The organism is Bacillus sp. FSL K6-1338, assembly GCF_038006965.1.
GTDB lineage: Bacteria > Bacillota > Bacilli > Bacillales > Bacillaceae_G > Bacillus_A > Bacillus_A thuringiensis_S.
Genome location: NZ_JBBOWI010000001.1, coordinates 819,433 through 877,103, shown reverse-complemented (window position 1 = coordinate 877,103; position 57,671 = coordinate 819,433). Strand labels below are relative to the sequence as shown.

Genomic DNA, 57,671 nt, shown 5'->3' with positions numbered 1-57,671 from the left:
CGCATCTTTTTTCGTTTCTAAGTAGTTTAGTACTGATAACTTATCATTGATTGTGAAGTCAACGCGTCCTGAAGCTAATAATTCTGCTGCTTGGCTAAATCCTTCTACACCAATAATTTCCGCACCATTTTTCTTAGCGATATCTGCATAGTTACTCGTTAAAGATTGTGCTCCTTTTAGTCCTTTTACATCAGCAAATGTAGCAGGCTTATCTTTATCTTTTGCAATAACTAATGCCGCTGAAGATGAAACGTATGGCTTAGAGAAATCGTATTTCTTTTGACGATCTTCACGAATACCAACTTCGTTTGCAACCATATCGAAACGTTTTGCATCTAGGCCAGCCAGTAAGCTATCCCATTGTGTTTCTTTAAATACAGGTTTTACACCTAACCGTTTTGCAACTTCTTCTGCTAATTCAACATCAAATCCAGTTAATTTATTGCTTGAATCGTGGAACGTAAATGGTGGGTATGTACCTTCTGTACCAATTACAAGTTCACCGCTTTGTTTAATCTTTTGTAACGCGTCTTGACTAGCTGTATCTTTTTTCTCTTCTTTACCGCAGCCGGCTACAATCCCGATCGCTAATGTAGTTACTGCAAGCACTGAAAATAATTTCTTCATGATTGTAATCCTCCAAGTATTCTGATAGGAATTTAAAAACTATATTGATTGTATGCAATCTTGAACAATTTTTCAATGAAAATGTTCTTATTTAGTTTATCCTTTTTCTTCATAATCAAACAAAAGGGAAAAATAACGCCACATACAAAAAATAAGTAACATTTTTTAATATAGCATTTATAAAGAAAAAGGTAAAACAATACTTCTTATTTAACTGTCGTAATTCGCTAAAGAGTCGACATGTTCATCAATAAAAAAGAACTTGTGAAAATCACAAGTTCTCCTCCATACCTATTAAGCACTCTGATTGCCTTCCATTTGCGTTTTATACATATCATAATAACGCCCACGCTTTTTCATGAGTTCATCATGAGACCCTTTTTCCAAAATTGTTCCTCTATCGAGTACAATAATTTGATCCGCACTTTTAATCGTTGAAAGACGGTGAGCAATAATAAACGTCGTTCTTCCTTTTTTCACAACTTCCAGCGCTTGTTGAATCATCGCCTCTGTTTCTGTATCAATACTAGATGTTGCTTCATCTAAAATTAAGATAGCTGGATCAAAAGCGAGTGCTCTAGCAAACGAAATAAGCTGACGTTCTCCAGTGGAAAGCGTACTTCCCTTTTCTGTAATTTCTTCATTTATATTGTTTGCAAATCTTTCAGCACCAACATCACGTAGCGCCTTTACAATGCGCTCTTTTGAAATTTTTTCGTTTTCTAAGCTTACGTTGGAAGCGACCGTCCCGCTAAAAAGAAACGGGTCTTGCAGTACGATTCCCATATGCTCACGAGTTGCTTGTTTCGGCATTTCTCTTACATCATGACCATCAATCGTAAGCTTTCCTTTTTCAAACTCATAAAATTGAAAGAGTACATTCATGATAGAACTTTTTCCTGATCCAGTATGACCGACAAGTGCCACTGTCTCGCCTTGTTTCGCTTCAAAAGAAATATTTTTTAACACTTCATCTTTTCCATTATAAGAAAATGATACATTATCAAATTTTACATTTCCTTTTAAACGAGGCATACGTTCTTCTTCTACCGCTTCTCCTTTTTCCTCTAACAATTCAAAGACACGTTCTGATGCAACGCGCGCTTGCTCTAAGTTTGCAAGCTGGTTCACCATATTCGTAATTGGCGAGAATAATCGTGTTAAATAATCGACGAACGCATACAGTACCCCAAGTGAAATAATACCTGTAGCACTTAATGACGCACCGCCGAAATACCAAATCACTCCTGTGAAAGCGATATTTCTTAATACAGCTACTAAGTTATGCGAAGTTGCTGCATTTAAATTTAAAATTTTATTTTGATACTTAAAATAATCGCCGTTTAATTCTTCAAATTCTTTTTTCGTTTCACGCTCTTGACGGAACGCTTGAATAATTGGCATCCCTTGAATGGATTCATTCACTGTTCCGTTAATATCGGATAAACGTGAACGCATTTTATGATTATATACAGACGCATATTTTCTATAAAGAATCGCCCAAACAATTAAAATTGGGATAATTAATAAACATAATGAAGCGAGCTTCACATCTAATAAAAATAGCGCAGCGAATATCCCAATAATATAAATGATACTAGAAACGAATGTTGCAAGTACAGTTACATATAAATCACGAATGGCCTCTGTATCATTCGTCACACGCGAAACAATTTTCCCCGCCGGTAAATGATCGAAATAACGAATCGGCAACGTTTGAATATGAGAAAACACATCTTCCCTCATAATTTGAATAATTTTGTTCGCTGCCTTCTGCAAGAAGAACTGCTTTCCGTATGCAAATAATGATACGACTACTAATAAAGCGAAATAGCCACCACCAAGTAATAATAGACGGTTTATTTCTGGTTTATAAAATGCAAACACTTCTTCTTTCGTTAATGCCTTCGCTTTATACACTTGCACCGCCTTACCATTTTGAACGGTAATCATATCACCTTTTACAGTACGTGACCCTTCAATATTCACTTTATTCGGTACAAAATAATATTGAAAACCGACTTGCATCACACGTACTTCTTTACCTTTTGTCTCGCCTTGTTCAAAGCGATCACTTCGCTTATAAAAAGCGCCATTATATGAAACAGCTTCTTCACTCTTTTCTGTTTCATACCAAGGTTTCTCTATCCCGACGATATGATCATCAATCATCGTTTTAGCGACGAAAGGACCAGCAAGCTCTGCAATGACGAAAATAAATAACATTAGCATCGCTGCAAAAATCGTCCCCTTCACTTTCATCGCATATTGAAACAATCGTTTTGAAACGCTCATATTTTCACCCCACTATCCGCACTTTCACTTTCACCTTGTTGTCTTTCAAACTGCTCAGCATACCAGCCTCCGCTCTGGATAAGCTGAGCATGTGTACCTTCTTCCATTACTTGCCCCTCATCCATAACGAGAATCCAATCCGCATGTTGCACTGCAGATAAACGGTGCGTCGTAATAATCGTCGTCTTTCCGCTTCTTTCTGTTCTTATATTTTCAATGATCGCTGCTTCCGTACGAGCATCTACAGCTGATAAAGAATCGTCCAAAATTAAAATTTCTGGATTTTGAATAACAGCTCGCGCAATCGAGATCCTTTGTTTTTGCCCTCCTGATAAAGAAACACCTTTCTCTCCAACGAGCGTTTCTAATCCTTCTGGTAAAAACTCTAAGTCTTTTTTAAACGCAGCAATTTCAATTGCTTTCTCAAGTTCTTCTTCCGTCGCTTCCCTATTTCCGAATAAAATATTTTCTCTCGCTGTTTTTGAGAACAAAATATGTTCCTGAGGTACATACCCAATCCATCCGAGTACATTTTCATTTGTTATTTTATCTAATGTCACATCAGAGACCGCAATATCTCCATCTCCAAGCGGATATTGACGAAGAAGCTGACGTACAAGCGTCGTTTTCCCGCTTCCTGTTTTTCCGACAACCCCTAGCGTTTCTCCTTGCTTTAATGTGAAAGAAACCTTCTTTAAATTTTCTTCAGTTGATGAAGGGTATGAGAAAGACACATCATCAAACTGAATATAATCCGGATCTTGCACAAGCTTTGGATGTTTTGGATTCTTTACATCTGGCTCATACGCTAACGTTTCATTCACACGGTCAAGCGAAGCATTTCCTCTTTGCATAACATTGATTAATTCACCAATTGCAAACATCGGCCAAATCATCATCCCTAAATACACGTTAAAAGAAACGAGTTCACCAAGCGTCACCTTTGACTGGAACACAAGGTATGCACCGTACACTAAGCCGATTAAATAACTAAGACCGACAAGCATTTTCACAGTTGGTTGGAATAATGCATCAATTCTTGCTACCTTCATATTTTTTTCGTAGACGTCATCTCCTAAATGATGAAATCTTTCCTCGTCTGCATTCTCTTGTACGTATGCACGAATAACACGCACACCAGCAATCGATTCAAGTACTTTATCATTCATATCTCCGAACGCATCTTGCGCGACTGTAAATCTCTCATGCAATTTCTTTCCATATATGTTCATCGCATACGCCATAATCGGAAGCGGTATAAGCGCCGCAAATGTAAGCTCCCAACTAATTGTAAATCCCATCATAAAGACAATCGTAAGCATATATAAACTCGAATCCACGAGCGTTAATATACCGAAACCAGCTGTCATAGCAATTGCTTTTAGATCATTTGTCGCTCTCGCCATTAAATCACCCGTACGATTTTTATGATAAAACGTCGGTGTCATTTTAAGTAAGTGCCCCATAAATTTAGAGCGCATCGTTTTCTCCAGTACGAATGCTCCCCCAAACAGCTGGTGTTGCCAAACGAAAGTAAGACCATATCCAATTACCGTAACCCCTATTAAAATGAGAATAAATTGCATAATCTCCGCATTCGTTAACGTTCCTGTTTTTATATTATCTATCGTAACCCCTAACACTTTCGGGGGAATGACTTCAACTATATTTACAATTAAAAGAGCTCCAATAGCGATACTATATCTCTTCCAATGCTCTTTAAAAAACCATTTTAGCTTTAGTAATACTGATAACAATGTAACCTCTCCCTTCTCGTTCTCGTTTAACTCTCACTTCTTTATCCACTATCCAGACCCATCACATTTACATTTCGTAACCCATACAATCTCATCACATTTTTCCACCTTCCAAAATTTTCATCGTAACCATACAAGGAAAAATAAACAAAAAAAAGCATACCGCCGCTTGACGATATGCACAAAAATGCATAAAAAGCGTACGTTACGATATACGCAACGTACGCTTCTTATAAGACAGAGAATGCCTTATATATCCGCACGGGTTGCGTAATGATATGAATGTTTTCTGCCATTTAACAGAGCTAAGCCCATTACATTTACGATTACAATCATTACGCACACCCCTTTCATTTATTTTCCATTTATAATCTTACAACTTTATTGAGTATTCTGTCAATTATTTTTTACAAACTGAATAAAAATATACGCTACATCATTTTGAAATAAGAGAATATTCCGTAAGAAAGGGCATACAAAATAAAAAAAGAATAAGAAATCGTTTTCACAAACATTTCATTTGAAAAATGTTATCAAACCCCCTACAATCACCTTATACTCACTCTTACAAGTTGCTATTTTAGGAGGACTAATCATGACAACTAGCAATACGTACAAATTTTATTTAAACGGAGAATGGAGAGAAAGCTCTTCAGGAGAAACAATCGAAATTCCATCTCCATATTTACACGAAGTAATTGGACAAGTACAAGCAATTACTCGCGGAGAAGTAGATGAAGCAATTGCATCTGCAAAAGAAGCTCAAAAATCATGGGCTGAAGCTTCCCTACAAGATCGCGCAAAATACTTATATAAATGGGCTGATGAGCTCGTAAATATGCAGGATGAAATTGCCGATATCATTATGAAAGAAGTCGGTAAAGGCTATAAAGATGCGAAGAAAGAAGTTGTTCGTACAGCTGACTTCATTCGTTACACGATCGAAGAAGCTTTACATATGCACGGAGAAAGCATGATTGGCGATAGCTTCCCGGGCGGAACGAAATCGAAACTTGCGATTATCCAACGTGCACCACTTGGTGTTGTATTAGCAATCGCACCATTTAACTACCCAGTAAACTTATCTGCTGCAAAACTTGCACCAGCATTAATTATGGGTAACGCTGTTATTTTCAAACCAGCAACTCAAGGTGCAATTAGTGGTATTAAAATGGTGGAAGCACTTCACAAAGCTGGCCTTCCAAAAGGTCTTGTAAACGTAGCTACAGGACGCGGTTCTGTAATTGGTGACTACTTAGTAGAACACGAAGGTATCAATATGGTATCGTTCACAGGTGGTACAAACACAGGTAAACATTTAGCGAAAAAAGCTTCAATGATTCCACTTGTATTAGAACTTGGTGGTAAAGATCCTGGTATCGTTCGTGAAGATGCTGACTTACAAGATGCTGCAAACCATATCGTAAGCGGTGCATTCTCTTACTCTGGTCAACGTTGTACAGCTATTAAACGTGTACTTGTACACGAAAACGTAGCGGACGAGCTTGTTAGCTTATTAAAAGCGCAAGTAGCTGAACTATCAGTTGGATCTCCAGAACAAGACAGCACAATCGTTCCATTAATTGACGACAAGTCTGCTGACTTCGTTCAAGGTTTAGTTGACGACGCTGTAGAAAAAGGTGCTACAATCGTTATCGGTAACAAACGTGAGCGTAACTTAATTTACCCAACATTAATCGATCACGTAACAGAAGAGATGAAAGTTGCTTGGGAAGAGCCATTCGGCCCAATCCTTCCAATCATCCGTGTTTCTTCAGATGAACAAGCAATTGAAATTGCTAACAAATCAGAGTTCGGTCTGCAAGCAAGTGTCTTCACTAAAGACATTAACAAAGCATTTGCAATTGCTAACAAAATCGAAACTGGTTCTGTACAAATTAACGGACGCACAGAGCGCGGCCCTGACCACTTCCCATTCATTGGTGTAAAAGGTTCAGGTATGGGCGCACAAGGTATTCGTAAGAGCCTTGAGTCTATGACACGTGAAAAAGTAACAGTATTAAACTTAGTTTAATTTTATATGTAGAAGCTGATCTAGTTTAGATCGGCTTCTTTTTATATCAAATAATTATTCATTCCTAATCACAAACTCTTCTCTATAATCTGATTATTACTATATCCATTGACGTATAAAAATTCATTTGTTACTCTTAAAGACGTTAATTTAATATTTAAATCCTCATTCGTATCTCGGTGAGGTAGAGGTTGCAATCATTAAGAGTATCATTTCAGGAGATGTAGTGGCATTGATGAAGGAATGAGAAAGGAATGGTTGCCGAAGTAAGTCGTGTCCACCATGCACGCTTGCTGGGTCTGCATTTAATAAGTGCAGAACTGTCACAAACGTTTCGTTTGTGGAGAGCTATCGAGAGATATGTCGTGGGTTTCTTATAAGATAGAAAGCATGTAGCGGCAGATTACGTGCTTTTTTTGTTTTGTTTGGGACTTCTCTTCTCTACTAAGAAGACATACATATCTCCTCGCTTGACTTGGTTATACTAACTTTGGAGGTATTTTCTATGCAACAAAAAAAATGGGGCTTTTGGGTACTAACAGCTTTCGTTGTCGGTAACATGGTTGGCGCTGGTATTTTCATGGTGCCAAGTACGTTGGCACAAACAGCAAGCCCACTCGGTGTCACTTTAGCTTGGTTAACTACAGGATTTGGTGTTTTAATGCTAGCTCTTGTTTTCGGTAATTTAGCAATTCGTCGTCCTGATTTAACGACAGGGCCACAAAGTCATGCATATGCTTTATTCTCAACACCAAAAAAGAAAAAAATGGCTGGCTTCAGTATGGTATGGGGATATTGGGTTGCAAACTGGGCAAGTAACGTTGCCATCATTACATCATTTGCGGGATATTTATCGCTCTTCTTCCCAATTATGAAAGATACGCGACTACTATTTTCAATCGGTTCTTTTAACGTAGAAGTCGGAAAACTAATTACATTTACGATTTGTTCCATCTTACTTTGGGGAACTCATATTATATTAACAAATGGTGTAAGCGGAGCTGGAAAGCTAAACTTCTTAGCAACAACAACGAAAGTAACTGGATTCCTTTTATTCATCGTCGTTACGTTATTTGCATTCGAAGCTTCTAATTTTGGACAATGGTACACGCCGATGATTGATAAATCAGGTGTATCACACGGTCTTCTTTCACAAGTAAATTTAGCTGCTCTTACAACGCTTTGGGCGTTTATCGGAATTGAATCAGCCGTTCTTTTATCAAACCGTGCTGTTTCTCCAAAAACGGTAAAACGTGCAACAGTTGCGGGATTACTTATTACAGTTGCGATTTACTTAGGAATTACAATTTTAACAATGGGTGTACTTCATGTTGATAAATTACAAGCTTCGGAACGTCCATTAGCAGATGCACTAAACGCTGCAATGGGTCATGGCGGCGGGAAACTTATGGCATTACTTGCTCTTACTTCCCTGTTCGGTTCTATCTTAGGCTGGATTTTATTAAGCTCAGAAGTACCTTATCAAGCAGCAAAAGAAGGTTTCTTCCCTTCCTTCTTCACGAAAACAAATAAAAAAGGAAGTCCAATTTACTCATTACGATTAACAAACATTATGTCGCAAGTATTCCTATTCTCAACATTATCAGGAACTATTGCGGAAGCTTATACATTCGTTATTACCGTATCAACACTGGCCTACCTCATTCCATATCTCGTTTCACCAATCTTCCAGTTAAAACTAGTCGCAACTGGTGAAACATATAAAAATGAAATGCGGGCAAGAATTACAGATGGTATAGTCGCAGTGATCGCACTTTGCTACGCACTATGGGTTATTAAAACCGGCGCATCCGATATAAAAACGTTCCTTCTCGGAATTGGTTTATTCGTAATTGGATTTGCTTTCTATCCATTAATGAATCGTGATCAGAAAAAAAATAACGAAAAGAAAAACGGGCAAGTTGCATAACGCAATTTGCTCGTTTTTTCTTTTGTAAAACATATATAATAGAACAAAGAGGTGAAAAACATGTCAATCGAATCGCTATGGAGCAGTCGCTTCCAACAACATATTCAAAATATCATTACATACTTTGCACGTATGATTAACGGTTTACTATATAGCTTTATCTTTATTTCATGCGTTGGCGCATACTACTATGCTCAGTTTCTAAAAACATCTCCTTCTAAAGGAATATCTTTACTACTCATCACGATTGTACTTACATTCATTATAACGAGATCCCCTATCCGTACATTTATTCAAAAACCTGATGCTGTCTATTTGCTTGCATTAGAAGAGAAATTAACATCCTATTTCAAAAAATCTCTTCTATACAATTACATCATTCAGCTTTTTCCATTATTATTTACGTTCCTTATTCTCGTACCACTTGCTATGCAATCATTGCAATTAACTGTACCTTTTTTATGTACAATCTTTATCGCGTTAATGATTACGAAAGCTTGGAACATGTACATACATTGGATGTGGCGTGATAGTCACGAAAAAAATATATGGCTGATCATTCGTATTACTTGTAACGCCCTAATCATTTACATGCTGTTTTATTCCGCAAATGTTCTCATATTGGGCGGACTACTCTTACTACTTGCTTTCCTAATTCTATATACGAAAAAACAGCCTACAAAGCGAATACCGTGGGATTACATAATCGAGCAAGAAGAAAAAATGAACGTTCGTTTTTATCAATTTGCTAGCATCTTCACCGATGTTCCGCAACTAAATAAGCAAGTAAATAAAAGAAAATGGCTTACAACTTGGATTGAACCTTTATTACATAAAAAACGAGCAACTTTCTTCTACTTACATACACTAGCATTTTTACGTGGAAATGATTATTTCGGTATATATATTCGCTTAGGATTGATCGGTGCTTTCGCCTTATATTTTATACCAAACATATACGTAAAAGGTGCTATCGCTTATATCGTTCTATATATGATCTCTATGCAGCTTCGTTCACTGTGGAAATATTTTTCGGGAAATATTATTGTAGCATTATATCCAATCCATACTGAAGAAAGAATGAAACAATTTCTTAGCTTAATCTTTATATTGCTAAGTATTCAACTCATTGTATTTTCGAGTGTTATACTCATTGCTACAGGACAAATTTTACATAGCCTTATCATTATGATTATCGGGTTACTCTGGATCAAATTTATTATTGTACCAAAAACGAAGCAACGCGTTTCTTCGTTTTAACGAAAAGAAATATCTTAAAAGCCAAGGAGAAAATAAATTATCCTTGGCTTTTTTATTTTGCTTCCTCAAACAAGAATCACTGAAACAACCGATATTTTATGATTTTTACATACAAAAACGATAATACATGTTTACATACTAATAAAAAGGGTATCTATTAAATTAACAGAGTAAAGGAGGGGCCTATATTGTGAATAAAAAAACGGAACAATTGAAGCATCACGTTACTGACAATCAATGCAAACATGCTTTAACAACAAATCAAGGGTTAAAAATAGCTGAAGATGAATTTTCTTTAAAGATGGGCTTAAGAGGCCCAACCTTAATGGAGGATTTCCACTTTCGCGAGAAAATGACTCATTTTGATCACGAACGAATTCCCGAAAGGATTGTTCATGCACGCGGGGTTGGCGCTCATGGTTATTTTCAGCTTTATGAATCTTTAGAAACATATACGAAAGCAGATTTTCTTACTAATCCTTCAAAGAAAACACCTGTATTTGTACGGTTCTCAACCGTTCAAGGTTCTAAAGGATCCAACGACACAGTAAGAGATGTACGCGGATTCGCCACAAAATTTTATACAGATGAAGGAAACTATGATTTAGTGGGTAATAATATGCCAGTATTCTTTATCCAAGATGCTATTAAATTTCCTGATTTTGTCCATGCAGTTAAACCAGAACCACATAATGATATTCCTCAAGGAGCTAGCGCTCATGATACCTTTTGGGACTTTGTTGCGCATAATCCTGAGTCCACTCATATGGTCATGTGGCAAATGAGCGACCGAGCTATTCCGCGTAGTTTACGAATGATGGAAGGTTTTGGAGTTCACACATTTCGACTCATTAACGCAGAAGGAAAAGCCCATTTCGTAAAGTTTCACTGGAAACCTACCCTCGGGGTTCATTCATTAGTATGGGATGAAGCTCAAAAGATTGCTGGGAAAAATCCTGATTTTCATCGTCAAGATTTATACGAAGCAATTGAAAAAGGAGATTATCCTGAATGGGAACTTGGATTACAGTTAATTCCAGAAGAAGATGAACATAAATTTGATTTTGATATTTTAGATCCAACGAAATTATGGCCAGAAGAAAAAGTTCCCGTAAAATTAGTTGGTAAAATGACATTGAACAAAAATGTTGATAACTTCTTTGCTGAAACAGAGCAGGTAGCTTTTCACCCTGGTCATGTCGTACCAGGTATTGATTTTTCAAATGACCCTCTTCTGCAAGGAAGATTATTCTCCTATACAGATACACAATTATCTCGTTTAGGGGGCCCTAATTTCCATCAAATCCCTATCAATCAGCCCGTATGTCCTTTTCATAATAATCAACGTGATGGTATGCATCAAATGCAGATTCATCGCGGTCAAACAAGCTATCATCCTAATGGATTAAATAACAATCAACCTGCAACCGTCCAAGCCGAACAAGGAGGATATGAACATTATCAAGAAAAGATTGATGGGCATAAAATTAGAGGTCGCAGTAAAAGCTTTCTTAACTTTTATTCTCAGGCTAAACTTTTCTACAATAGTATGAGCCCTATTGAAAAGCAGCACATAAAAGAAGCTTTTTGCTTTGAAGTTGGGAAGTGTAAATCAGACATGGTGAAGGCAAATGTAATTGCTCTCTTAAACCACGTCGATCGTCAATTAGCACAAGAAGTCGCTAACATTATTGGAGCTCCTTTACCTAAGGAAAATCACGAAGTAAATTCAGATGCAAAATCACCTGCACTAAGTATGTCCAATACTATTTTTAAATCTGATTCCAAAAATGTTGCAATTCTATTAAATGGTGACCCAAGCGTCTCACTTCTGTCCGAATGGATTCAAGCTTTTGTACAACACCGAATTAACTATAGCATCATAGATAATAAAATTTATCAGTTCAATGATTCCATTAAAGTAACTGATACTTATACAACAACAGACTCCTCCCTTTTTGATGCAGTATTAGTGTTTAGTAGTGAGTCTGTCATTCACCCCCTGTTTTAGAATTTGCAGAAACTACTTTTAAACATTTTAAACCGATAGCTCATGTTCTTAGTAATCCTCATGCTTTGGACCATAGTAAGATTAAACTGGATGGAGCAGGAATTTACAACTTAACAAACACTTCAATTGAGTCATTTATAGAAGGCATTGCCCAAGGACGATTCTGGAACCGATAATATAATGTAAGGAGCGGATTAGAATGAGTAAAAAAATTGCTATTTTAATAACGGATTATTTCGAGGACACAGAATACACAGAGCCAGTAGAAGCTTTTAAACAGAAGGGATATGAATTAACAACTATTGAAATGGAAAAAGGTAAAACGGTACACGGTAAACAAGAAAAAAGCGAAATCGTAATTGATAAAAATATTGATGGTGTTTCTCCAGAAAACTTTGATGCACTCTTCATACCCGGTGGATTTTCTCCAGATATACTTCGTGCAGATGAGCGTTTCGTTCGCTTTAGTAAAGCATTTATGGATGCAAAAAAACCTGTTTTCGCTATTTGTCACGGACCTCAGCTACTCATCACTGCACAAACACTTGAAGGACGTGATGTCACTGGATATAAATCTATTGAAGTCGATTTAAAAAACGCCGGCGGAAACTTTCATGACACAGAGGTTGTCGTATGCCAAAACCAGCTAGTCACAAGTAGACAACCAGAAGATATACCGGCGTTTATTAAAGAATCATTGCGTATATTAGGATAACTACTTTGGTTAACTAACCTCCTTTTATTTACATGAAAATAATGAATCAGTGGGGTTTTATTCATCCCCCCACTGATTCATTAGCCCTCACCAACTGGTCGTTTGCAGGAAATCCGACCACCACAAATAGCAAGATAAATAAAAAGAGGGGAATCCAAAAGTTCAGTTTTAATAATCTTTTGGATTCCCCTCTTTTCTCGCCCAAAAATTCCTTATCACTTTTCATAGGCAGTTCTCATATAGTGAAAATGACTATATAATTCCTATCCATAAGTTAAATAATGATTTCGCACATATATAAATACAAAAGATGGGAGCCCTATTTATGAATAACAATCCACCTTCAACGCCCCAAGACAACTCCGAAAACAATAGCCGTGATATCACACTGCAAACATTAAGGGTCATCGGACTCGTCGTCCTTATTAGTGGTTATATCCTCGTTGCGCTCTCTGAAGTAGGTGAGCTGAAAGTCTTATTAACAAACCCAAATAGCAATCCTGATTTAGCTGAAGTTGATCCGTTTTAAAAAGAATAACATATCACCCTTCCTAAAAAAACGTAACAACTGATTCATTCGGCTGGGCAAATTTTGCGAAGTTATGGATAGAGTCATCCCCGCATTAAATACGGGGATGACTCTAATTATTGAATGACTTCTTCTAAATGATTCTTCAAGTTCCCTAAATACTTCTCTATATCCGGATTCTTCATCACATCATAACAAGCAAAACTCTTTAACGGACTCATACCGAGAAACTTCTGCACGCGGTGTAAATGACTAAGCGCTGATTCTAAACTTTCTCCTTCAAAGAACTTCGTCTTATCTCCAAATGCTTTTTCAGGTGCATTCCAAGTTGTAGAGAACATATACTCTTTCTCTTTTAATAAACCACCTGTTCCATATTCATCTGCACCTTTAAAGAACAAACCGTATTCATATACTTCATCCATATACGTTTTAAATAAGCCTGGAACACTAAACCAGTAAATTGGTGTTTGATAAATAACAACATCGGCCCATAAAAATTTATCCTGTTCTTCTTTAATATTGTAACCATCTTGAATCGTTGTTGTTTTCACATAATGATTCTCGCCTAATACAGTAACCATATAATCTACTAACGTTTTATTTAATCGTCCTTCCTTTGTACCGTATTTTTCATGTCCATTTATAATAAATATATTTTTCATCGCTTTCCTCTCCCTTATATGATCTACTCTTCAGCTATTAAGCCGAGTTGCTGCTGTAGTGTAAGATTATCTTCTAAATGCCAATCTTCTGTTATCTTTCCGTCTTTCACATGTAAAATATCAATTGCAAAAAAATTAATTTTCTTACCATTATGCGTTCCTGTAAAAGAAAGACGGGCCGTTACTTTATCACCAACAACTAATAAGTCTTCAATCTCGCAATGTATATCAGGCACAACTTTACGAAAATTTTGCGCTGCAAACTTTAATCCTTCAATACCTTGTGGTCGCCCTTTCGGCAATGTATTATCGAAGAAATCTTTAGTAACAGTCTGCGGAATAAGTTCCTCCTTACCTGTATCCCAAAATGCATAAAAACGCTGCGCCGCATGAACCATTTCTGTCGCTTCTTTTTTACTTAGTGAGGGATCAATTGTCATTGCTTTTGGCTTTGGCATTTCTTTTAATAACTGAACTTCAGTTTTTTGTTCCACACCACATGCTACAAGCACAATACAAATAACAAACAAACTAAGAAACCCAAATAACTTTTTTATCCCCATGGAAATCACCACCTCCTTATATAAATCCTTTTTGTTTCGTATTGCTATTGTATATGCACTAACTTCCTTTATGGAAGTAGTGATATTTTTTTCATATAGTTACCAAAAGTATAGTTTTGTGATACTATAAAGCAAATTCATCCAAAAAAATTTTATGGAGGCTAGTTCCATGAACGATATAAATCCAGTTGAATTAACGAAAGGTTTACCTGGCATACCTTGTCCCATCGCTAAAACGCTTGATGTAATTAGTACAAAATGGACGTTTTTAATCATTCGTGATCTTCTTATCGAAGGAACATTACGCTTTAGTGATTTACAAAAATCAATGGATGGTATTAGTCCAAAAACATTATCGCTTCGACTAAAAGAATTAGAGTCTCAAGGCATTATAACGAGAAAAGTATATCCAGAAGTTCCGCCTCGTGTAGAGTACACATTAACGGATAAAGGAAAGCAATTAGAGGGGATTTTTATTGAATTAAAACGGTTTGGGTTAAGTTTATAAAATGAAACTTTAATCAGGATAAAACAAAAACCCCTTACCGTCGTAAGGGGTTTTATTACTTCGCAAAACTTTCAGCCAACTGTTTCTCTCTCCACATAAATGTAATGCCGAGACCAACTATTAAAACAACGCCTGAAAATGCATATGGATAATGAATATTCATATCAAATAATATTCCGCCCATCGCTGGTCCTGCGATATTTCCTAAACTCGTATAAGTCGAGTTCATACCAGCAACGAATCCTTGCTCTTTTCCAGCTGCTTTTGATAAAAACGTCGTTAAAGCTGGACGAAGTAAATCAAATGCTAAGAAAATGAAGCAAGTAACGAGAAGTACAATCCAATAATTAAAGACTACAGTCGAGACGAATGCTAATACTGCCCCTACAATTAAACATATTTGGATTAATACTTTCTCACCGAACATGTCTACCAATTTGCCAAACATAAATACCTGTACAACTACCCCAAAGATTGAACTAATTGTAATAATCGCTGCAATATCTTTCGGCGAGAAACCAAATTTATGATCAGAGAACAAGCTAAACACTGTTTCATACGCTGATAATCCGAATGCGAGTACAAATACAATAATAAATGCAATTGCATACATTGGATGTAATGATTTCTTTAAATCACCAATAAAACTTGATTCTTTCGTATTAGAAGAAATCTCTGCAAGTTCTTCTTTCGTTAACGGTTCTTTTAAAATAAAGATCGAAATCACACATGCTATAAAAGCAATTACTGCTGCAACGAAAAACGGCACACGTATACCGTATTCTGCAATAAATCCGCCGATTCCAGGCCCTATAATGAATCCAGTACTAATAGCCGCAGATAAGTATCCCATCGCCTTTGGACGTTCCTGAATAGATGTAATATCCGCAACATATGCCGTAACACCAGGCATAATAAACGCAGCACTAATTCCGCCTAATACCCTTGCTACATAAAGCATCCATACATCTTTTCCTAATCCAAAAAGAAGTTCTGAAACACCAAAAATAAATAATCCAATGATGATCATTTTCTTCCTACCGTAAAGGTCAACCCATCGGCCTGTAATAGGTGAAGTAATGAGCTGGGCCATTGCAAACACTGCAACGAGATATCCCATCGTCTTCCCTGTTAAACCCATATCATTCATAAAGGACGGCATAACCGGAATGATTAATCCAATCCCTAAAAAAGCGATAAATATATTACTCAAAAGAATGACCAATACCATCTTTTGTTCTTTTATCGGTTTCTTCACTTTTTAACACCTCTTCCCGTAAGCTCCTCTCAAAAAATAATGCCCAAGAAGCTTTTTCTTTATCCTGCTATTTGTGGGCTAATCATGAGTAGAGATGCCTCCACTCATTAGAATTTCACTCTATCCTTCCACACATACATAAATATTAGGTGAATGACTATCATTCATTTCCCCTCAAAAATAAACCTACCTTTTCAGACAGGTTCATCTCACTATTTCTTTATATGTAGTGCATGTGTTAAAAAATCTAGTACTTCTGCCTTTTGTAGCTCGACCTGCTCATCATCTTTATGATCATATAAATAAACTTGTTCCGCTGCTGATTCAACAAGAGCAATAAATAACTTCGCTGTTCGCTCTGCGTGAACTGAATCACGAATTTCACCGGCTTCTTTCGCCCCACTTAAAAATTCACTTAGCCACATATAAAGAGGCTCATACACAGCTTCCCATTCTTTTATATGTTCCGTAGATGCAAGACCTGCATACATTAAAGCTTGTATTTCACGATATTCCTCTATAAAGTGAAACACCGCATCGATTACTTGTGCCACTTTATTTGAAAAAGGTACATCTTTTTGTACTTTTTCTTTCACTGCAAGTATCATCTTTTCAACCATCACTTCTGCTATTGCAGGCATAACAGATAGCTTAGAAGGAAAATATAAATAGAAAGTTCCTTGCGCAATGCCAGCTAATTTCACGATATCAGAAATCTTCGTTTTTTCGACGCCCTTTTCCTGAAACACTTCAATAGCTGCATAGACAATTTTCTCTTTTTTATTCATCATCTAAACCCTTTCACACGCGTATTGAATGACTGTCACTCATTTTATAAAATAACTAGCTGTACTGTCAATTATCGTGCACTTTTTATAATAAAAATCTCCTAACGACTTGTTAGGAGATACAGTATATCTTTAAGAAAGTGCCTTTAATCCTGTCACTCCACATACAATAAGAAACACACTAATGATACGCGCTTTACTTTTCGACTCACCAAACAAGAACATGTTTAACAAAACTGCACCTGCTGTTCCGATACCAATCCAAACCGCATATGCGACACTTACTTGTAAAAATAAGAAGGAAGTATACAAAAATGCGAAGGATGTAGCAAACCCACCTATATAAATCGCACCATTGGCTAATGTCTTATCTTTACTATACATTTTAAGTCCTATCACACCGACTATTTCACTAATTGCAGCACAAAATACGAAAAACCAACCCATTTTTAAGCAACTCCTTCCACAGTTTCTTCTTTATTGTCAGCTAACTTTAAACCGATAACGCCGGCTACTACCATAAGAATGAAGAATAGTTTGCCTGCGCTGAAACTTCCACCGAAAAGAAATACATCCATTAAGAAAGTACCTACCGTACCAGCTCCAGCGAAAATAGCATATACAGTTCCTGCTGCAAGATGTTCACACGCTTTAGAAAGGAAGTGAAAATCAACAGCGATAACTCCTAAAATAATAATCCAATGCCACCAAGTATTAGCCGTATTAAAACCAAACACCCAAAAAATTTCAAAGATACATGTTAATATGACATATAACCAAGCTCTATTTTTCATACCTCTCACCTCTTATGACTGACTATCAGTCATTTTTGTTTTAAAAAAATATACTCTTTCATCAATACTATATAAAAACAACTATCATCCTCATTTACCATTGTATTTGTTCCATTTCTAAGCTAAATGCATCCTGTCACATAAAAATGACTGAATGTCATTCATATGTATTGTACATGAACATTTTAAAAATTGTCAATGCCGAAAGTTTATTTAAAATTTCTATCATCAGATTTGTATATTTCCTAATAATCTGTCAATAATGCTAGTAACATAATATTTTCTCCACTCCCCCTTGGAGAGATCCCTTGAATGGAGCAGTTAGCTTTTGCTAGCTGCTCTTTTTTATTTATCCGCACACTATGATGAAATACTCATAGATCAAATCCATTTTTCATCACATAATAACATCTATTTATTTTCCAATGAGCCTTTGTATGCACTAATTTTATTCTCGAGCATCTTCTCTGTAACTTCTAAGTTTTCTCTTTGAATCTGAATAGATTTCCTATGATCTTCTAGAAGCTGTAAACGAGCTTCTGTTGTATGCTCCCCTTCTGTATATAGTCTAGCGTATTCTCTTATTTTCGCTATTGGCATTTGCGTTTGTTTTAATTTCATTACAAACTGCAACCACTTTATATGTGACTCTTCGTAAAGTCGATTTCCATTTGTATCACGATTTGCAATTAATATACTTTCCTTTTCATAATAGCGTAGTGTATGTGTGCTCACTCCTAATAATTTTGCTACCTCGCTAATTGTGTACATACTCAAACTCCCTCCATATGCTTACCCTCATATATCTTATGACCGAATCAAATTTATAAAAAACATTTGACTTAGAGTATACTCTAACAAATACAATCTAACCATAAATGAATTTGAATTTAGGGGGATTTTATATGAAATACACGGTTATTACTGGCGCAAGTTCCGGAATTGGTTATGAAGCAGCTTTAGCATTTGCATCTCGCGGAAAAAATTTAGTACTTGTAGCTCGAAGACAAGAAGAATTAAACGGATTAAAATTGAAAATTAACGAAATGCATCCTGAGTTGGATGTTGTCATTCGAAAAACTGATTTATCTGTGACTGAAGATGTTTATAAACTTTATGAAAGCCTACAAGCTTTTCAAATTGAAACGTGGATTAACAACGCAGGTTTTGGTAATTTCGCCTCAATTGCTGAACAAAATTTAAATAAAATAGAGACGATGTTGCATGTCAATATAGAAGCACTAACAATACTCTCTTCTCTTTTCGTTCGAGATTATTCAATGGTTGATGGAACACAGCTTATTAACGTTTCATCTGGCGGCGGATACACGATTGTTGCTGATGCTGTTACGTATTGCGCTACGAAATTTTATGTAAGTGCCTTTACAGAAGGGCTGTCTCACGAACTGAAAGAACAAGGCGCAAAACTGCAAGCAAAAGTTTTAGCTCCTGCTGCAACTGAAACAGAATTTGCGAAACGTTCATTTGATATTGATGAATTCCAATACGATAATGTTGTACCAAAATTCCACACTGCAAAACAAATGGCACAATTTATGCTCGATCTTTATGATAATGATAAAGTTGTAGGGCTTGTCGATGGTTCTACTTATAACTATGAGCTTAAAAATCCCATTTTTAATTTTGCAGTACGAAAAACGAATTCAAGTTCTTAATTCCCCTAAAATATAGATGCCCACTATTACATAAATAATAGTGGGACTTTTCTCTCTCTGAAACTTTCACCCAACATACCGAACCATCGCCACTTCATCACAATAATCAACCTTTGGACAATGTCTACAATCAATCCATACTTTCTCTGGTAACGCCTCTCTATTCACAAAATCAAACCCGCACTTTTGAAAAAATTCCGTTTCATATGTTAAAGAAATGACTCTATTCACTTTTATTTTCGCTGCTTCATTTATTACATGGTTCACTAACATACGCCCTATCCCTTTTCCTGCATATGTATGCGAAACTACTAACGATCGTATTTCTGCAAGATCTTCCCCCAATACATGCAATCCAGCAACTCCAACAATTTTCTCGTCCTCTTTCATAACATATAAACATTGCAAATATTGATAAAGAGACAAAAGAGATCGCGGTAAAACAACTCCCTCTTTTGCATAAACCTCAATAAGACTATAAATTTCTTTCACATCACTCGTCACCGCATTACAGATTTTCATATTACATCCCCTTGCCCTCGATATTAATATTTATAACTTCAAATGAATTTTAATTCATAATTTTATATAATAATACATCTCTCTTTTCTCCTCGTCAATCAATTTATACAAACAAAAAACCAAGCAATCTAATCGATGCTCGGTTCCTCATTTCGTATCGGCAATACTGTCGAATATTTAATTTCACGAAGTGCTAAACTTGTCTGTATCCTTGTAATACCAAGCTTATTCAGCTTTCTAATAAACTGCTCTAGTTCTTTACGATCACGATTTGCAACCTTTAATAAATAATCGTACTCTCCTGTTAAACAGTGACATTCTAACACTTCCGGCATCGATTCTAATTCTTTCTCCAACACTTCCAACTTGTCAAATTGATGAATATTCGTACTCATAAAAATAAAACATAATAAATCAAACCCAAGCTTTTCTTGATTTAAAATCGCGACTTGCTTATCGATGAAACCTTCCCCATCCAATCTTTTTATTCTTGCATGCATCGCAGCCGGTGATAAATTAACGCGACGTGCCAGCTCTGCATTACTTACTTGTGACTCCTTCTGCAATATATCTAAAATTTGTACATCCAAATCATCCAACACTTTAATAACAGACGACTCCATTACAATTCCCCCTTTTTTCTTACCGATGATTATTCGAAAAAACACCTTATACCTTACACGAAACTGAATATCATTCCGTAAATATCACTCATCACTAAAGATTTTATCGAGTTTTCACCATTATACAAAAGAATATATTACACAATAAAGAAAAATGCTAAAATTATTTACAATAAGTATTGATTACAAAAAAGGGGATTTTATCATGCCTTATTTTTACGTCTTTTTACTATTACTAACGAGCTTATTATGGGGAGGAAATTTCGTCGTTGGAAAATCACTCGTCGATCATGCATCGCCGATGACACTGACAAATTTAAGATGGATGATTGCGATTGTTTGTTTATTACCAATGGTATGGTTTAAAGAAAAGAAAATCCTTCCACCACGTACCGCAATACTTCCGTTAATATTGATGGGAATTTCAGGGGTCGCTCTTTTTAACATCTTTCAATTTTTAGCATTAGAAAAAACATCCGCTACGAATGTAGGTCTTATCTCTACTTTGAATGCAATTTCAATTGCATTATTTTCAGTATTATTTCTAAAAGAAAAAGTAAATACACTTCAAATCCTATCCATGATTCTTTCATTCTTCGGGGTTATCCTCGTCCTATTAAAAGGTGATTTCTCGCTTTTATTTTCACTACATTTTAATAGTGGCGATTTATGGATGATTGCAGCAGTTTGTATTTGGGGAATCTATTCTGTTTGTAGTAAATGGGCAACAAAAACAACTACACCACTTATGGCAACGTTGTACTCTGGTATTTTCGGCGTTATTTTATTACTACCGTTTAACATAGGTAGCTTCACTGTTTCAAATATAAATACTTCTTTCATCACATCACTTTTATATACTGGGCTTATTTCGACAGTTCTTTGTATGGTATTTTGGAATATTGGCGTACAAAAATTAGGCGCAACTACATCAGGTATTTTTCTAAACTTCAATCCAATTTTCACAGCCATTTTAGCATTCATATTCCTCGGAGAAGAATTAACGTGGATACAAATTTTAGGAACAATTGTCGTTGTAACAGGATGTTATTTATTTTCTCATTTCAAAACTGTCGCTGTTCAGCCTGTTAGACCTTTAATGCGAAAACATCCTTAATGAAAAAACATCGTCATCTGGGTTGGCGATGTTTTTATTTACTCTTCATTTCTTTTATATACTGCTTTTCCTCTTCTGGCGATAAACGTTCCGTCGCCTTGCCAGTATCTCCACCTTGAAGGCTCCATAAAAAGTTATGCTCCTCAACAGTTTGAGAAAAATCTCCTTTTTCCCATCTATTTATAATAGAAAATAACTTCATTTTATATTGAAAACCTGTACTATTTTCAATATCTCTTTTTACATTAGAAATTTCCTTTTTTGTCATCTCTACAAATCCCCATTTTTCAGAGGATTTTACCTTTTGGTGCACCATTTTATGCATGGTAGAAATAATTTCACCTTCACTAATTTGCGGGGCTTCTTCTGCAGCTTTTTTCTCTTTTTCGTTTGCCGCTCGCTCGGTTTGAATATTTGTATTTTCTTTTTCCACATATGCAAGCAATTTCTTTCCGCCAACTATAGAAGAGATGATTACCATAATGGTAATACATATACCTACTATCCATTTAAAAAGCATTAGCTCTTCATCGCTTCCCTAACAATATGACTATCTACATATTGCTTAAACTTCACGATTTTTCCATCTTCAAGCTGCCATACATGAACAAATTCTGCTTCAAATGATTTTCCTGTTTCTTTATAAACTCCAGAATACATACCTTCTGCAATAATTACATCTTTTCCGTCTACCTCATGATATGTATTTACACTTGCTTTATAATCATCCCAGTCTGATCCTAAACGGCTAAATACATTTTCCATTATAGCTTCTACGCCTTTATATGTTCCGCCGTATGGGAAACCTTCTGCCTCTGTCCATTCCACTTTTTCAGAGAAGGCTTCTGCTAAATGCTTTGCATTCGAAGAAGCTGATCCTTCATACGTGCTTTGAATAATTTCTAAATTTGATTTAGGCATATTACTTCCTCCCGTTTATTTATTTTTACACAAGACGTAACCAATGTAGTTACACCTTGTGTAAAAAAATATTTAAATTGTTTCATTCGTAATTCATTAGTTGTAATCATTATAGTTACAATGATTCTTCAAGTCAACAATTTATAAATAAAATTTACTTCGTTTTCATTACTTTCTCTTTTAAGAAACGATCTACATATCCTTCTGCTTTTACTACGAATAAATACGCACCCATTGATAATAATGCAAGATCTAATTCATATCCTGGATTCTTTCCATCTCCTAATAAACCTGCTGCTCCATTTACCTTTACGATAGCTCCAGCTAAAATAAGAGCGAATAACAATCCTACATATCGTACACCTAAACCGATAATTAATAATATACCACCAACTAATTCTACAGTTGCTACGCCGTATGCAAGGCCACCTGGTAAACCGATGCTTGTAAACCATCCTGCTACATTATCGATACCTGATTGAAACTTTGCTAAACCGTGTGCAAAGAACGTAACTCCTAACACGATACGAATAATTAAATTCCCAATATATTGATTCATTTTGAACTCTCCTTTTTGTTTTGTTATGGTGAACTTTTATTTACAAGTCAAAACAATACGGTATTTTATTTCATTCGTCAAATACTTTTTTAAAGAAAATAAAAAACATTATCCGTTTTACGGATAATGTTTTCCTACAAAATAGCGCTAATTCAAGCTTTTATTCTATCGCATAGAAAAAGTTGAAACATTTTTCCAGCGCCAATATAAGGCAGTAAAGACACGTCCTCTTCCACAACCATTCCCACAACATTCACTTTCTCATCTACAGGTAAATCATGTGTAGCAACTTGCATCTCCCCTGCATATCTACCGTACAATTCATTATCAATTGTAATGCTGCCTTTCTTTCTTACAATTGTATGCATCGGCTGTAACACCACTCTATTTCCTTCCCTTGATTCTACAGATCGAATAACATCACGAGCCGGATCTAATCTATTTGTATGCACTTGCTCCACCACTTTTAATACTTCTTTATCAGTTATAAATGATTTGTAACGCAATGGAATAATCTCTCTACTTGCACTAGCTACTTCTTGCATACTTTCCAAACTCGCGCTTATATCTCCAATCAACACTTTATCAACACCACAATCTTGAACAAGTTCTACGTACGCTTCAAGCGGGCGCATATTGCGATGTTTTTCTAACGTTGGTAACCCTTCATATAACGGACCACGTTTTTCCGCATCTCCTGGAATAAATGCCATCGTCTTTATTCCGCACTTCTGTAAATATTGATTTTGTTTTTGTAAGAAGGACTTTGCTAGTCCCGTCTCTGGACGTGGGTAAAAATTATGCCACGCTTCTACATTCTCTACTCTTATATGTTCTGCAAGTAACTCTTTCCAAAATGACTTTGTAATCGTACTCGCATTTAAAGCTACTTTCATCTTGTGAGATACGCGGGCGATTTCTTTTGGCGTGATGCCATAGTCCATTCTTAAACCGGTAATGCCCCAGTTCAATAACTCTTCCACATTTTCATATGTTAGCCCTAAATGGTGTAACGATTTTGGAGAAACATCAACCATTAACTCCATTTCATTTTCAAGAGCCTGCTTCCCAAGTATCTGAATTAACTCTTTATACGTACCAGGATCATCCTCTGGTATATGAAGTGATGTAAAAATAGACAAAAATCCATTTTCCTTCGCCACTTTTAGCCACTCTTCTTGTTTCTCTACTCGTTCTTTTGAAAGATAAATGGAAACTCCGATCATATAAATCTCCCTTTCTATTAATAGAAAAAGAGAAAGGAATCCCTTTCTCTATATGTTTTCTGCCATTTCTTCTTTAAATCCGAGGAAGTACGTAAAGATAAATCCGAAAGCATATGCAATTACTAAACCTAAGAAATAGAGTAAATATTTATTGTCAGCAATTAACGGAATTAAAGATAGCCCTGATACGCCAATCCCAAGAGAAGCTGTTTGCATAACTGCTTGGAATGCACCACCGACAGCTGCTCCTAAACAAGCAGTAATAAACGGTTTCCCAAGTGGTAATGTAACCCCGTATAATAACGGCTCACCAATTCCTAAAAAGCCAACTGGCAATCCACCTTTAATTACGTTACGAAGTCGTTTGTTTTTTGTTTTCACATAAATCGCAATTGCTGCGCCCACTTGGCCAGCACCAGCCATTGCGAGCACTGGTAATAAAGGTGTTACGTGTGTTTGATTAATAAATTCCATATGAATTGGTGTTAAACCGTGATGCAATCCGACCATAACGAGAGGTAAAAATGTTCCCGCAAGTACTGCGCCAGCAAATGCTCCGCCAATATTTAAAATAGCATTAATTCCGCTCGTAATACCATCTGATAAGAAACCTGCTAATGGCTGAATGGCTAACATCGTTACGATACTTACAACTAATACAGTAATGAGTGGTGTCACGATAATATCAACTGCATTTGGCACTGCTTTTCGAACTTGTCTTTCCACTACAACCATAAGCCATGCTGCAAAAATAACTACAAACAATCCGCCCCGTCCGGGCACTAATGCTTCACCAAACAATTTTACGTTTGCCATCGCCGGGTTGAAAATTAAAATACCAGCAATTGCCCCAAGAACCGGTGTCCCGCCAAATTCTTTCGCTGTATTCCAGCCGACTAAAATTCCTAAGAATGTAAAGATACCGCCGCCAATGAGTAGTAACATTTGTAACCACGTTGCATTTGGATCAGCACCAGCATTTTTCGCAAAGTTAGCAACCCCGTTTATAATTCCTGACGCAACAAGCCCCGGAATTAATGGGATGAAAATACTTCCTATTTTTCGTAAAAAGTTTTTCACCGGTGTATTATTTTTCTTCTTAATCTCTGATTTCATCTCTTGCCCAATATCTTCAAGGTGATGATCTGCTACCTCACCAATTCGTAGTCCTGTCAAACCTTCCATTTCAGCTGCTACTTTATTTACTGTTCCTGGACCAACGACAACTTGAAGCGTCTCATCTTCTATAACACCCATAACGCCTTCAACTTTTTTCAAAAGGTCCATATTTACTTTACTTTCATCATGAAGCGTTAAACGTAGTCTCGTCATACAATGAGCAATACTACGAATATTTTTTATTCCCCCAAGTTGCTCCGAAATTTCCTTGGCCATTCTCTCTTCTTTCTTCATAATAGAATCCCCCTTCCTATTACTTTATAGTGCTTTCTTCACAAACCCTTTTGCGTATTTTAGTTTCTCCAGTGCTTCCCCATACTCACACTGCAACAACACCATAACAATGGCAGCTTTTACGTTACGTTCTGCCTTTTCATAATACTCTGCCGCTACTTCATAACTAGCGCCTGTTGCTTCCACAATAATTCGTTTTGACCGTTCTACTAACTTTTCATTTGTGGATTGAACATCTACCATTAAGTTTTTATATACTTTTCCTACACCAATCATCGAAGCTGTTGAAATCATATTCAGCACTAATTTTTGTGCTGTACCAGCTTTTAAACGCGTTGATCCTGTTAATATTTCTGCACCTGTCTCTACTTCTACATTTAACTTTGCATATTTACTTATTTCAGCATTTTTATTACAAGAAATACTCGCTGTACTCGCTCCTACGCTCTGTGCGTATTTCAAGCCGCCAATTACGTAAGGAGTTCTGCCACTTGCAGCAATTCCAATCACTGTATCTTTCTCATTTAATCCAATACTTTTTAAATCTTCTTCTGCTAACTCTTCGCGATCTTCGGCACCTTCCACCGCTTTAGTAAACGCTTTCAACCCACCTGCTATATATCCTTGCACCATTTTATCATCCGTGCCAAATGTCGGCGGACATTCCACTGCATCTAGAATACCTAAACGACCACTCGTACCAGCACCAATGTAAATTAAACGTCCCTCTTCTTCAAAAGATTTAATAACAGTCTGTACAACCTTTTCAATTTGTTCTATCTCTTTTTCAACTGCTAACGCAACAGTTCGATCTTCTTCATTCATACTTTGCAACACTTCTTTTATACTCATTTCATCCAGATTCATTGTTTTCTCATTACGATGTTCTGTCGATAAATTTTCTAACATATTGTCACCCTCTTTGAAATTATATTTCACACTTTTATTATAACTTTAAGAAACTAAAAATCAATATCCCTTTCTTATTTTATGAAATAAAATTTCACAACATGACATATTTGTGTCAAAGATAATAAAAAAGATGAGTCTCCTCATCTTTTCTTCTACTTTAACTTCCGTAACCGCAACGCTTCTTCTCGCGTCTCCATAAATTGATCCAATACTTTATTACCAATTCGGTTGAAAGTAATCACATATAAAGCATCAATCATATTCAGTTGCGTCATTCTCGACGCAATACTTGCAATACGATGATCTTGTTCTACATCTGGCATACAAAGACGAATGTCCGCTTCTTTATATAAGGGGGATGATTGATCTAGCTTCGTAATTCCAATAACAGTTGCACCTTGTCTCTTTGCATACTGCGCCATTTCAAGCACATCTCTCGTTCGACCAGATGTTGAAATCGCAACAAATATATCGCCTTCTTTTAAATTCGTCACAAGCGGCAACATCATATGAAAATCAGATAGCATCATCGCTGTAAATCCAAGCCGTGTAAATTTATACGCCCCATCCATTGCTGGCGTAGCTGATCCACCTACGCCGTAAAATATAATTTTGCCCGCATTGACAATACGATCTGCAGCTTTCTCAAGTTCCTTCTTATCTATCGCAGTAACGCTCGCCTCAATTGCAGCTTTATTCACATAAGTGACTTTATTAAACAAATCGTACGGTCCATCTTCCGTATTCATCACTGAAAAATCGTTAATATTATAATCAGCAATCGTTAATTCACGAACGAGTGCTATCTTAAATGCTTTAAAACTTCCGATCCCAATCGACTTACAAAAACGAACGACACTCGCCTCACTTGCGCCTGCATTCGTTGACACTTCTTTCGTCGTTAAGTTCGGAACAATCTCTGCATTCTCCATTATGTACATGGCAACCTTCTTTTCAGCTGGTGAAAATTGATCCATATTACTTTCAATTTTAAATAGTAATGTTGAAGCTTTCACTATTTAACCTCCACTTCTTACGGTTGCGTTCACTTATTTTCTCTTGCTTCAAGAAGGTAAAAACCATCATCGCCAGGAGGATGAAACACATTTACAATGCGATTCCCTTTTTGATAAACAGTTCTTTCTCCTTCTGTCCACTTCTCTTTCCAACCGTTCATCCAAATCGCAACATCAGGTAAAAAGGCAGTATATTTCAGCTTCTGACCGTACTCACCATCTGCTTCTTCCGAAAAAATAGAAACCGGAAAATCTTTCACTTTTGATTCTTTCCATGCAGTAAATGGTATACATACTGCAATAAGTACGATTACACCGATAACCTTCTCCTTCGTAATCTTCACACTTCCCTCTCCTTGTCATATCACATACATAGATTTTACCATAATTACAAACCCTTCATGCTATATGACCATTGCTTTTTGGAATAAAAAAAGAGCTTACCTACATCAGATAAGCCCTTCCTCTCTATACAAAATATTTCTTCAAAAGTGGCGGTGTAATAATCGTCGTCAATATAACAACAATAACAATCGCTGTGAAATTTTCTTTCGCTAATAAATTCGCCGTAAGTCCATTTGCTGCGATGATAAGTGCTACTTCACCACGTGATACCATCCCCGCGCCAATACTAATAGAAGATTGGAGATTAAAACCTGTCAATCTCGCTCCTAAACCTGATCCAATTAACTTTGTGAAAATCGCAATGAGGGTCATAATAATAATGAACCAAAGCTGGCTTCCAATGCCTTGAAATGTAATTTCCATTCCGATACTTACGAAGAATACTGGAACAAATATTGCATAAGCAATCGGTTCAATTTTATGTTCCACTTCATGCTTATACTCTGTTTGAGAAATAGCAATTCCTGCTGCAAATGCTCCAATAATGCCTGCAATTCCCATCATTTCACTGTAATAAGAAAAAGAGAAGCAAATAATAAGAGCCGCGCTAATTAACGCTTCTGTTACACGAAGCGGGACAAGCATTTTCATAATCCAAGGAACGACTTTCCAAGCAATAAAAACAATACTTACAAAGAAAATAATTTTCTTTGCAATGACAAGTGTTATATTTACATCTTGTGTTCCTAAAAAACTCATTACAAATGCCAATAAAATAACGACAATGACATCATCAAATACGGCAGCACCTAAAATTGTTGTACTTTCTCTCGTATTCATTTTTCCTAAATCACGTAGCGTCTGCACCGTAATACTAACCGATGTTGCGCAAAGTAATAATCCTAAAAAAATGGCATGGGACTGCATTAATCCAAACAGCAATCCTGTTACATAACCACCGATGAAAGGAAAAATAATTCCACCAGCCGCTACTGCAAATGACGATTTCAAATTCCGATTTAACTCTTCTAAATCTGTTTCAAGTCCCGCCATAAACATAAGTAACAAAACACCAATCTCACTCAGTTCATCAATTAGTTCAGAACTATTAATAATACCGAGTACAGCTGGACCGATAATAATACCGACAATTAACTTACCAAGTACAGAAGGCTGACCAAGTCTCACGCTAATGTCACCAGCTAATTTCGTACAAAGTAAAATGACGACAAGTTCAAAATAAAATAACATAGCATCTGCTCCTACTTTAACTTTAATCAGTGGGTCGTTAACCCCCGTTCATTTCTGCAAGTAGTTTCCCCTATTGATCCGAATTTTATTTTTCATATTTTTATTTGACAAAATATTCTGAATTATATTAAGATTAATCCAGCAATTTTAAAAAACTACATACCATAACTGTACCTCCATTTCCTTACATACTCTTTTTTAATGGGCTCATACTATAGTCGCAGTTATGGAAATGAAAAAACGGGGGGAGAGTCCAAAGTGAAGTCATTATTACGAAAAAAAGCGCTTAGTACTGAATCACCAAAGCAGCTAGATAGAACATTAACTGCACTCGATTTAACGTTTTTAGGGATCGGCGCCGTAATTGGGACAGGGATCTTTGTATTAACAGGTATTGTTGCAGCAAAACATTCTGGTCCTGGTATTATGCTATCATTCCTTATTGCTGCATTTACTTGTGCTTGTGTAGCCTTTTGTTATGCTGAATTTGCTTCTTCTATTCCTGTCTCAGGAAGTGTGTATACTTACGCATACATGACAGTCGGAGAAGTCGTCGCCTTCATCGTCGGATGGTGTTTAATGCTCGAATATTTACTTGCCGTTGCAGCAGTAGCTGTCGGTTGGTCTGGTTATTTGCAATCATTACTACAAGGGTTCAATATACACCTACCCGCCATAATCGCCTCGGCCCCCGGCGTAGGAAAAGGTGGTCTCATCGATTTACCAGCTGTCTGCATTTTACTTCTTATTACTGGTCTTTTAAGTTTTGGTATACGTGAAAGTGCACGCATTAATAATATTATGGTTCTTATTAAACTAGCTGTTATCATTGCCTTTATCGTAGCAGGCGCAAAATATGTAAAACCTGAAAACTGGACACCGTTCATTCCATTCGGATACGACGGTATTATTACCGGAGCTGCCACTGTATTCTTCGCCTTTTTAGGTTTTGATGCAATCGCAACCGCTGCAGAAGAAACGAAAAAACCGCAGCGTGACTTACCAATTGGTATTATCGGTTCTCTTCTTATTTGTACTGTTTTATATATGATCGTATCTTTCGTTTTAACAGGTATGGTTCCTTATACGCAATTAGACGTTTCTGATCCAGTTGCATTTGCATTGCATTTCGTTGGTGAGGATGCAATTGCAGGACTACTCGCTGTTGGAGCGATGACTGGAATGACAACCGTTCTCTTAGTCGTTATGTATGGACAAGTTCGAGTTTCGTATGCGATGAGCCGTGACGGTCTACTTCCAAAAGCGTTAGCACGTGTAAATAAAAGAGTAAAAATCCCTTTATTAAATACGTGGATTACTGGCGTTATTGCCGCTTTATTAGCAGGACTTTTAGATTTACATTTGCTAGCAAATTTAGTAAACATCGGTACGTTAACAGCCTTTACATTCGTTTGCTGCGCGGTACTTATTTTACGAAAAACACATCCTGATTTAAAACGTGGATTCCGTACACCTTTCGTACCTGTATTACCAGTTGTCGCGATTCTTTGCTGTTTATATTTGATGGCTAATTTATCTAAAACGACATGGATTAGCTTTATAGCTTGGCTTATAGTCGGTTTATGCTTCTATTTCTTCTACTCTAGAAAGCATAGCCATTTAGCTACCGAAAAAACGAATGATGAACAGAAAAAAGCATAACAAAATAGCTCGCCGTTTTAGCGGCGAGCTATCTTTCTGTACAATTATATTTTTTCGTTAACGATTGTAAAATGAAAAATATGCCGATGCAAGCTGTAAACCACGCCCAATTTCCTATTGGTGTAGAATATTTAAAAACGCCAATACCTACAAGCACTATGAAAATGATTACTTGATATATGAGCTTCCACTTTTGCATATATTCCCTCCTTTACTTCGTTCCCTTCTTTTTATTCTTCCAGGCATTCAAACTATCAAAGAAAAAGTTAATAAATAACGTTCCTAGTCCTGCTAATAAGAAAGTCATTAAAAATAAAACCCAAATACTTTTCTCTTTTAAGAAATAATATCCTACAAGGAGCACAACCGCGATCCATACATATTCAAGAATTCTTTTTAGCTTTTTCTGTTCCAAATTATTCGCTCCTTCTTTCTATGCTACTTTTAGTATAACAAAAAAGAAGCCTATCATGATAAGCTTCTTTTCTTCTCTCTTATTTGTTCATACTTTTTTCAACGAGTGAAATCGCATATTCTAATGTACGATTCATCGTTTCTACCTGTGCATCTTTTACCTTCGCATCTTTTAATACAGCTTCTGCAACTGTAATTTTTTGTTGCAATGATTTCACTGAACCATCTGTTACATTTACAGCTTGCGCTTTCTTCACTACTGCTTTTGCAGATTCAATATTGATCTGTAATTTTTCTTTCGGTGTTTTTGGTTGTTCTTCTGCCACTTTTGATTGTACGAATGTTACATTAGCTGTTTTTAATTCGTTATATGTTTGAATAATTTGTTCCCCAGTACTTCCTACATTTTCAAATGCTTGCTTAGCAGTGTTATAGCTTTTTTCTAGTTCTTGAAATGCTTCCTTTGAATATTGACCTGGCTTACCACCAAACTCATACGTACCATCTAACACTTCCTTTACTTTTCCTAGCTCCTCATATAATGCATTGACTTGCTCTAACTTCGTACGGTTAGAAAATTCATTGTACGCTGCTAATACTTCTGAAGAACTTAACGCTTTACTATATAATTTTGCAAGCGCGATTTGACCGTTTAATGGAATGCCGCCATTTCCATTGCTATCAGGATCCGCTCCAAATGCAAATGGTACGTTCGGGCTATAAACTTTTCCTTGAGCTAACTGACTATTTACTTTTTTACCATCTACGTAAATTGCCACTTCGCTTCCGTTATATGTTCCTGTTAAATGATACGTTTTGTTCGCTTCCAATTGAACGCCAACACGTTTGTAGCTACCGCCAATGTGAGCCCATAATTCAACATATCCACTTCCTGTAGACTCAAAACCAATTCCGCCGCTCTCTGTATTTTGCAAAATACCTTGTCCGCGAATTTCATTCATTGAAAACACAGTTTCTAACGTAAACGTATTTGCTATTTTCTCTTTTTGTGCTGCTGAAAATGGAATATATCCAAATGTATTAGCTTTTCCATTTAACTTCATAACATTCTTTTTCAATGCTTTATCATATTCAATAGTCACATTACCCTTCAATTCACCTTTTGTACCAAATGGTGAATTGTCTTTAAATGTACCATCTGAGAAATTCACATCAAAAATATCAGCCTTTGGTACTTTCACATTCGGATCAATGTTATCTTTTTTCGTAGTAATTTCTGCCGTTAACGGTTGCACACTTTCATTACCAAATGAATCAATCGCGACTACTTCAAACGTATATGTTCTCCCGCCATCTAATCCTGCAAGTGTAAATGTCAGTTCTTTCGGCACTGGGTCACGATAAAACTCTGAAAATGCTAGTAATTTATTTTTTATTTCTCCAGTTTGCTTATCTCTAGCTTGTACGCGATAAGAATGAACAAGAAGGTTGTCCAATGCTTGCATGAATGTTACTGTTGCTGCATTTTCTGTTACATTCGATACTGATAACTTTGCATCTTTTGCAAAAGATGGCTTTTCTTTATCACGATCTTCTACATGTGTAAAAGTTTCTTTCTTTGATGGCAACTGAATTTTCCATGGCTCGCCTGTCCAAGAATTCGTATGGAAATCGCGTCGATTAATCGTTACTTCTTTATCGTCTACTTCTACTAATAAACCTTGGCTTAATGCACGCGATTCTGAAGGAATATTCCCTTGCACTTTGCCACCCTCTACCTCCATATAGCTTACAGAAGAGGTACCAACAGATGTAAAGTCCTTTTGATGAATCGATCTTGGATCATCTAATGGATAATGCGAATGACCTGAAAACGTAATGACTTGTGGATATTCTTTTAATACTGCATTAATTTTTGCACTATCCTTCGTTCCCCATTCTTGGCTACCGTACACTGTATCTTTAATATGTTGATGTAAAAATACAAAAATCGGTTTTTCTGGATCATCTTTTTGCGCCTTTGCCATTTCTTCTTTTAACCAATTAATTTGTTTGTCCGAATAATACCCATGTGTCGTTTCATTTTCTGGAGACATTACGATAAAATGATACCCTTTTACCACTTTATGATAATAAATTGATTCCATTCCTGTTTTTTCTAAGAAACGCTTCTGTGCTCCCTCTACTGATAAACCGTTCCAATAATCATGATTACCTAGAGAATTCATTCGTACCGCATCTTTATTTGCATTGTCATTATACACTTGCATGAAACGATCATATTGCTGCACAGACCCTGAATCAGTAAAATCTCCTACAATTACGAACGCATCTTGCTTTGGTGCAAGCGTATTGAACTGTTCAATCGCTCTTTTCCAGCGAAACATATCATCTGTTCCACTATTTTTAATATGAACATCACTTACAACGGGGAAAACTATTTTCTTCTCACTTGGTGCCTTTTCTTGCTTTTTCTCTTCCGCTTTGACTGATGTACTCCACGGAAATGATACAAATGCTAATACAAAAACCATCAATAATCCAATAAGACCTTTTACTTTTCGTAAAGCAATTCTTTCCACGTGAATCCTCCTCATAATAATTGATTCATTACAAGGGCTATTTTATCTAATACATGTTAATGTCGTTTAAATAAAAAATGAAGTTTATTAGATTTTTGTAAATATACAGTTAATTAGAAATTAAGTCCAACATTCCTCGTACTATTGTATACAACCACCTTTTGTCTAAAAGAGTCTGATCATTCTTTTCCTATGACTATTCACATATAATCTTTTCTATAACACTAATGATAAGTTAAGGTTTAAGCCTATTAGACAATCTTAATTTTTAATATTTCCTTCTTTTTTTAACACATCGGCCATGCTTTTACATTTAATAGTAGTAAAAGACCACTTAAAAGGAGGGGTTGTATTGAAGAATAAAAAAAATATCGGCTGTTTCGCTCCTTTATCTATTATTTGTCCAGCCCCTTGTCCACCGCCCCCTCCTCCAAATCCAAATTGCGAGCGAGTAACAAATGAATTTGCAGGGAATTTCCTTATAACTAATAACACCATTCCTTCTACCAAAGATGCATCACAATCAATGATACTGTGGCAAAGTGATGGGATACTACTTATATCAGGTACTGTTTCGGTTTACAATAGTACTAGCAGCACAGAATCAATTACAATTCAAATCGTTGGAGCCACAACCAATATTTTCACTGTGTTTCCTGGTAATACAATATCGTACACAGGAAAAAACTTACAGTCAGTCAGTATTATCAATATAACAAGTAATCCTTCACTATATTTAGAAGGCAAGTACTGTTGCGAATTTACATGTTGCTTATAGAATACCAATTTCATTACTTTCTCAAAAAAAGCATACCGTTCACGGTATGCTTTTTATGAGATTGGATAACGTACTGTAATACAAAACTCACCTTGATTAACAGTCGTTCCTGTCGTAGTAATTCGGACAGTAGTAAAATATCGGACAGTGAAAGTACCACTACTTTGTGGTTGTACAGTAATTGTATCAACTACTGTTGCCCCTACTAAAAAATCAACTGTAATCGGGTTGGCTCCCACATCGTATTTCACGTAACCTGAACCATATACTTCTTGCGTGATATTATTTGTATATACAATTTGAGTACCAGCACCTGTAATAGACCAGTCTGTACATACTTGGTCTTGCACAAGTGTTTTATTAGAACAACAAGACAAACTGGAACTTCTCATTCCCATTTTGAACCTCTCCTATTCTGCTATGAAAGTGGATAACGTGTTGTAATACAAAATTCTCCCTGATACGTTCCAGCAGGTGTTGCAGGTAACACAACTTGTATACTATCAAAGCGGCGATACGTAAAAGCAATACTCGTTCCTGGGTTTAATGTTTGTGTATCAATTGTACCCCCAGCAGAATCAAGTACCTCTACAGTAATTGGGCCTGGTCCAACATCATATTTAACAAAACCAGTACCAACTACGTTTTGGTTAATATTATTTGTATAGAGAACATTATCAATTGCTGTTGCAACTACAGTAGCAGACCACGGACTACACACTTTATCTTGCACATAATTTTTATCTGGACAACAAGTTAATGCTGACCCTGAGCACTCACAAGACATAGTTGTTTCCCCTCTCTCTTTTATATTCCCTATATGTGTATGTCCCTCAGAGTCTTTTGCCTGTACTATTCATCTATTTTCAAAAAATATTCAAATGACTAGATAGATTCCGTTTTATTTCTTTTCTTCATATATTTATAGACAAAGATACTAGCAACGATAAGAATAACGCCTCCTAATATCGGTAGCATATATTGCCCAACAACGTCCGCTGCTTTTTCCCAATGAGGACCTAATTTCATTCCAAAATAAACATATAAAGTCGTTAATGGGAACATTGCTACAAATGTATATATACTAAATTTCCATATGTTCATTTTCGCCATACCACACGGAACAGAAATAAGCGTTCGAACTCCTGGCACAAAGCGTCCAACAAATGCTACAACCGGTCCATATTTCTCAAAGAAATCATCTGCTTTTTGAATTTGTTCTTCTTTAATGAAGAAGTATTTCCCGTATTTTATTAATAGAGGACGACCGCCGTAATAACCGAGTGCATATAACGTTAAAGGTCCTGTCGTTCCGCCAAGGGTTCCGGCTAGTACAGCAAGCCAAAAATTCATATCTCCCTCGTACACCCAATAACCAACCATGGGCAAAACTACTTCTGCTGGAATAAATTCAAACGTTAATGCTAACACAACTCCAAAATAAGAAAACTGCTTTAAAAACTCGATTATATCTAAAATAATTTGCTCCATATTTTTAACTCCTATCCTACGTTTACGTTATGCTTTTCTTGTAATTGAACTGGCGCCATTTTTACAATTCGGTTCAAAATAAATAACACAATTCCAATATCATCTAAAATACCGATAAACGGTAAGAAGTCTGGAATTAAATCGAGCGGCATCGCAACATAACCAACTAAAAACGCAATAGATAAAATTTTCTTCTTTATTGAAACCTCTTTTGAAGTGAAAAAGTCAAATAGAAATGGAACAAATCGGCGAACATGAAATACAACTCTTAATCTACTAATAAGTTTTTTCATTTTTATATCTCCTCTCTTTGTATACAAAAAGGACCCTACCAAACATGGTAAGGGTCCTAAAAAAGACAATAAGGGGCCTTTACCATTGCTGGTAAAGGTCTCACTAACAACGGAACGTTGCCAATAAAGCCGAGGTTTTCTCCCTGTAATGACGACTTTACTGTAATAAGTTACTCCCCTTTATAGACAATTTTATACACTCACATTAAAATATTTCGAAGGGCTTGTCAATATATTTTATATCTCAGGCTCTCCCGCTTACTCTTCACTAAAAAAGCAAATAAACGTATAGGAAATTTCTTACTATCTCATAATATACATAATCATTTGTAAGGAAAGGAGAGACTTCATTTGCATACCGTATGGAAAGGTGCACTCTCACTTGGATTATTAAATATAGGAATTAAACTATATAGTGCTGTAGAAGAAAACGATATAAAATTTTTAAGTCTCCATAAAGAATGCTTAACACCTATTAAATATAAAAAATTTGCTCCCGATTGCACGGATGAAGAAATCGATGATACAGATATTGTAAAAGCCTATGAATACGCACCTCATAAATACATTATTATAGATGAAAAAGAATTGGCTGAATTACAAAAAGCTCACGAACCACGCTCCATTCGTATTATATCTTTTGTCCAAAATAACGAAATCGATTCTGTTCTTTATGACCGTTCTTATTTTATAGGCCCTACCCCAGGACATGAAAAATCATATTTATTATTAAAAGAGGCTCTTGAACGTACAAATAAACTTGGGCTTATTCATATTTCTATTAGAAAAAAACAACATTTAGCTATTATCCGTAACTTTGAAGATGGGCTTATGTTACAAACTATTCACTATCCTAATGAAATTCGCGATATAACAAATACACCTAACTTACCAAGTAATGAAAATTATCCTATTCAAAAACAAGAACTCACAGCAGCAATTAATTTAATCCACCACCTTACAAATCCTTTTGAACAAGAAATGTATACAGATGAGTATAAAGAAGCACTTACCGAACTAATCGAAAACAAAATTGAACAACAGGAAAAAACCGAAACAATCTCTCCAACTCCAAACATCATCAATATTATGGAGACATTACAGGCAAGTATTGAACAAGCGAAAATAAAAAGAGAAAATAAAACAGAAAAAGAGGCCAAATAAAATTGGCCTCTTTTTTCTTTAAAGCGGATTACATTTTGGTATCTCAAGTCCAGATGATTGCGCTAATTTTAATAAGTAATAACATTCTTCTCTTGCCATATGATCCGCCATTCTAGCAGATAATGTACTTAATATTTCATTCGATAACTCTAGCTCTTCAACTTCATGGAGAAAATGTGAAAATAATTTTAACTCAAGTGAAACATCTTTTGTAAACTTCTTTAATGCAGGAAAATGATGAAGCTCTGTCCGTAAATACCCTGTCATCTCAACTGCCTTTAAGTAAAATTTTTCAAAGTGCTTCGTGAATTCTTCACTTTTCTCTTTTAATCTTTTTTCAACAAGATCTAGTCCACCAGAAATAGATCCTGCATGACCAGCCGCATCTGTTAACCAAACAAGGTGATAATGTAATTCATGAAAAACAGGCGGAACTTCTCCTTTCTTTAAAAATTCTAACACTGTTATATACTCTTCTACTTCGTTTACCATATGATTGATGAAAGTTGGCGTAAAATGAATAGTGATTTTTCCCTCGAGTTGTTTCTGTATAATACTTAATTTAAACATTCTTATTTCCTTTGCGGCTCGTTCTGCCTCTTTTGAAAATGTAATGAGATTCACATTATGTACTTTATTTAAAAGATTCGTAAATGTTTCAAGAAAATAAGCGGCCTTCTTTATATCCTCTTTTTCCTTCGGAGCTAATGCATCAAGTAAAAATTGCGAATGATCAGTAAGCACCTTTAGCCAAAATTGATGCTCAAACAACGCACTTTCTTCATAATTTCTCTCCACTAAATCCCCTCCTTTTATTCGGCCTTCTCTATCACTTGAAGTTTGTATCCATCTGGGTCTTGTACTACAATACTCTTCTCACTTTTGTTTTCCATATATAAAATTTCATAAAACGCTAGCTTCTTTTTTAACTTCTCTATGTTAGAAATCGAAAATGTTAAACCATCGCATGAATTCGTAACACTCTTCTCTCTTCCTCCTAACATGCGATTCATAACAAAACTAATTCTCGTTGAATCGGCATCATACCAAACACCTGTAATATCTAATTGTGGTCTTTCTGAACTAGGTGTTATTCCTAAAATTCCTTCGTAAAAATACAGAGTTTCCTTTAAGTTCTTTACTTCTAACACAATTAAATTTTTTACATTCTCCACATTCATTCCCCCTGCACTTATTACTTTTTTATATGTGTCATAAAGGCCTATTATGTCTGAATATAATACGTAGTAATGAACATTTAAGGAGGTTTATTCGTGAATAAATATATGAGATCATTCGTGCCCTATCATAGTCCTCTCGATCCTTGTCCTCCTATCGGAAAAAAATATTATTCTACTCCTCCTAATTTATTTTTAGGCTTTCAACCGCCAAACTTACCGCAATTCACGCCAAAAGAAGCACTACAAAAAGGGACTTTATGGCCTGTTTTTTATGACTATTATGAAAATCCTTATAAAAAAGGGCGGTGACTACTGACGTGACTCAATCGCTACCAGAAGAATACTATCAGCTTTTACTGGAGCTTCAAGAACTGGACTTTGTACTAGTTGAACTCACTCTTTATTTAGATACACATCCAGATGACACCGCTGCGATTAATCAATTTAATGATTTTTCCTATAAACGGAGAGTATTAAAACAAAAGATGGAAGAAAAATACGGACCACTCCAACAGTTTGGAAACAGCTATTCTAATGCCCCTTGGGAATGGAGCAAAGGTCCTTGGCCATGGCAAATATAAAGGAGAGAAACTATGTGGATTTATGAAAAGAAATTACAATACCCAGTTAAAGTGGGAACTTGCAATCCAGCACTTGCAAAATTATTAATTGAGCAATACGGCGGTGCAGATGGCGAGTTAGCTGCTGCACTACGTTACTTAAATCAACGTTATACAATTCCTGATAAAGTCATTGGCCTTCTTACTGATATTGGCACAGAAGAATTTGCTCACCTTGAAATGATTGCTACGATGGTTTATAAGCTGACGAAAGATGCGACTCCTGAACAGATGAAGGCAGCTGGTCTTGACCCTCATTACGTCGACCATGACAGCGCTCTTCATTACCATAACGCTGCTGGTGTTCCATTTACTGCAACCTATATACAGGCTAAAGGTGATCCAATTGCCGATCTATACGAGGATATTGCAGCTGAAGAAAAAGCACGCGCAACATATCAATGGCTCATTAACTTATCAGATGATCCAGATATAAATGACAGCCTACGCTTTTTACGTGAACGAGAAATTGTCCATTCACAACGTTTCCGAGAAGCAGTTGAAATTTTAAAAGAAGAACGTGATAAAAAAATATTTTTTTAAAACATGTATCCTAGCGGTATGTGTTTTTTTATGTTAAAAGTTAAATCCTTCCTATTAAACATATAAATAGTATATTTATTCGATTTAATGCATTATTTTTTAATATTTTCAAAATTCCCTATTGCTTTCTAATCATCAGACCTTTAAAATAATAACAGTTACTCGACAAATTATTTGAATTTTCGACAAAAAATACTCATTAGGAGGATTTTCTTTATATGCGTACAACTTTAAAACCAGCGCAAATACTTTCGATTAGTTTATTACTATTCGCAGTTTTCTTCGGTGCTGGTAATATGATTTTCCCGCCCCTTCTTGGTCTTTCTTCCGGAGAAAATATGTGGGTTTCCATTACAGGGTTTATTATTACAGACGTCGGTTTATCTTTACTTGCTATCGTTGCTGTTGCCCTTGCTGGTGGTAGTTTTAACACTTTAGCGAGCCGTGTTCATCCAAAATTCGCAGCAGTATTCGCTATCATTATTTATCTTTCAATCGGCCCACTATTTGTTATTCCACGAACTGGATCTGTATCTTATGAAATCGGGATTGCACCACTTTTCCCAGATCAATGGTATTCTATGTTAGTTTTTAGTGCGATTTTCTTCACAGTCGTTTACTTCTTATCATTAAATCCATCCAAGCTAGTAGATCATATCGGTAAAATATTAACGCCAATTTTACTTGTAATTATTGCAATTATGGCAACAAAAGCGATTCTTTCACCAGGGACGTTTGCAGAACCTATCGGTGACTATAAAGACATCCCGTTTTTCAAAGGATTTCTTGAAGGATTTTTAACGTTAGATGCAATTGGGGCTCTCGTACTATCAACAATTGTTGTAAATGCAATTCGTCAAAATGGTATACAAGAGAAGAAATCTATCGCAAAATATACAATCATTTGCGGAAGTATCGCTGCTCTATTCTTAACAATTGTTTACTTCTTACTCGGTTATATTGGAGCTTCAAACGGAAACTTAGGACAATTCGAAAACGGTGGGCAGCTATTAGCTACTGTTATGTATCAATTCTTTGGGACAAGCGGTAATATTTTATTAAGTATCGCCATTATCTTCGCTTGTTTAACAACGGCAATTGGTGTTGTGAGTGCATTTGCAAATTACTTCACAACAGTGCTAACAAATGTTTCATACAAAAAGCTTGTACTATACGTTTGTATCTTTAGTTTCGTTATTTCAAACTTAGGATTAAGCTTATTAATTAAAATCACATTACCTGTATTAATTATTTTGTACCCAATTACGATCATTTTAGTTTTCGTATCATTTATCGATAAATATACGAAACGTAAACCTTCTGTCTACATTGGAGCGATGATCGCAGCGTTTATTATTAGCTGTATTCATGCACTTGATAATGTGGAAATGATACCAGATTTTATCGCTAATATCGTACACACCATTCCTTTTTATAACTTAGGAATTGGCTGGATCATTCCAGCAATAATCGGTGGTATAATTGGATACTTTATTCCGCAAACAGAAGCTGCAGGTGAAGTTTCTACAAAATAAAAAAAAGAAGCAAGCATGAAATCCATGCTTGCTTCTTTTTCTCTTCACATCGTATGTTTAAAAGTAAATAAATCTTCTTTTGACTGCACAACAGATTGTTCCGCTTCTACTACGTCCTTCTTTATCTCTCCTCCTAATCTTACTTTCAACATCGCCTCTTCTATACTTTTTACAATCATATTTCCTGAAAAAATAGTAAGTCCAAAAAATGTAATCGGAACGAGAGGGATCCACGGATTCACTGTTAATGATCTAAAATAGACTCCAATTAAGCCTGACCATTCATGTGTGTATGATTCTATTTCTTCTATCGGTCCTAAAAACTGAACTGTTCCGCCAAAGAATATTTCTAGTAACCCTAAGTGCAGTAAAATAGTAAGAGTTTGCGTAAACTGCTGAAAAAATACAAGTATAAACGTCATATAGAGATGCGGGAAAATATGCTTTATAACAATATGCCTTCTCGATCCACCTAATATGCACGCAGCTTCAATAAATTCTTCGGTTCTCAACTTACGGACTTCCTTCGCAACATACAGTGCAATAACTGGCATCACAAGCATTACAAGTAATAAAACTTGAAACGAAGCCCTTTCAAAAAAGGTTGTTGTTTCCTCTCCACTCCCAAATGCATTTGCAAAGTGAAGAAAAAAGTACGCAATCATAACTGTTGGAATAACTGTAAAACTATCAAAGAAAGCCTCAATTTTTGAAAAACCTCTTTTTACATATGTTCCAAGCACAACACCAAAAAACACACCTATCACCATTCTAAGTGCCGCAATTAAAATAGATATACCAATCGTCCACTTCGCACCTTCAATGACTAAATGTAACAGGTCGTATCCTTTCCGGTCTGTCCCGAGTAAAAATTGTAATGAAGGTGAAAACGGTGGCACTTGTGGATTTTCATCTGCATCATATTGCAATGTAACTTGCCTAATGTGTCCATCATTCCATAACGTATTTCCGATGCTCAAAAGAACTAATATGAGAAGAAACCCAATACTTATCCAAAATCTTTTATCGCGTTTTATATACATCCACATATTATAATCTCTCCTTCATCGCAGTTGGAATGAAATAATGAAACAGCTTGAATAAAATAAATATCGGGATATATATAAGCAGCATACTAACGATGAAAACCTCAACTCTAATACCCTCATACGATTTCAAAAACATAAAAATACCACCCGTATTAAAAATCCATTCTATAATATATAAATTAGATAACATAAAAAAGATATTCGTTTTCGCAAAGAATAATGTACTAAGCAACACATTTCGTAAAATATGACGATTTAAAATATGAAAACGCCCCAGCCCTTTCGCCTTAGCAAATAGTACATAATCTTTTTCTAGTTCATTTTCAAAACGAATCACTACCATTTTTACAAACATAATCGTAGTCGGGATGCTCAAACACAATATTGGCAACCCTCTAATCGACTCGCCTCCAATTGACGCAATTTGAAAAGGTAAAAAACCTGTTTGTTTAAAAAACCATACAACTAAGATTTGTGATACTAAAATAAGAAGAATATCTGGAATGGATTCTAGGAAGATAAGAAATGATTTAATTCGATGTTGTATACGCGGTGAACTACTCATAATTACATAAACAATGCAAAATGCTACAAATAATGAAATGAAAAAAGCAGCCAAAAAAATAAGAATCGTTTCTTTATAATGGACGAACAACTGTGGAAATAAAAATTTACCTCTCACATATTGCAAATTGGAAATATCCATTAAGTTCACAAACACTTCTTTTAAAGTCTGTATGTACTTTGATACATCCATCTTAAATCCATAAAATAATTTCGGCAAAGCCCCTAAAATAATAATCCCCAAAATCGAAATAAGAAATTGAATCGTCACTTCCATTCCATTTAGAAAAACTTTTTTGACCACGTTTTCCCTTCTCTCTATATATAATTTACCCCCTAATTTTATTCTTAATTTTCAGAATTGTAAATATTTTAAAGATAAAAAATCACTAGGCTATGATCCTAGTGATTCTTTATGCGCATGCCTCTCTCTTTTCGCAAACGGCATATACAAAGTGTAACATCCAATAAGCGCAGCTATTTCTAATGAAATAATATAGTAAGGATGCGGCCCTAACATATCGAGTAATGAAGCAGTTTCTGGCTTATGAGCTAAAAACATATAATTACCGCCTGTTTTGTAATTTACAAACGAAACAATCGGAATCAATATGTTTAAAAATATCATCGTACGTTTAATAGATTGTAATGTAGGACGATACCCTTCTACCCAAGTCATAAAGAGCGGTGCCCAAATGAGCAATACATGTGCGATGAAATATTCAATGAAACGAAAATGTGGAAAAGTATACTGCAAGTTCGGCGTTAAAATGGCTTGTGATGCACCAATAATTCCTGTAAAAAATACAATCTCATATATGCGATAACTTTTCGTTACAATCATAATCGACGCTAATAATAAACTAATCGTACATAACTCAAACGGTAATGAAGTAGCTAGCTCAAAAATCCCCGCTTTCCACTCCCACATATAGAGCCCAATTTCACTACCTATAAATAAAAATGCAATCGCATATCGAACCGTTATATTCCACTCACTTTGACGCAATAAATCTTGGTATTGATACAGAAAAAATATCCCCACCAACATAATAAATAATATAAGGACGTGTTGTCTTGAGTATGGAATAAACGATTTTAATGGATGCGCACTAAAATAAGCTTCCATCTTCCTTCCTCCTCTCCTTCATACAATATTATTGTAAGAAAGAAACAACGAGTCAATTCATTTGCTTATACTAGGACAACCTCTACCTTACATTTACATATTCATACCTTACAAAACTGTAAGGTTATTGTAAGCTAAAACGATTTGTCAGATTCTTCACCTCTTCTATACTTAATGTAGATACTAAAACGAACGAAAAGGTGATAAATAGATGAAAAAGAAAAATAAAGTGTTAATTACTAGTGTAGTAGCAATTGGAATTGCAGCTGGATCATACTTTGCATTTGCTGGTGGTGGCGGTTCAGAAGTAGCAATGGCATATAGCGGATATAAAGTAACTGAAAAACAAATCCAAAACGCGCAAAAATTTGGTGGCGAAGTTATTCCAAACGGAATTGAAACTATTTCATTCGATCCAACAAAAGGAACATATGAATTAGCTGTAAAAAAAGGCGATGAAGTGAAAAAAGGTCAGCTTCTGTTTAAATACAATGACCCTACTGCTAAACAAGGTGTAACAGAAGCAGAAATGCAAAAGAAAATCGCACAAAAAGAAGTAACGTTGTTTCAAAAACAAATTGATGCAGCGAAACAAAAATTACAAAAAGATAAAAATGCAGGCCTTCCTTCTGAAGCATTAAAAGCATCAGAAGTTGAAGTTGGGCAATTAGAATCACAACTTGAAATGAAAAAGTTTGAAGTTGAAAAAGCTGATGAAATGATTAAAGCAGCAAAAGAAAAAGTAAACACACTTTCTGTAACAAGTCCTGCTGATGGCGTAATTGATGATATCGTGAAAACTGCTGACGAAAAAACAGGTATGAGCGGAATTACTCTTCGTCACGCTGGTCAATTCAAGGTAAAAGGTCAACTTTCTGAATATGAGCTTGCTAGTATGAAAGTTGGGCAAGAAGTAACTGTTTCCTCAAAAACTGTCGCTGGTAAGACTTGGACAGGAAAAGTAACAGAAATCGGTTCTACACCATTAAAGAGCATGGATGAAAATAAAACTGTTTCTAACTATCAATTCACTGTCACATTAGATAATAGTGACGAACTACAAAACGGCTTCCACGTATACGTAACAAGTAAATCTGGCGAAGCAACTGGTACAATTGTTCCGAAAAGCAGTATCGTGAAAAAAGGTGACAAAAATGTTGTCTTCGTTGTAAAAGACGGTAAAGCGAAAGAACAAGCAGTTACTGTTGAATTCGAGACTGATAGCGAATCAAAAGTTTCTGGAGTGAAAAAAGGAGAGGAAGTTATCTCTAAACCTGAAAAAGACTTAAAAGATGGTATGGAGGTTGTCGCCCAGTGATTAACTTAAAAGGCATCACGAAATCCTTCCAAAATGGTGCAGAATCCGTTCAAATATTACACGGAATTGACGTAACACTGAATCAAGGAGAATTCACTTCTATTATGGGACCTTCTGGTTCTGGTAAATCAACATTAATGAACATTATTGGTTGCTTAGATAAACCGACGACGGGTACGTACGAACTAGCTGGACAAAACATTTCAAACATGTCTGAAACAGAACTTGCACATGTTCGTAATAAAGAAATCGGATTCGTATTCCAAAACTTCATGTTATTACCGAGACTTACAGCACTTCAAAATGTAGAGCTACCTCTTATTTACGCTGGAGTTGATAAAAAAGAAAGACGCGAACGCTCATTAGCCGCTTTAACAAAAGTCGGTTTAGCTGATCGCGCTACTCACTTACCAAACGAATTATCCGGTGGTCAAAAGCAACGTGTCGCCGTTGCCCGCGCAATCGTAAATAACCCAAAATTCATTTTAGCCGATGAACCGACGGGAGCACTTGATACGAAAACAAGTACACAAATTATGGACCTCTTTTACGAATTAAATAAACAAGGCTCAACAATCATTATGATTACCCATGACCGTGAAATTGGGGAAGCTGCAGCACGTCAAATTGTAATTCGTGACGGAAATGTCGTCCAAGATTGGAGAGGTTAATTTTGAATACGAGTGAAAATATACGCATGGCCCTTTCCTCTATCTTTGCTCATAAAATGCGTTCCATCTTAACGATGCTAGGTATTATTATCGGTATTAGTGCCATTATTACTATCATTTCAATGGGTGATGGTACAAACGCAAAGTTTAAAAAAGAATTAGGCCAAGGAAAAGATAACGAAGTAACGATTTACTACAACAATCCTGATTACGGAACAGATAGTGCCAAAATCACACCTGATATGCTAAACCGTCTGCAAACTGTACCAGGCGTTAAAGATGTATATCCAGACGTAAGTATGAAAGTAAAAGCATCTGCTGGTTCAAAAGATGTAAATCTTGATTTAAAAGGTGGAACAGGCGCCTTTATGAAAGATTCGAAAATAAAATTAGTTCACGGTCGTGAATTAAATGACAGTGAACTAAACCAAGCAATCCCTGCTGTTATATTAAATGAAGAAGCTTTCAACAAATTATTTAGTGGTTGGGAATCAAACCAATACACAGATATAAAAGGAAAGCCTTATAAAATAGTCGGTGTATACGAAACGAAAAACGACTTTGGAATGCCTATGCCTGAAGGTTATACATCACTTGAAAATGCACCTGTAATTTCAGGAGTAAATGAGTATGACTCCGTAAGATTAACAATGACCTCTCCGACAGAACGTAAAAGTGTAGAAAAACAAGCCGTTTCTGTCTTAAACGAACTGAAAGCTCCTAAATTTGAGCACAAATTCGAAGCACAAGACTTAGGTGAATTTACGAAACAACTAGACGAATCAATCGGTATGATGAAAATGGTATTCGGTGGTATTGCTGCTATCTCCTTACTTGTTGGTGGTATCGGTGTAATGAACATCATGCTCGTATCTGTAACAGAACGTACACGTGAGATTGGTATTCGTAAAGCTCTTGGTGCAACACGTGGTAAAGTATTAACACAATTCTTAATCGAATCTTGTATTTTAACAGGACTTGGTGGTTTCATCGGATTCATGCTCGGTATTTTCTTCGCTTGGATCGTCTCAATCTTTGCTGGATGGCCACTCGTTGTCTCAAAAGAACTTGGACTTCTTGCAGTAGGTATTTCAATGCTGATCGGTATTGCATTCGGACTACTACCAGCTAACAAAGCTGCAAAACTTGATCCAATTGAATGTTTACGATATGAATAAACAAAAACGTAGGAGTTTACACTCCTGCGTTTTTTATTTACCTATTAAATCGAGTTTCTTCTATTATATATGTTTCACGTTACAACTATCATTCTATTACTCTTCATTATTTATAGGTACTAAGGCTATTATCTAATCCTATTATTGCAAAAATACTATGTAACAGACGAAAATCAAGGCGTAATTTTTTCCATACATCGACTGACTTTGTAACAATTATATCGATATTTTATTAAATTTCACCTCGTTTATATGTTTTCACACCTAAAAACATTATCATTTCATAACTAATTTTTCATTCAAACAGTAAAATACATCATTCTTGTAACACTACAGACATTCAAGAGAAATATTACTGTAATATTATTAATGTTATAGTAATTGAAATGCTACTCATTTTGTGTTTTATATGCCCTGATACGCCAAAAAAACAACAAGGAAGCGCTATCAGGATATTTATGGAATTGTTACAGAATATTAATGCTCCGTTACGAAAGCTTTGTAATTATATGTTTTTCGCAAATAAGAAAATAATGGTTGCTATAATGAGGTCAACGAAAACAAATGCAATGGAGGCTATTATGAAAAAATTTATGGGTATAGCAACAGCAGCGGTTTTTGGTCTTGGGATTTTCACAACATCTGCTAAAGCAGAAACAATCGTAACGACTGACGTACTAAACGTACGAGAAAACCCAACTACTGAATCAAAAGTTGTAGGAAAATTATTAGATGGATATAAAGTAAATGTTTTACATACAGAAAATGGTTGGTCAAAAGTTCAATTGAATAGCGGTAAAGAAGCTTTCATAAGCGCTGACTATACAAAAGACACTTACTACGTAACAGCAAACGTATTAAACGTACGTGCTGGTGCAAACACAGATTCAGAGATTCTTGGTAAGTTGAAAAAAGATGATATAATCGAAACAACACACCAAGTACAAAATGATTGGATTCAATTTGAATATAACGGAAAAACAGCTTATGTTCATGTTCCTTACTTAACAGGTAAAGCTCCAATTAAAGTTCAGCCAGTAGTTAAAGTTGAAAAAACAACTACAGTTCAAGATACAGCTAAAGTTCGTGAAGCAGCTGAAGCTCAAGCAGAAGTTAAGGCTCAAGAAGCGGCTAAAGCTCGTGAAGCAGCTAAGGCTCAAGAAGCAGCTAAAGCTCAGGCAGATGCTGAAGCTCAAGCAGAAGCTAAAGCTCAAGAGGCGGCTAAAGCTCGTGAAGCAGCTAAAGCTCAAGCAGATGCTGAAGCTCAAGCAGCGGCTAAGGCTCAAGAAGCAGCTAAAGCTCGTGAAGCGGCTAAAGCTCAAGAAGCAGCTGAAGCTCGTGAAGCGGCTAAAGCTCAAAAACCAGCTACACAACAACCTGCTGCAAAAGAAACTGAAACAAGTACACCATCATCTTCTCGTGAGTTACGTGTTGTAGCAACAGCTTACACAGCAGATCCACTTGAAAATGGCTATAAAGCAGGCGACCAAGTAAAATCAGCTATGGGTCATAACTTAACAGCTAATCCAAACATGAAACTAATTGCAGTTGATCCAAGTGTCATTCCATTAGGTTCAAAAGTATGGGTTGAAGGTTACGGAGTAGCAATCGCTGGTGATACTGGTGGGGCTATTAAAGGTAATAAAATCGACGTTTTAATGCCAGATAAAGGCACATCAAGTAGCTGGGGACGTAAAACAGTTACAGTTAAAGTATTAAACTAGTTATAAAAAAGAGTCAGTCTCATCGTTGAGGCTGGCTCTTTTTTATGATTCTTACATGCTTTCTTTCTCTTGAAAGTAAGTAATATTATGTCGAAGCCACTCCCTCTCCGACATAAACAAGTTTCCACGTTTTTTGTACACTTTATCAAATATCTTTAAAACTTCTTCATGATTAGCAAACTTATGTAAGAAACGAAGAGCAATGATAATCTCTGCTTCATCCGTAGGCTCTACTTCATTTTTACGTCTTCTAGCAACAATTTTATTCACACGTTCGCAAATTGCTCTCATTGCCATTTCGTCGCCATACGTATAAATAGCTCGAACAGCTTCATATTTCACCATCACATTTCTATCATGTAAAGCTTCAATATAAACTATTTGTAAGTCCGATCCCCCTATTTTTGCTAAAACCTCAATAACGGTTGAACGAACATAGACACTATTACCATATAAAAGCTTTGTTAACGGCAGAATCGATTGCTTCGTTCCAATCTCAAGCAATGTATAACAAATATGTGTAATCTCATCTTTATTTTCTTCAGTATCCAGCAACTTTAGCAACGCACTTTCCGCTTCTAACGATTTATATAACTTTAAGGAAGCAACTGCCCAATAACGAACACTATCGTTTTTATGATAAATATACGGAATGATTTTATTTGTACTACTTACTTCTGGCAATGTATAAATATTACTAAGCAGTTCACTTAACAAAGTCGGGATTTGTTCACATTCCAAACGATCTATAAGATAATCAGCAATATAGATTTCCTTCGTATTGATGGCGAGTTTCGTCATTAAATAATAAATATCTTTCTTCATAGATACCTTTTTTGCTTTGATTACCTTCTGCTGTAAATAAGGAAAAGTTAATAAGTCATTTAACGCTTTTGCTTCATCATACGCACGATGCCAAATCTCTGTTTCTTCATCAGCCATCCGCCTTAATAAATCATCTATATACTCTTCCATCTCCTTCTCTCCCGTCCAAATGAAATCTATCTCTTTGCATTCTATATACGATAGACTACTATATCAATAGAAAAAAGAGGATGCCACAGCATCCTCTCCTTCTCTTCTCTATTCCACACAAGTAAACTGCGTCCAAGCTCCTACATAATTTAGTAAGAATAACTCCTCTTCCGCAATTGTACCGACGATATTTTTCCGTTCATCTATCGGCATTTCTTTTAAAATGATTTGCAGTTCACCTTTATACTTTCCGAATGAGTTATTACCAATTACAACTTGCCCTCTTTCCTGTAGCACACTTTCGCGCACTGGAAAGTCATAGTCTTTATATTTTTTACGCACTTCTGTAGAACGTATCATATACTCTGTTATGTCGCCGCGTCTTACATGTAATTCTTGCAGCGTAGCTCTCTTCTCTACTTCAGTCGCTTCGTCTACAAAGTGCACTTTTAGCTGTAACATGTAGCGATTTAAATTTCCTAGTTTTTCTAACTCCTCTTCACTTGCATAAGCATTTCCGATAATGACATCATCAATTAGCCCTGTTGCCCATAAATGCTTCGCTTGTACTTCAATTGGTAAATTACGATGCTCTTCTAACGTACATAATCCGTCGTTAATATCCCATGGACCGATGTTTGCGGCATGTAATGTAATAAAGGCTGCACTGCGAATACCATGCTTTTTAAAGCGTTCACTACAGCGAATGAAATAATCGTACGGAAGACCAGTGAATTTTTGCGGATAAAAATTATGGCAACCAATTAAAGCTGATTTATTCGCTTGATGCGAAAGAATATTTTCTAAGTACGCAATATCGTTACTTACATTTAACTCGATTTTTAAACCGTACGGATTATTCGTCATTTTCGCTTCCGTCAATCCGTCAAAGCCTACATCTAATCGAATACCATCTGCACCTAACTCTGCGAAAAATGATAGATCACTATAACTAATACCAAGCTGATCAAACACAGCTGGAGCTACATCTAAAATAACTTCCATATTGTTATCTTTCGCATGATTAATAATCTCTTTAAATTCAGCTATAATTTCTTCTTTCGGACGATTCACAGATAACAAACAAGTAAATATTCTTGAAAAACCGTGTCGTGCCGCTGACGAAATATAAGCCATATCTTTTTCTTTCGTTGAATGTTCTGGATAAAGTGAAATCCCTAATTTACGCTCCATGCTTTTGCATCTCCTTCACACGTTGTATTAATGCCATGCTCGTAAATCTATATTTTGCAGATAAACATGTTGCACATAAAATTGTCGGTACAATAATTACGTACGGTGAGTGTAGACCTAACATTACATATGCACCCATTGAACAACCGATAAATAAAACTGATACTAGCAGTAACACTAATAAGGATTTACTTTGTACCCATTTCGAATAATGGGCAATACACTGTCCGATCACAAATGTAATTAAGATGATAATTGCTCCGAGCATTCTGTTTTCTCCTCTCCTGCTAATTGTTGTTTCTCATACATTTTGAAGAATGGATAGTAAATAACGAATGAGATTACAAAGTTAACAAGTACAAGTACACCAGCCATAATTGTCCAGTCCGTACTAATCACCGCTGCAATTGGTGCTAACATCGTAAATGGCAATTTCGCCATCATGAGTGGAATCATACCTGAAACAACTGCGAAATATGATACTGTCGTTGTCACTAACGGTGTAATAACGAACGGAATAATTAAGATTGGGTTCATTACAATTGGTGCCCCGAAAATAATTGGCTCGTTAATATTGAATAAACCTGGTACGAATGATAATCTACCTAACTCTTTTAGGAACTTAGATTTAGAGAACATAAACATAATTACTAAAGCTAACGTTGAGCCAGATCCGCCAATCCATACGAACCATTGAATGAACTGCTCTGTAAATAAGTTTGGTAACTGATGTGCATTTCCTGTAGCCGTGAACACTTCCATATTTTCAAGAATTGCGGAATCCCACATCGGACGAATGATTGGTCCTAAAATTGCCGGTCCATGTATACCAAATGACCAGAAGAACACGATTAAGAATACTGTTAATAAACCACCGAATAAGCTATTTCCTACTAGTACTGATTTTAATGGTGCGATTAAGTATGTAATTGTTGTATTTACATCGAATTTCAAACCGTATCGAATGCCCCAGAATAAAAGAATAACTACTAATGTTGGAATTAATGCTGCAAACGAATTTGAAACTGCTGGTGGTACACTGTCTGGTAATTTTATTGAGATATTATGCTTAATCATAAAATGATAAATTTCCACTGCAATTAATGCTGTCACAATTGCGCCGAATAAAGACGTTGCACTTAGTGTTCCTACTGAAATATATCGACCTGCATCAATAACACCTGGTACAGCTTTCGTAATTTGAATTGGTTCAACTGATGCTAGTAAAAAGGCGAGTACAGATAGTAGCCCTGCACTTAATTGATTGAGCTGATAAAAGTTCGCGAGCGAAGCCCCTACTCCAAACGCTGCGTATAAGGCCATTAGTCCTACTGTAAATCGGAATGGAATATCTAAAATATGGCGAAACGGTGCAATCCATTCCATATATGCATCAATTGGTAAATTTAAAAAGATAACGAAAAATGACCCGACGATCGTTAACGGTAATGTAGAAATAACCCCATTTCGAATTGCCAATAAATGTCGTTGTCCTGCAATCTTTTGCGTTGTTGGCATAATCTTTTGTTCCATAAAACTCATAAACCCATTCATCAATAGCCCTCCTCTTTCTCTCTACTATAAAAGAATGAAATAAACTTTATAACATTATAATGTTTATATTTAAAAAGATATAATTATGCTAAAACTAATTGTTCTGCTTGCCTAAGCACTTTCAAACCATCACACATGCCATAATCTCGTTGGTCTATAATTGCAACTGGTATGTTGTATGAGTTTGCAAGAAACTCTACAGCTGGAAATAAATATTTCACTTGTGGACCGATTAAAACGACATCGGCTTCTTTTATTTCAAGTTTCACAAGTTCTGAATCAACCGCCTTAATTTTATAATTCTTCTCCTGTTTCTTTGCCTCTTCTTGCATTTTTCTTACGACCATACTCGTTGACATGCCTGCTGCACAACATAATAAAATATACATCTTATACTGTCACTTTCTCTTCTACTCGTTTATGAAGAGTAATAAATTCTTCAGCTAGTTCTTTCACTGTAATTGCATTCATTAAATGGTCTTGTGCGTGCACTAACAGTAAACTGATTTCTGTATGATTTCCTCTTGCCTCTTCTTGAATTAAATCCGTTTGAATACGATGTGCTGCTGAAATTTCCTCACTAGCAAGTTTCATCTTTTCACCCGCATTCTCAAAATCTCCTTGTCTTGCAAAAGCGATTGCTTCAAGCGCTGCACTTCTCGCATTGCCACCATGTAAAATTAATGCAAATGGAGTTTGCATATCAGCCATTTTAAATTCCCCCAAGCTATATGTTTTCTATATTTTTATCTTATTATGAAAACGCATACAATTAAACATAAAAAACTTCCGTTATGTAACGGAAGTTTTTATATACTTTTTCAAAATGATAATAAAATCTCTTGAAAATCTTCAATTACCTCGGTCTGAGTAAGTTTCTCTATCGTAGTTTGACTAGACATAATATCATATAAAAAATCATAAAGCCTTTGCAAATCTTCATTATTATTGCGCTTTACACTAAATAAAATAATTACTTGTACTTTTTTATCTCCCCAATCAACAGCCTTTTCAAGTGTGCAAAACATCAAAAAAGTTTCCTCACTTAATAACTGCATCGGATGCGGGATTGCAACTGAATTCCCAACCGCTGTCGGAGACGTATTTTCTCTTTCCATAACAGAAGCATAAAAGTTTTCTTGTACATAATGTTTCTCAGCAGCTTTCTCACATAAAAACTGAATAACATCCTCTTTCGTAGAAGCACTATGATTTAAAAAAATTAAATCTTCCTTAATATAAGGCTGCACACTATTATTCACATGCGTAAACAACCGCTGACCAATCGATTTAATCTCTTTATCATCAAATATTGAATTCACTTTTATAACTGGAACAGGCAAGCCACTCGGTATATGAATCGTACTAATAATACAATCTATTTTTTCTTTATAAAGATCTTCTACTTTCAATTGATAATAGCCTGTAATACCTACAATCTCTAATTTATCTCGGAACTGTGATAAAATTTTATATTTTAATAGTTGTGCACTTCCTTGACCAGTCGCACAAACTAATAAGCATCTTTTCTTTTGATTTTGCTCCTGCAAACGGCTCATCGCTCCGCCGAAGTGAATTGCAATATAGCCAATTTCACTTTCAGGGATCGATTCACCCGTATATTCACCAATGATATCTCCAACAAGAACCGCAATTTCAAAAGCATACGGATAATTCTTTTTCACTTCTGCCAAAAGAGGATTTCTCGTATTTAACTTATACTTCAAACGATTTAATAACGTTTTTAAATGAATACCAAATCCAAATAATAATTCTTCATCATAATAAAAAATAAGATTCCGTTCTTCCGCTACTTTAAAAAGAATATGTTGCATAAATGCATATATATCTTTTCCTAATAGCTCTTCTACATTTTCATAGCGATCTCTCGTTGTAACAGCAGTACTTAATAAATGCATCGTCACATATAATACTTCTTCTTCTGGAAATGAAAATTTCAACTCTTTCTCTAAATCTCCTAAAATCTGCTTCGCAATTGTATATTCTTTCTTTATTATAAGTTCTGATTGCTCCGTATGCAGTTCTTTCATATAATGTTGACTTTGACAACGCTTTAATGCGATTGCAATATGAATGACTAAATTATCAATTTCTATATCAGATAAATATATTGTTCCACCTTCAATATACTTTAATATAATTGAACGGATGTGTGATATATAAGGTAGCGATAAATATGTCTCCGTCTGCTCAAATTGCTCATGAAACGGAGTATGGTCATAACGCGGTAAACCATATTGTGATAAACAAGAACGAATATTAAATTCCTCTCCAACAATACGTATACCATAATACGGTCTCTTCTCAATTTGTAATTTATAGCGACCACATATATCTGTAACTTCTTTCATAATTAAATTAACCGTTGATTTGCTCACATAAATCTCTTCCGCTAATTCTGAAAGCTTCACATATCCCTCTGTCGTTAAAACACGCTGCAGAATGTACGCTATTCTTTCTTCATAAGAAGTTGGGATCTTTTCCGTCTGTTTTTGAAATAGACTCACACAAAAGTCTTCAAATTTCTTCGTTTGTATAATTTCTAATTCGTACCCAGTCCCTCTTTGCGATTCGATTTTCGCTCCGTTTTCTTCCAATATATCATTTAATAATTTTATATCCTTTTGAATCGTCTTCGTTGATACATGTAAACGGCCCGCTAAAAAAGCTCGATTTAACATCGATTTCTCTTCTAAAAACTCCTCTAAAATAGAAATTAATCGCTGCTGCACCTTTGTCATAGCTCTTCCTCTCGCTCTTTATATATAAAGGGGGAAAAGCTGCTGAAATCAGTAGTTTTTCCCCTTTATATTCTCTCTATTTCTTTAATATGAATCCGAATTTATCCCATGCTTGTAAATAATCTAATAAGAAAATTTCTTCTTCTATAATTCGACCAACTACATTTGTTTTTCCTGTATTCACCATATCTTTTAATGCAATTTGTAATTCGCCCTTATACTGGCCATATTGTTCATTATCAATTAATAAATCTCCACGCTTAATTTCGCGCGTATTATGAGGTTTAAACTCTTCTTTTTTATATTTCACACGACTTTGTGTAGAACGAATCATATATTCAGATACATCTCCGCGATAAAAATGTGGTTCGTCTAATACGATAATTCTTTCTAGTTCTGTCGTTGTATCATATAGTTCTATATCAAATGTTTGTTTCTCTTTATTTAATGCACCTAGTGCTTGTAATTCTTCTTCTGACGCATATGCGTTTGCAATAATAACATCATCAATTAATTCTGTCGCAAATAAATGCTTCGCCTGTGTTGTCATCGATAATTCACGATGCTGCTCTAATGTACATAACCCTTCTGTTACTGGCCAAGGTCCGTATGTTGCATCAAATGATGAAATAAAAGCAGCCGTTCTCATACCGTAATCTTTAAATTGTTTCGAGCATTTAATGAAATGATCGTATGATAACCCTGAATAACGATGCGGATAAAAATTATGACAACCAATTAAATTTTCACGATTTGGTCTATGACTCATAATGTTATCTACATACTTCGTACCATTGCTCATATTAATCTCAATTTTCAAACCATACGGATTATAAGTCATAATTGATTCTTCTAATCCTGAGAAACCAACATCTAAACGAATACCGTACGCACCCAATTCATGGAAGAATGATAAATCATTATACGAAATACCTAATTGTTCAAAAACAGATGGACTAATATCAACTAATACTTGGAACCCTAATGCATTCGCATGTGAGATCGTTTCTTTAAATTCTTCAATAATTTTCTCTTTTTCTCCATCCACAGATAATAAACATGTGAACACACGTGTAAATCCATATTTACTTGCTAATGTTAAATACTCCTTATCTTTCTCTACTGTTGAATGTTCTGGATAAATAGAAATACCTAATCGTCTCATATGTACACGCCTCTTTCTTCATCATATTGTAAACCTTTTCAAATATATGTAGTGAAAAAGTATATCTCCCCTTCTTGTTCACTACTCTTTTGAATCCGCTTTCTTTAAAGAAAAAACAATTTCTATCATTCTTAACACCTACAAGTCTATACATCTATACTTTACATCTTTTTTTCATAGTTGTGTAGCTTTTACACAACTTTGTCAGTTTTTCGCCTTAAAAATTGTTATCCGTTTTCAAGACACCTTCCTTGACTGTTGCATTGGCCAATACATATACTCGAAAGAAAAGAGATAAAGTGAAACTTTAATCAGTGAGGGGGGTGTTCATCCCCCACTGATTATTAGTTGAACCAATCGGGCATTTACGGGCAGTTGATCTCCCACCTAACTTCTTTGCTCCAGTCCGATTTTGAGGTGGGAGTTTTACTGCCCGTGAATAGCGGGAAAATTTTATATAGGGGATGAATATATGGGAGAAGCAATACTCGTAAAACGAGAACCGTTATGGACAAAAGAGTTTGTTGCTTTAATTTTTGCAAACTTATGTATGTTTTTAGGGTTTCAAATGTTAATTCCAACCTTACCTGTTTATGTGAAAGAAATTGGTGGCACAAGTTCCAATATCGGATTTGTTGTCGGTATGTTTACCGTTGCGGCACTTTTTGTTAGACCGCTAACTGGGAACGCCTTGCAAAAATTTAATAAAAAAATCATTTTAATGATCGGTACTGCTATCTGTTTACTCGCTATGGGCAGTTACCTTTTCGCCTCAACTATCTTTCTCTTGCTTGCTGTTCGTATTTTACACGGAGCTGGTTTCGGTATTACAACGACTACATATGGAA

63 protein-coding genes, 1 pseudogene and 1 riboswitch (2 of these 65 only partly in view) are annotated in these 57,671 nt (G+C 35.8%); of the genes and pseudogenes, 21 read left to right on the top strand and 43 right to left on the bottom strand.

The annotated features are described in order from the left end of the window. The 3 genes from NZ044_RS04630 to NZ044_RS04620 all read right to left on the bottom strand — a co-directional run. A protein-coding gene (locus tag NZ044_RS04630; RefSeq protein ID WP_000732844.1) for an amino acid ABC transporter substrate-binding protein crosses the window boundary here: on the bottom strand, positions 1 to 627 show its 5' portion. Its footprint begins 171 nt before the window's first position; 627 of the gene's 798 nt are visible here — the first part of the coding sequence; it begins with the start codon at positions 625 to 627; its stop codon lies off the left edge, out of view. Between the two features lie 294 nt (positions 628 to 921). Continuing rightward, the gene (locus NZ044_RS04625) at positions 922 to 2,922 is read right to left on the bottom strand and encodes an ABC transporter ATP-binding protein (RefSeq protein ID WP_000116622.1); all 2,001 of its coding nucleotides are present in this window, start codon (positions 2,920 to 2,922) and stop codon (positions 922 to 924) included. Beyond that, positions 2,919 to 4,679 (bottom strand): ABC transporter ATP-binding protein, encoded by a 1,761-nt coding sequence (locus NZ044_RS04620; protein WP_000953777.1) that lies wholly within the window; start codon positions 4,677 to 4,679, stop codon positions 2,919 to 2,921. The genes NZ044_RS04625 and NZ044_RS04620 overlap by 4 nt, the downstream gene beginning before the upstream one ends. A 595-nt stretch (positions 4,680 to 5,274) precedes the next feature. Between NZ044_RS04620 and gapN the strand changes: the two genes are divergently transcribed. The 5 genes and pseudogenes from gapN to NZ044_RS04595 all read left to right on the top strand — a co-directional run bounded on the left by gapN (position 5,275) and on the right by NZ044_RS04595 (position 12,630). Further along, the gene (gapN, locus tag NZ044_RS04615) at positions 5,275 to 6,714 is read left to right on the top strand and encodes an NADP-dependent glyceraldehyde-3-phosphate dehydrogenase (protein ID WP_098506245.1); all 1,440 of its coding nucleotides are present in this window, start codon (positions 5,275 to 5,277) and stop codon (positions 6,712 to 6,714) included. 177 nt (positions 6,715 to 6,891) lie between these two features. After that, a riboswitch (Lysine riboswitch) is annotated at positions 6,892 to 7,073 on the top strand. A gap of 146 nt (positions 7,074 to 7,219) precedes the next feature. After that, positions 7,220 to 8,644, top strand: coding sequence for an amino acid permease (locus NZ044_RS04610; protein WP_340949581.1), 1,425 nt, complete (start codon positions 7,220 to 7,222; stop codon positions 8,642 to 8,644). Positions 8,645 to 8,704: 60 nt separating this feature from the next. Beyond that, a complete protein-coding gene (locus tag NZ044_RS04605) occupies positions 8,705 to 9,904 on the top strand; it encodes an ABC transporter permease (RefSeq protein ID WP_000021391.1) in 1,200 nt (399 codons plus the stop codon). Between the two features lie 190 nt (positions 9,905 to 10,094). Continuing rightward, positions 10,095 to 12,091, top strand: a pseudogene (locus tag NZ044_RS04600) (catalase). 23 nt (positions 12,092 to 12,114) lie between these two features. Beyond that, positions 12,115 to 12,630, top strand: coding sequence for a type 1 glutamine amidotransferase domain-containing protein (locus NZ044_RS04595; protein ID WP_000037534.1), 516 nt, complete (start codon positions 12,115 to 12,117; stop codon positions 12,628 to 12,630). Between the two features lie 61 nt (positions 12,631 to 12,691). On the opposite strand, the gene NZ044_RS04590 is transcribed toward NZ044_RS04595, so the two are convergent. Beyond that, positions 12,692 to 12,856, bottom strand: coding sequence for a hypothetical protein (locus NZ044_RS04590; protein ID WP_017762826.1), 165 nt, complete (start codon positions 12,854 to 12,856; stop codon positions 12,692 to 12,694). A 99-nt stretch (positions 12,857 to 12,955) separates the two neighbouring features. Between NZ044_RS04590 and NZ044_RS04585 the strand changes: the two genes are divergently transcribed. Further along, on the top strand, positions 12,956 to 13,159 hold the full coding sequence (locus NZ044_RS04585; RefSeq protein ID WP_001063872.1) for a hypothetical protein: 204 nt from the start codon (positions 12,956 to 12,958) through the stop codon (positions 13,157 to 13,159). Positions 13,160 to 13,275: 116 nt separating this feature from the next. Here NZ044_RS04585 and NZ044_RS04580 read toward each other — a convergent pair whose 3' ends face one another. After that, entirely contained in the window at positions 13,276 to 13,824 is a 549-nt protein-coding gene (locus NZ044_RS04580) for an NAD(P)H-dependent oxidoreductase (RefSeq protein ID WP_118961780.1), read from the bottom strand. Between the two features lie 23 nt (positions 13,825 to 13,847). Beyond that, the gene (locus NZ044_RS04575) at positions 13,848 to 14,387 is read right to left on the bottom strand and encodes an ester cyclase (RefSeq protein WP_000511560.1); all 540 of its coding nucleotides are present in this window, start codon (positions 14,385 to 14,387) and stop codon (positions 13,848 to 13,850) included. 169 nt (positions 14,388 to 14,556) lie between these two features. Here NZ044_RS04575 and NZ044_RS04570 point away from each other — a divergent pair, with 169 nt between their 5' ends. Beyond that, positions 14,557 to 14,895: a winged helix-turn-helix transcriptional regulator gene (locus tag NZ044_RS04570; protein ID WP_000997917.1), complete on the top strand. Its 339-nt coding sequence runs from the start codon at positions 14,557 to 14,559 to the stop codon at positions 14,893 to 14,895. A 55-nt stretch (positions 14,896 to 14,950) separates the two neighbouring features. On the opposite strand, the gene NZ044_RS04565 is transcribed toward NZ044_RS04570, so the two are convergent. The 5 genes from NZ044_RS04565 to NZ044_RS04545 all read right to left on the bottom strand — a co-directional run bounded on the left by NZ044_RS04565 (position 14,951) and on the right by NZ044_RS04545 (position 18,506). Then, positions 14,951 to 16,153, bottom strand: coding sequence for an MFS transporter (locus tag NZ044_RS04565; protein ID WP_000742945.1), 1,203 nt, complete (start codon positions 16,151 to 16,153; stop codon positions 14,951 to 14,953). A 212-nt stretch (positions 16,154 to 16,365) separates the two neighbouring features. Next, entirely contained in the window at positions 16,366 to 16,944 is a 579-nt protein-coding gene (locus NZ044_RS04560; RefSeq protein WP_002162922.1) for a TetR family transcriptional regulator, read from the bottom strand. Between the two features lie 129 nt (positions 16,945 to 17,073). Beyond that, positions 17,074 to 17,388 (bottom strand): DMT family transporter, encoded by a 315-nt coding sequence (locus NZ044_RS04555; protein WP_000539671.1) that lies wholly within the window; start codon positions 17,386 to 17,388, stop codon positions 17,074 to 17,076. 2 nt (positions 17,389 to 17,390) lie between these two features. Continuing rightward, complete coding sequence (locus NZ044_RS04550) at positions 17,391 to 17,735, bottom strand: DMT family transporter (protein WP_098506238.1); 345 nt, start codon at positions 17,733 to 17,735, stop codon at positions 17,391 to 17,393. Positions 17,736 to 18,146: 411 nt separating this feature from the next. Next, positions 18,147 to 18,506, bottom strand: a complete 360-nt coding sequence (locus NZ044_RS04545) for a MerR family transcriptional regulator (RefSeq protein WP_000288075.1) — start codon at positions 18,504 to 18,506, stop codon at positions 18,147 to 18,149. Positions 18,507 to 18,640: 134 nt separating this feature from the next. Here NZ044_RS04545 and NZ044_RS04540 point away from each other — a divergent pair, with 134 nt between their 5' ends. Further along, entirely contained in the window at positions 18,641 to 19,411 is a 771-nt protein-coding gene (locus NZ044_RS04540) for an SDR family NAD(P)-dependent oxidoreductase (protein WP_000878080.1), read from the top strand. Positions 19,412 to 19,477: 66 nt separating this feature from the next. Here NZ044_RS04540 and NZ044_RS04535 read toward each other — a convergent pair whose 3' ends face one another. Both NZ044_RS04535 and NZ044_RS04530 read right to left on the bottom strand, forming a co-directional pair. After that, entirely contained in the window at positions 19,478 to 19,933 is a 456-nt protein-coding gene (locus NZ044_RS04535; protein WP_000686659.1) for an N-acetyltransferase, read from the bottom strand. 128 nt (positions 19,934 to 20,061) lie between these two features. Then, positions 20,062 to 20,556: an Lrp/AsnC family transcriptional regulator gene (locus NZ044_RS04530; protein ID WP_000446097.1), complete on the bottom strand. Its 495-nt coding sequence runs from the start codon at positions 20,554 to 20,556 to the stop codon at positions 20,062 to 20,064. Positions 20,557 to 20,761: 205 nt separating this feature from the next. Between NZ044_RS04530 and NZ044_RS04525 the strand changes: the two genes are divergently transcribed. Further along, positions 20,762 to 21,673, top strand: coding sequence for a DMT family transporter (locus tag NZ044_RS04525; protein WP_001146241.1), 912 nt, complete (start codon positions 20,762 to 20,764; stop codon positions 21,671 to 21,673). A 34-nt stretch (positions 21,674 to 21,707) separates the two neighbouring features. Here NZ044_RS04525 and NZ044_RS04520 read toward each other — a convergent pair whose 3' ends face one another. The 9 genes from NZ044_RS04520 to NZ044_RS04480 all read right to left on the bottom strand — a co-directional run bounded on the left by NZ044_RS04520 (position 21,708) and on the right by NZ044_RS04480 (position 29,316). After that, the gene (locus NZ044_RS04520; RefSeq protein ID WP_000897996.1) at positions 21,708 to 22,193 is read right to left on the bottom strand and encodes a PRK06770 family protein; all 486 of its coding nucleotides are present in this window, start codon (positions 22,191 to 22,193) and stop codon (positions 21,708 to 21,710) included. After that, positions 22,193 to 22,594 (bottom strand): nuclear transport factor 2 family protein, encoded by a 402-nt coding sequence (locus NZ044_RS04515; protein ID WP_001126695.1) that lies wholly within the window; start codon positions 22,592 to 22,594, stop codon positions 22,193 to 22,195. Before NZ044_RS04515 ends, NZ044_RS04520 begins: the two co-directional genes overlap by 1 nt. 154 nt (positions 22,595 to 22,748) lie before the next feature. After that, on the bottom strand, positions 22,749 to 23,153 hold the full coding sequence (locus tag NZ044_RS04510) for a DoxX family protein (RefSeq protein WP_001077751.1): 405 nt from the start codon (positions 23,151 to 23,153) through the stop codon (positions 22,749 to 22,751). Between the two features lie 152 nt (positions 23,154 to 23,305). Beyond that, positions 23,306 to 24,379: a DUF871 domain-containing protein gene (locus tag NZ044_RS04505; RefSeq protein WP_098506236.1), complete on the bottom strand. Its 1,074-nt coding sequence runs from the start codon at positions 24,377 to 24,379 to the stop codon at positions 23,306 to 23,308. A 48-nt stretch (positions 24,380 to 24,427) separates the two neighbouring features. After that, positions 24,428 to 25,792, bottom strand: a complete 1,365-nt coding sequence (locus NZ044_RS04500; RefSeq protein ID WP_340949580.1) for a PTS transporter subunit EIIC — start codon at positions 25,790 to 25,792, stop codon at positions 24,428 to 24,430. 24 nt (positions 25,793 to 25,816) lie between these two features. Continuing rightward, the gene (gene murQ / locus NZ044_RS04495) at positions 25,817 to 26,701 is read right to left on the bottom strand and encodes an N-acetylmuramic acid 6-phosphate etherase (protein WP_000892355.1); all 885 of its coding nucleotides are present in this window, start codon (positions 26,699 to 26,701) and stop codon (positions 25,817 to 25,819) included. Between the two features lie 155 nt (positions 26,702 to 26,856). Further along, positions 26,857 to 27,720 (bottom strand): MurR/RpiR family transcriptional regulator, encoded by an 864-nt coding sequence (locus NZ044_RS04490; RefSeq protein WP_000648168.1) that lies wholly within the window; start codon positions 27,718 to 27,720, stop codon positions 26,857 to 26,859. Between the two features lie 29 nt (positions 27,721 to 27,749). Then, a complete protein-coding gene (locus NZ044_RS04485) occupies positions 27,750 to 28,064 on the bottom strand; it encodes a hypothetical protein (RefSeq protein WP_000704960.1) in 315 nt (104 codons plus the stop codon). Between the two features lie 124 nt (positions 28,065 to 28,188). After that, entirely contained in the window at positions 28,189 to 29,316 is a 1,128-nt protein-coding gene (locus NZ044_RS04480; protein WP_000899807.1) for a cation:proton antiporter, read from the bottom strand. A 201-nt stretch (positions 29,317 to 29,517) separates the two neighbouring features. Here NZ044_RS04480 and NZ044_RS04475 point away from each other — a divergent pair, with 201 nt between their 5' ends. Continuing rightward, the gene (locus NZ044_RS04475; RefSeq protein ID WP_003276830.1) at positions 29,518 to 30,978 is read left to right on the top strand and encodes an amino acid permease; all 1,461 of its coding nucleotides are present in this window, start codon (positions 29,518 to 29,520) and stop codon (positions 30,976 to 30,978) included. A 28-nt stretch (positions 30,979 to 31,006) separates the two neighbouring features. Here the strand turns inward: NZ044_RS04475 and NZ044_RS04470 are convergent, their stop codons facing one another. The 4 genes from NZ044_RS04470 to NZ044_RS04455 all read right to left on the bottom strand — a co-directional run bounded on the left by NZ044_RS04470 (position 31,007) and on the right by NZ044_RS04455 (position 34,445). Continuing rightward, positions 31,007 to 31,177 (bottom strand): hypothetical protein, encoded by a 171-nt coding sequence (locus NZ044_RS04470; RefSeq protein WP_001174833.1) that lies wholly within the window; start codon positions 31,175 to 31,177, stop codon positions 31,007 to 31,009. 12 nt (positions 31,178 to 31,189) lie between these two features. Beyond that, on the bottom strand, positions 31,190 to 31,393 hold the full coding sequence (locus NZ044_RS04465; protein ID WP_000435797.1) for a hypothetical protein: 204 nt from the start codon (positions 31,391 to 31,393) through the stop codon (positions 31,190 to 31,192). A gap of 79 nt (positions 31,394 to 31,472) precedes the next feature. Then, positions 31,473 to 33,935 carry a LamG-like jellyroll fold domain-containing protein gene (locus NZ044_RS04460; protein WP_000439563.1) on the bottom strand — a complete coding sequence of 821 codons (2,463 nt, stop codon included), beginning with the start codon at positions 33,933 to 33,935 and terminating at the stop codon, positions 31,473 to 31,475. A gap of 261 nt (positions 33,936 to 34,196) precedes the next feature. Then, on the bottom strand, positions 34,197 to 34,445 hold the full coding sequence (locus NZ044_RS04455; protein WP_003276823.1) for a hypothetical protein: 249 nt from the start codon (positions 34,443 to 34,445) through the stop codon (positions 34,197 to 34,199). Here NZ044_RS04455 and NZ044_RS04450 point away from each other — a divergent pair. After that, positions 34,330 to 34,713: an S-Ena type endospore appendage gene (locus NZ044_RS04450; RefSeq protein WP_223838136.1), complete on the top strand. Its 384-nt coding sequence runs from the start codon at positions 34,330 to 34,332 to the stop codon at positions 34,711 to 34,713. The genes NZ044_RS04455 and NZ044_RS04450 overlap by 116 nt on opposite strands. A gap of 53 nt (positions 34,714 to 34,766) precedes the next feature. Here the strand turns inward: NZ044_RS04450 and NZ044_RS04445 are convergent, their stop codons facing one another. The 4 genes from NZ044_RS04445 to NZ044_RS04430 all read right to left on the bottom strand — a co-directional run bounded on the left by NZ044_RS04445 (position 34,767) and on the right by NZ044_RS04430 (position 36,497). Continuing rightward, a complete protein-coding gene (locus NZ044_RS04445) occupies positions 34,767 to 35,111 on the bottom strand; it encodes a DUF3992 domain-containing protein (RefSeq protein ID WP_000525819.1) in 345 nt (114 codons plus the stop codon). Positions 35,112 to 35,131: 20 nt separating this feature from the next. Beyond that, positions 35,132 to 35,500 (bottom strand): DUF3992 domain-containing protein, encoded by a 369-nt coding sequence (locus NZ044_RS04440; RefSeq protein WP_001277542.1) that lies wholly within the window; start codon positions 35,498 to 35,500, stop codon positions 35,132 to 35,134. A gap of 98 nt (positions 35,501 to 35,598) precedes the next feature. Continuing rightward, complete coding sequence (locus tag NZ044_RS04435; RefSeq protein WP_000435017.1) at positions 35,599 to 36,204, bottom strand: DedA family protein; 606 nt, start codon at positions 36,202 to 36,204, stop codon at positions 35,599 to 35,601. A gap of 11 nt (positions 36,205 to 36,215) precedes the next feature. Next, on the bottom strand, positions 36,216 to 36,497 hold the full coding sequence (locus tag NZ044_RS04430) for a YkvA family protein (protein WP_000733844.1): 282 nt from the start codon (positions 36,495 to 36,497) through the stop codon (positions 36,216 to 36,218). Positions 36,498 to 36,848: 351 nt separating this feature from the next. Between NZ044_RS04430 and ku the strand changes: the two genes are divergently transcribed. Beyond that, positions 36,849 to 37,661: a non-homologous end joining protein Ku gene (gene ku / locus NZ044_RS04425; RefSeq protein ID WP_000557750.1), complete on the top strand. Its 813-nt coding sequence runs from the start codon at positions 36,849 to 36,851 to the stop codon at positions 37,659 to 37,661. An 18-nt stretch (positions 37,662 to 37,679) separates the two neighbouring features. On the opposite strand, the gene NZ044_RS04420 is transcribed toward ku, so the two are convergent. Together NZ044_RS04420 and NZ044_RS04415 are read right to left on the bottom strand one after the other, a co-directional pair. Next, positions 37,680 to 38,459 carry a DUF2935 domain-containing protein gene (locus NZ044_RS04420; RefSeq protein ID WP_000440984.1) on the bottom strand — a complete coding sequence of 260 codons (780 nt, stop codon included), beginning with the start codon at positions 38,457 to 38,459 and terminating at the stop codon, positions 37,680 to 37,682. Between the two features lie 14 nt (positions 38,460 to 38,473). Further along, positions 38,474 to 38,842, bottom strand: a complete 369-nt coding sequence (locus tag NZ044_RS04415) for a VOC family protein (protein ID WP_003257386.1) — start codon at positions 38,840 to 38,842, stop codon at positions 38,474 to 38,476. A gap of 93 nt (positions 38,843 to 38,935) precedes the next feature. On the opposite strand from NZ044_RS04415, the gene NZ044_RS04410 reads away from it, so the two are divergent. From NZ044_RS04410 to brnQ2, 4 genes are all read left to right on the top strand, one after another. Beyond that, positions 38,936 to 39,151 (top strand): spore coat associated protein CotJA, encoded by a 216-nt coding sequence (locus tag NZ044_RS04410; protein WP_001046257.1) that lies wholly within the window; start codon positions 38,936 to 38,938, stop codon positions 39,149 to 39,151. A gap of 8 nt (positions 39,152 to 39,159) precedes the next feature. Then, complete coding sequence (locus tag NZ044_RS04405) at positions 39,160 to 39,423, top strand: spore coat protein CotJB (RefSeq protein ID WP_000194492.1); 264 nt, start codon at positions 39,160 to 39,162, stop codon at positions 39,421 to 39,423. A gap of 12 nt (positions 39,424 to 39,435) precedes the next feature. Beyond that, positions 39,436 to 40,005, top strand: a complete 570-nt coding sequence (gene cotJC / locus NZ044_RS04400; protein ID WP_000265275.1) for a spore coat protein CotJC — start codon at positions 39,436 to 39,438, stop codon at positions 40,003 to 40,005. Between the two features lie 218 nt (positions 40,006 to 40,223). Further along, complete coding sequence (gene brnQ2, locus NZ044_RS04395) at positions 40,224 to 41,540, top strand: branched-chain amino acid transport system II carrier protein BrnQ2 (RefSeq protein ID WP_001260933.1); 1,317 nt, start codon at positions 40,224 to 40,226, stop codon at positions 41,538 to 41,540. A gap of 44 nt (positions 41,541 to 41,584) precedes the next feature. Here brnQ2 and NZ044_RS04390 read toward each other — a convergent pair whose 3' ends face one another. From NZ044_RS04390 to NZ044_RS04380, 3 genes are all read right to left on the bottom strand, one after another. Further along, the gene (locus NZ044_RS04390; RefSeq protein ID WP_000266973.1) at positions 41,585 to 42,589 is read right to left on the bottom strand and encodes an ABC transporter permease; all 1,005 of its coding nucleotides are present in this window, start codon (positions 42,587 to 42,589) and stop codon (positions 41,585 to 41,587) included. Position 42,590: 1 nt separating this feature from the next. Next, complete coding sequence (locus tag NZ044_RS04385) at positions 42,591 to 43,457, bottom strand: ABC transporter permease subunit (protein ID WP_000239683.1); 867 nt, start codon at positions 43,455 to 43,457, stop codon at positions 42,591 to 42,593. A 90-nt stretch (positions 43,458 to 43,547) separates the two neighbouring features. Next, positions 43,548 to 44,282, bottom strand: coding sequence for a YwaF family protein (locus NZ044_RS04380; protein ID WP_000388717.1), 735 nt, complete (start codon positions 44,280 to 44,282; stop codon positions 43,548 to 43,550). A gap of 211 nt (positions 44,283 to 44,493) precedes the next feature. Between NZ044_RS04380 and NZ044_RS04375 the strand changes: the two genes are divergently transcribed. From NZ044_RS04375 to NZ044_RS04360, 4 genes are all read left to right on the top strand, one after another. Continuing rightward, positions 44,494 to 45,600 carry an efflux RND transporter periplasmic adaptor subunit gene (locus NZ044_RS04375; RefSeq protein ID WP_000728803.1) on the top strand — a complete coding sequence of 369 codons (1,107 nt, stop codon included), beginning with the start codon at positions 44,494 to 44,496 and terminating at the stop codon, positions 45,598 to 45,600. Beyond that, positions 45,597 to 46,271, top strand: coding sequence for an ABC transporter ATP-binding protein (locus NZ044_RS04370; RefSeq protein WP_000609101.1), 675 nt, complete (start codon positions 45,597 to 45,599; stop codon positions 46,269 to 46,271). Before NZ044_RS04375 ends, NZ044_RS04370 begins: the two co-directional genes overlap by 4 nt. A 26-nt stretch (positions 46,272 to 46,297) precedes the next feature. After that, positions 46,298 to 47,449: an ABC transporter permease gene (locus tag NZ044_RS04365; protein WP_003309116.1), complete on the top strand. Its 1,152-nt coding sequence runs from the start codon at positions 46,298 to 46,300 to the stop codon at positions 47,447 to 47,449. Positions 47,450 to 47,907: 458 nt separating this feature from the next. After that, complete coding sequence (locus NZ044_RS04360) at positions 47,908 to 49,173, top strand: SH3 domain-containing protein (RefSeq protein ID WP_340949578.1); 1,266 nt, start codon at positions 47,908 to 47,910, stop codon at positions 49,171 to 49,173. A 51-nt stretch (positions 49,174 to 49,224) separates the two neighbouring features. Here NZ044_RS04360 and NZ044_RS04355 read toward each other — a convergent pair whose 3' ends face one another. The 8 genes from NZ044_RS04355 to NZ044_RS04320 all read right to left on the bottom strand — a co-directional run bounded on the left by NZ044_RS04355 (position 49,225) and on the right by NZ044_RS04320 (position 56,823). Beyond that, positions 49,225 to 50,148 carry a HEAT repeat domain-containing protein gene (locus tag NZ044_RS04355; protein ID WP_000393375.1) on the bottom strand — a complete coding sequence of 308 codons (924 nt, stop codon included), beginning with the start codon at positions 50,146 to 50,148 and terminating at the stop codon, positions 49,225 to 49,227. 108 nt (positions 50,149 to 50,256) lie between these two features. Then, positions 50,257 to 51,342: a DUF871 domain-containing protein gene (locus NZ044_RS04350; protein ID WP_340949577.1), complete on the bottom strand. Its 1,086-nt coding sequence runs from the start codon at positions 51,340 to 51,342 to the stop codon at positions 50,257 to 50,259. After that, on the bottom strand, positions 51,332 to 51,610 hold the full coding sequence (locus NZ044_RS04345; RefSeq protein ID WP_000900039.1) for a hypothetical protein: 279 nt from the start codon (positions 51,608 to 51,610) through the stop codon (positions 51,332 to 51,334). The genes NZ044_RS04350 and NZ044_RS04345 overlap by 11 nt, the downstream gene beginning before the upstream one ends. Next, positions 51,586 to 52,896, bottom strand: coding sequence for a PTS sugar transporter subunit IIC (locus NZ044_RS04340; protein ID WP_098506228.1), 1,311 nt, complete (start codon positions 52,894 to 52,896; stop codon positions 51,586 to 51,588). Before NZ044_RS04340 ends, NZ044_RS04345 begins: the two co-directional genes overlap by 25 nt. Positions 52,897 to 52,979: 83 nt before the next feature. Next, positions 52,980 to 53,285, bottom strand: a complete 306-nt coding sequence (locus NZ044_RS04335) for a PTS sugar transporter subunit IIB (protein ID WP_000275633.1) — start codon at positions 53,283 to 53,285, stop codon at positions 52,980 to 52,982. Position 53,286: 1 nt separating this feature from the next. Beyond that, entirely contained in the window at positions 53,287 to 53,607 is a 321-nt protein-coding gene (locus NZ044_RS04330; protein ID WP_000774625.1) for a PTS lactose/cellobiose transporter subunit IIA, read from the bottom strand. Between the two features lie 110 nt (positions 53,608 to 53,717). Then, on the bottom strand, positions 53,718 to 55,658 hold the full coding sequence (locus tag NZ044_RS04325; RefSeq protein WP_000170103.1) for a BglG family transcription antiterminator: 1,941 nt from the start codon (positions 55,656 to 55,658) through the stop codon (positions 53,718 to 53,720). Between the two features lie 76 nt (positions 55,659 to 55,734). Further along, a complete protein-coding gene (locus NZ044_RS04320; RefSeq protein ID WP_001253355.1) occupies positions 55,735 to 56,823 on the bottom strand; it encodes a DUF871 domain-containing protein in 1,089 nt (362 codons plus the stop codon). A 472-nt stretch (positions 56,824 to 57,295) separates the two neighbouring features. Between NZ044_RS04320 and NZ044_RS04315 the strand changes: the two genes are divergently transcribed. Beyond that, positions 57,296 to 57,671: the 5' portion of an MFS transporter gene (locus tag NZ044_RS04315; protein WP_000503241.1), read on the top strand. It continues 827 nt past the right edge of the window; 376 of the gene's 1,203 nt are visible here — the first part of the coding sequence; the start codon lies at positions 57,296 to 57,298; its stop codon lies off the right edge, out of view.

Excerpts from the sequence above, each read along its gene's own strand:
- NZ044_RS04470 (WP_001174833.1), bottom strand. The coding sequence starts at position 31,177 with ATGCAAAAGTGGAAGCTCATATATCAAGTAATCATTTTCATAGTGCTT.
- NZ044_RS04500 (WP_340949580.1), bottom strand. The coding sequence starts at position 25,792 with ATGAAGAAAGAAGAGAGAATGGCCAAGGAAATTTCGGAGCAACTTGGG.
- NZ044_RS04445 (WP_000525819.1), bottom strand. The coding sequence starts at position 35,111 with ATGGGAATGAGAAGTTCCAGTTTGTCTTGTTGTTCTAATAAAACACTT.
- NZ044_RS04575 (WP_000511560.1), bottom strand. The coding sequence starts at position 14,387 with ATGGGGATAAAAAAGTTATTTGGGTTTCTTAGTTTGTTTGTTATTTGT.
- NZ044_RS04570 (WP_000997917.1), top strand. The coding sequence starts at position 14,557 with ATGAACGATATAAATCCAGTTGAATTAACGAAAGGTTTACCTGGCATA.
- NZ044_RS04320 (WP_001253355.1), bottom strand. The coding sequence starts at position 56,823 with ATGAGACGATTAGGTATTTCTATTTATCCAGAACATTCAACAGTAGAG.
- NZ044_RS04545 (WP_000288075.1), bottom strand. The coding sequence starts at position 18,506 with ATGTACACAATTAGCGAGGTAGCAAAATTATTAGGAGTGAGCACACAT.
- NZ044_RS04345 (WP_000900039.1), bottom strand. The coding sequence starts at position 51,610 with ATGCTCGGAGCAATTATCATCTTAATTACATTTGTGATCGGACAGTGT.
- NZ044_RS04510 (WP_001077751.1), bottom strand. The coding sequence starts at position 23,153 with ATGAATCAATATATTGGGAATTTAATTATTCGTATCGTGTTAGGAGTT.
- NZ044_RS04330 (WP_000774625.1), bottom strand. The coding sequence starts at position 53,607 with ATGGCTGATATGCAAACTCCATTTGCATTAATTTTACATGGTGGCAAT.
- NZ044_RS04530 (WP_000446097.1), bottom strand. The coding sequence starts at position 20,556 with ATGGAGTCGTCTGTTATTAAAGTGTTGGATGATTTGGATGTACAAATT.
- NZ044_RS04480 (WP_000899807.1), bottom strand. The coding sequence starts at position 29,316 with ATGTTATTTTATTTTGAACTTGTCGTCATTTTACTTTGTACGAAATTA.
- NZ044_RS04590 (WP_017762826.1), bottom strand. The coding sequence starts at position 12,856 with ATGAAAAGTGATAAGGAATTTTTGGGCGAGAAAAGAGGGGAATCCAAA.
- NZ044_RS04355 (WP_000393375.1), bottom strand. The coding sequence starts at position 50,148 with ATGGAAGAGTATATAGATGATTTATTAAGGCGGATGGCTGATGAAGAA.
- NZ044_RS04595 (WP_000037534.1), top strand. The coding sequence starts at position 12,115 with ATGAGTAAAAAAATTGCTATTTTAATAACGGATTATTTCGAGGACACA.
- NZ044_RS04520 (WP_000897996.1), bottom strand. The coding sequence starts at position 22,193 with ATGCTTTTTAAATGGATAGTAGGTATATGTATTACCATTATGGTAATC.
- NZ044_RS04505 (WP_098506236.1), bottom strand. The coding sequence starts at position 24,379 with ATGATCGGAGTTTCCATTTATCTTTCAAAAGAACGAGTAGAGAAACAA.
- NZ044_RS04380 (WP_000388717.1), bottom strand. The coding sequence starts at position 44,282 with ATGGAAGCTTATTTTAGTGCGCATCCATTAAAATCGTTTATTCCATAC.
- NZ044_RS04365 (WP_003309116.1), top strand. The coding sequence starts at position 46,298 with ATGGCCCTTTCCTCTATCTTTGCTCATAAAATGCGTTCCATCTTAACG.
- NZ044_RS04415 (WP_003257386.1), bottom strand. The coding sequence starts at position 38,842 with ATGAATGTGGAGAATGTAAAAAATTTAATTGTGTTAGAAGTAAAGAAC.
- NZ044_RS04435 (WP_000435017.1), bottom strand. The coding sequence starts at position 36,204 with ATGGAGCAAATTATTTTAGATATAATCGAGTTTTTAAAGCAGTTTTCT.
- NZ044_RS04360 (WP_340949578.1), top strand. The coding sequence starts at position 47,908 with ATGGAATTGTTACAGAATATTAATGCTCCGTTACGAAAGCTTTGTAAT.
- NZ044_RS04625 (WP_000116622.1), bottom strand. The coding sequence starts at position 2,922 with ATGAGCGTTTCAAAACGATTGTTTCAATATGCGATGAAAGTGAAGGGG.
- NZ044_RS04610 (WP_340949581.1), top strand. The coding sequence starts at position 7,220 with ATGCAACAAAAAAAATGGGGCTTTTGGGTACTAACAGCTTTCGTTGTC.
- NZ044_RS04340 (WP_098506228.1), bottom strand. The coding sequence starts at position 52,896 with ATGAATGGGTTTATGAGTTTTATGGAACAAAAGATTATGCCAACAACG.
- NZ044_RS04580 (WP_118961780.1), bottom strand. The coding sequence starts at position 13,824 with ATGAAAAATATATTTATTATAAATGGACATGAAAAATACGGTACAAAG.
- NZ044_RS04535 (WP_000686659.1), bottom strand. The coding sequence starts at position 19,933 with ATGAAAATCTGTAATGCGGTGACGAGTGATGTGAAAGAAATTTATAGT.
- murQ (WP_000892355.1), bottom strand. The coding sequence starts at position 26,701 with ATGTTAGAAAATTTATCGACAGAACATCGTAATGAGAAAACAATGAAT.
- NZ044_RS04540 (WP_000878080.1), top strand. The coding sequence starts at position 18,641 with ATGAAATACACGGTTATTACTGGCGCAAGTTCCGGAATTGGTTATGAA.
- cotJC (WP_000265275.1), top strand. The coding sequence starts at position 39,436 with ATGTGGATTTATGAAAAGAAATTACAATACCCAGTTAAAGTGGGAACT.
- NZ044_RS04560 (WP_002162922.1), bottom strand. The coding sequence starts at position 16,944 with ATGATGAATAAAAAAGAGAAAATTGTCTATGCAGCTATTGAAGTGTTT.
- NZ044_RS04440 (WP_001277542.1), bottom strand. The coding sequence starts at position 35,500 with ATGTCTTGTGAGTGCTCAGGGTCAGCATTAACTTGTTGTCCAGATAAA.
- NZ044_RS04390 (WP_000266973.1), bottom strand. The coding sequence starts at position 42,589 with ATGTGGATGTATATAAAACGCGATAAAAGATTTTGGATAAGTATTGGG.
- NZ044_RS04350 (WP_340949577.1), bottom strand. The coding sequence starts at position 51,342 with ATGGAGCGTAAATTAGGGATTTCACTTTATCCAGAACATTCAACGAAA.
- brnQ2 (WP_001260933.1), top strand. The coding sequence starts at position 40,224 with ATGCGTACAACTTTAAAACCAGCGCAAATACTTTCGATTAGTTTATTA.
- NZ044_RS04475 (WP_003276830.1), top strand. The coding sequence starts at position 29,518 with ATGGGCTCATACTATAGTCGCAGTTATGGAAATGAAAAAACGGGGGGA.
- NZ044_RS04525 (WP_001146241.1), top strand. The coding sequence starts at position 20,762 with ATGCCTTATTTTTACGTCTTTTTACTATTACTAACGAGCTTATTATGG.
- NZ044_RS04515 (WP_001126695.1), bottom strand. The coding sequence starts at position 22,594 with ATGCCTAAATCAAATTTAGAAATTATTCAAAGCACGTATGAAGGATCA.
- NZ044_RS04605 (WP_000021391.1), top strand. The coding sequence starts at position 8,705 with ATGTCAATCGAATCGCTATGGAGCAGTCGCTTCCAACAACATATTCAA.
- NZ044_RS04375 (WP_000728803.1), top strand. The coding sequence starts at position 44,494 with ATGAAAAAGAAAAATAAAGTGTTAATTACTAGTGTAGTAGCAATTGGA.
- NZ044_RS04325 (WP_000170103.1), bottom strand. The coding sequence starts at position 55,658 with ATGACAAAGGTGCAGCAGCGATTAATTTCTATTTTAGAGGAGTTTTTA.
- NZ044_RS04550 (WP_098506238.1), bottom strand. The coding sequence starts at position 17,735 with ATGAAAAATAGAGCTTGGTTATATGTCATATTAACATGTATCTTTGAA.
- NZ044_RS04555 (WP_000539671.1), bottom strand. The coding sequence starts at position 17,388 with ATGGGTTGGTTTTTCGTATTTTGTGCTGCAATTAGTGAAATAGTCGGT.
- NZ044_RS04335 (WP_000275633.1), bottom strand. The coding sequence starts at position 53,285 with ATGTATATTTTATTATGTTGTGCAGCAGGCATGTCAACGAGTATGGTC.
- NZ044_RS04585 (WP_001063872.1), top strand. The coding sequence starts at position 12,956 with ATGAATAACAATCCACCTTCAACGCCCCAAGACAACTCCGAAAACAAT.
- gapN (WP_098506245.1), top strand. The coding sequence starts at position 5,275 with ATGACAACTAGCAATACGTACAAATTTTATTTAAACGGAGAATGGAGA.
- NZ044_RS04430 (WP_000733844.1), bottom strand. The coding sequence starts at position 36,497 with ATGAAAAAACTTATTAGTAGATTAAGAGTTGTATTTCATGTTCGCCGA.